Source organism: Nocardia anaemiae NBRC 100462 (genome assembly GCF_001612725.1).
GTDB classification, from domain to species: domain Bacteria; phylum Actinomycetota; class Actinomycetes; order Mycobacteriales; family Mycobacteriaceae; genus Nocardia; species Nocardia anaemiae.
Window position 1 is genome coordinate 230,687 of sequence record NZ_BDAZ01000017.1, and the last position, 57,671, is coordinate 288,357.

Annotated in this window: 46 protein-coding genes (2 of these 46 running past the window's edge); 19 read left to right on the forward strand and 27 right to left on the reverse strand. The window is 66.0% G+C overall.

The window, feature by feature from the left end:
* Positions 1–20 carry the beginning of an acyltransferase gene (locus NA5_RS11975; RefSeq protein WP_062984988.1) on the reverse strand. Its footprint begins 730 nt before the window's first position, so the window shows 20 of its 750 coding nt (coding positions 1–20); the start codon lies at positions 18–20; the stop codon falls past the left edge of the window.
* A 237-nt stretch (positions 21–257) separates the two neighbouring features.
* Here NA5_RS11975 and NA5_RS11980 point away from each other — a divergent pair, with 237 nt between their 5' ends.
* The gene (locus NA5_RS11980) at positions 258–1,589 is read left to right on the forward strand and encodes an outer membrane protein assembly factor BamB family protein (protein WP_245672197.1); all 1,332 of its coding nucleotides are present in this window, start codon (positions 258–260) and stop codon (positions 1,587–1,589) included.
* Positions 1,590–1,622: 33 nt separating this feature from the next.
* Here the strand turns inward: NA5_RS11980 and NA5_RS11985 are convergent, their stop codons facing one another.
* The 8 genes from NA5_RS11985 to ctaD all read right to left on the reverse strand — a co-directional run bounded on the left by NA5_RS11985 (position 1,623) and on the right by ctaD (position 10,705).
* The gene (locus NA5_RS11985) at positions 1,623–2,780 is read right to left on the reverse strand and encodes a class I SAM-dependent methyltransferase (protein WP_062984989.1); all 1,158 of its coding nucleotides are present in this window, start codon (positions 2,778–2,780) and stop codon (positions 1,623–1,625) included.
* Entirely contained in the window at positions 2,780–3,757 is a 978-nt protein-coding gene (locus NA5_RS11990) for a class I SAM-dependent methyltransferase (RefSeq protein ID WP_062984990.1), read from the reverse strand. Before NA5_RS11990 ends, NA5_RS11985 begins: the two co-directional genes overlap by 1 nt.
* A gap of 402 nt (positions 3,758–4,159) precedes the next feature.
* Positions 4,160–4,936 (reverse strand): enoyl-CoA hydratase-related protein, encoded by a 777-nt coding sequence (locus NA5_RS11995; protein ID WP_062984991.1) that lies wholly within the window; start codon positions 4,934–4,936, stop codon positions 4,160–4,162.
* 18 nt (positions 4,937–4,954) lie between these two features.
* The gene (locus tag NA5_RS12000) at positions 4,955–5,725 is read right to left on the reverse strand and encodes an NUDIX hydrolase (RefSeq protein WP_157110365.1); all 771 of its coding nucleotides are present in this window, start codon (positions 5,723–5,725) and stop codon (positions 4,955–4,957) included.
* 107 nt (positions 5,726–5,832) lie between these two features.
* Positions 5,833–6,666: an ABC transporter ATP-binding protein gene (locus tag NA5_RS12005; RefSeq protein WP_062984994.1), complete on the reverse strand. Its 834-nt coding sequence runs from the start codon at positions 6,664–6,666 to the stop codon at positions 5,833–5,835.
* Positions 6,667–6,672: 6 nt separating this feature from the next.
* Positions 6,673–7,497, reverse strand: a complete 825-nt coding sequence (locus NA5_RS12010) for a peptidyl-tRNA hydrolase (RefSeq protein ID WP_062984996.1) — start codon at positions 7,495–7,497, stop codon at positions 6,673–6,675.
* A gap of 107 nt (positions 7,498–7,604) precedes the next feature.
* The gene (gene serB / locus NA5_RS12015; RefSeq protein WP_062984998.1) at positions 7,605–8,828 is read right to left on the reverse strand and encodes a phosphoserine phosphatase SerB; all 1,224 of its coding nucleotides are present in this window, start codon (positions 8,826–8,828) and stop codon (positions 7,605–7,607) included.
* Between the two features lie 134 nt (positions 8,829–8,962).
* Complete coding sequence (ctaD, locus tag NA5_RS12020) at positions 8,963–10,705, reverse strand: aa3-type cytochrome oxidase subunit I (protein WP_062985000.1); 1,743 nt, start codon at positions 10,703–10,705, stop codon at positions 8,963–8,965.
* 304 nt (positions 10,706–11,009) lie between these two features.
* On the opposite strand from ctaD, the gene NA5_RS12025 reads away from it, so the two are divergent.
* The 5 genes from NA5_RS12025 (at position 11,010) to NA5_RS12045 (ending at position 28,562) form a co-directional block, all read left to right on the forward strand.
* Positions 11,010–11,807, forward strand: a complete 798-nt coding sequence (locus tag NA5_RS12025; RefSeq protein WP_062985002.1) for a VOC family protein — start codon at positions 11,010–11,012, stop codon at positions 11,805–11,807.
* A gap of 136 nt (positions 11,808–11,943) precedes the next feature.
* Positions 11,944–13,077: an ABC transporter substrate-binding protein gene (locus NA5_RS12030; protein ID WP_084484058.1), complete on the forward strand. Its 1,134-nt coding sequence runs from the start codon at positions 11,944–11,946 to the stop codon at positions 13,075–13,077.
* Between the two features lie 390 nt (positions 13,078–13,467).
* The gene (locus NA5_RS12035; RefSeq protein ID WP_062985004.1) at positions 13,468–13,911 is read left to right on the forward strand and encodes a hypothetical protein; all 444 of its coding nucleotides are present in this window, start codon (positions 13,468–13,470) and stop codon (positions 13,909–13,911) included.
* A 237-nt stretch (positions 13,912–14,148) separates the two neighbouring features.
* Entirely contained in the window at positions 14,149–27,453 is a 13,305-nt protein-coding gene (locus NA5_RS12040; RefSeq protein ID WP_062985006.1) for a non-ribosomal peptide synthetase, read from the forward strand.
* A 173-nt stretch (positions 27,454–27,626) separates the two neighbouring features.
* Positions 27,627–28,562 (forward strand): dioxygenase family protein, encoded by a 936-nt coding sequence (locus NA5_RS12045; RefSeq protein WP_062985008.1) that lies wholly within the window; start codon positions 27,627–27,629, stop codon positions 28,560–28,562.
* Positions 28,563–28,617: 55 nt separating this feature from the next.
* Here NA5_RS12045 and NA5_RS12050 read toward each other — a convergent pair whose 3' ends face one another.
* Together NA5_RS12050 and NA5_RS12055 are read right to left on the reverse strand one after the other, a co-directional pair.
* Positions 28,618–29,031 carry a DUF7144 family membrane protein gene (locus NA5_RS12050; protein WP_062985010.1) on the reverse strand — a complete coding sequence of 138 codons (414 nt, stop codon included), beginning with the start codon at positions 29,029–29,031 and terminating at the stop codon, positions 28,618–28,620.
* Between the two features lie 88 nt (positions 29,032–29,119).
* Complete coding sequence (locus tag NA5_RS12055) at positions 29,120–31,240, reverse strand: MMPL family transporter (protein WP_084484059.1); 2,121 nt, start codon at positions 31,238–31,240, stop codon at positions 29,120–29,122.
* Between the two features lie 289 nt (positions 31,241–31,529).
* Here NA5_RS12055 and nrdF point away from each other — a divergent pair, with 289 nt between their 5' ends.
* Positions 31,530–32,492, forward strand: a complete 963-nt coding sequence (gene nrdF / locus NA5_RS12060) for a class 1b ribonucleoside-diphosphate reductase subunit beta (RefSeq protein ID WP_062985012.1) — start codon at positions 31,530–31,532, stop codon at positions 32,490–32,492.
* Between the two features lie 59 nt (positions 32,493–32,551).
* Here nrdF and NA5_RS40300 read toward each other — a convergent pair whose 3' ends face one another.
* The 3 genes from NA5_RS40300 to mgtE all read right to left on the reverse strand — a co-directional run bounded on the left by NA5_RS40300 (position 32,552) and on the right by mgtE (position 34,757).
* A complete protein-coding gene (locus tag NA5_RS40300) occupies positions 32,552–32,758 on the reverse strand; it encodes a hypothetical protein (protein ID WP_157110348.1) in 207 nt (68 codons plus the stop codon).
* 187 nt (positions 32,759–32,945) lie between these two features.
* Positions 32,946–33,227, reverse strand: a complete 282-nt coding sequence (locus tag NA5_RS12070; RefSeq protein ID WP_062985016.1) for a hypothetical protein — start codon at positions 33,225–33,227, stop codon at positions 32,946–32,948.
* A gap of 165 nt (positions 33,228–33,392) precedes the next feature.
* The gene (gene mgtE, locus NA5_RS12075) at positions 33,393–34,757 is read right to left on the reverse strand and encodes a magnesium transporter (RefSeq protein WP_062985018.1); all 1,365 of its coding nucleotides are present in this window, start codon (positions 34,755–34,757) and stop codon (positions 33,393–33,395) included.
* Positions 34,758–35,203: 446 nt separating this feature from the next.
* On the opposite strand from mgtE, the gene NA5_RS12080 reads away from it, so the two are divergent.
* On the forward strand, positions 35,204–36,196 hold the full coding sequence (locus NA5_RS12080) for an LLM class F420-dependent oxidoreductase (protein ID WP_062985020.1): 993 nt from the start codon (positions 35,204–35,206) through the stop codon (positions 36,194–36,196).
* Positions 36,197–36,274: 78 nt separating this feature from the next.
* Here the strand turns inward: NA5_RS12080 and nrdE are convergent, their stop codons facing one another.
* The 4 genes from nrdE to NA5_RS12100 form a co-directional block, all read right to left on the reverse strand.
* Positions 36,275–38,380, reverse strand: a complete 2,106-nt coding sequence (nrdE, locus tag NA5_RS12085) for a class 1b ribonucleoside-diphosphate reductase subunit alpha (protein ID WP_062985022.1) — start codon at positions 38,378–38,380, stop codon at positions 36,275–36,277.
* Between the two features lie 38 nt (positions 38,381–38,418).
* A complete protein-coding gene (nrdI, locus tag NA5_RS12090; RefSeq protein WP_062985024.1) occupies positions 38,419–38,880 on the reverse strand; it encodes a class Ib ribonucleoside-diphosphate reductase assembly flavoprotein NrdI in 462 nt (153 codons plus the stop codon).
* 48 nt (positions 38,881–38,928) lie between these two features.
* Entirely contained in the window at positions 38,929–39,162 is a 234-nt protein-coding gene (nrdH, locus tag NA5_RS12095) for a glutaredoxin-like protein NrdH (RefSeq protein ID WP_062985026.1), read from the reverse strand.
* 392 nt (positions 39,163–39,554) lie between these two features.
* Positions 39,555–40,121, reverse strand: a complete 567-nt coding sequence (locus tag NA5_RS12100) for an NAD(P)H-dependent oxidoreductase (protein WP_062985028.1) — start codon at positions 40,119–40,121, stop codon at positions 39,555–39,557.
* Positions 40,122–40,249: 128 nt separating this feature from the next.
* Here NA5_RS12100 and NA5_RS12105 point away from each other — a divergent pair, with 128 nt between their 5' ends.
* Together NA5_RS12105 and nadE are read left to right on the forward strand one after the other, a co-directional pair.
* Complete coding sequence (locus NA5_RS12105; RefSeq protein WP_062985249.1) at positions 40,250–40,876, forward strand: TetR/AcrR family transcriptional regulator; 627 nt, start codon at positions 40,250–40,252, stop codon at positions 40,874–40,876.
* 6 nt (positions 40,877–40,882) lie between these two features.
* On the forward strand, positions 40,883–41,707 hold the full coding sequence (gene nadE, locus NA5_RS12110) for an NAD(+) synthase (protein WP_062985030.1): 825 nt from the start codon (positions 40,883–40,885) through the stop codon (positions 41,705–41,707).
* A gap of 185 nt (positions 41,708–41,892) precedes the next feature.
* Here the strand turns inward: nadE and NA5_RS12115 are convergent, their stop codons facing one another.
* Complete coding sequence (locus NA5_RS12115) at positions 41,893–42,135, reverse strand: MoaD/ThiS family protein (RefSeq protein WP_062985032.1); 243 nt, start codon at positions 42,133–42,135, stop codon at positions 41,893–41,895.
* On the reverse strand, positions 42,128–43,171 hold the full coding sequence (moaA, locus tag NA5_RS12120; protein ID WP_157110367.1) for a GTP 3',8-cyclase MoaA: 1,044 nt from the start codon (positions 43,169–43,171) through the stop codon (positions 42,128–42,130). The genes NA5_RS12115 and moaA overlap by 8 nt, the downstream gene beginning before the upstream one ends.
* Positions 43,172–43,326: 155 nt before the next feature.
* Here moaA and NA5_RS12125 point away from each other — a divergent pair, with 155 nt between their 5' ends.
* The 4 genes from NA5_RS12125 (at position 43,327) to NA5_RS12140 (ending at position 47,217) form a co-directional block, all read left to right on the forward strand.
* The gene (locus NA5_RS12125; RefSeq protein WP_062985034.1) at positions 43,327–44,595 is read left to right on the forward strand and encodes a molybdopterin molybdotransferase MoeA; all 1,269 of its coding nucleotides are present in this window, start codon (positions 43,327–43,329) and stop codon (positions 44,593–44,595) included.
* A complete protein-coding gene (gene moaCB / locus NA5_RS12130) occupies positions 44,592–45,632 on the forward strand; it encodes a bifunctional molybdenum cofactor biosynthesis protein MoaC/MoaB (protein ID WP_062985036.1) in 1,041 nt (346 codons plus the stop codon). The genes NA5_RS12125 and moaCB overlap by 4 nt, the downstream gene beginning before the upstream one ends.
* The gene (locus NA5_RS12135) at positions 45,619–46,056 is read left to right on the forward strand and encodes a molybdenum cofactor biosynthesis protein MoaE (protein WP_062985038.1); all 438 of its coding nucleotides are present in this window, start codon (positions 45,619–45,621) and stop codon (positions 46,054–46,056) included. Before moaCB ends, NA5_RS12135 begins: the two co-directional genes overlap by 14 nt.
* A 147-nt stretch (positions 46,057–46,203) precedes the next feature.
* A complete protein-coding gene (locus NA5_RS12140; RefSeq protein WP_062985040.1) occupies positions 46,204–47,217 on the forward strand; it encodes an AraC family transcriptional regulator in 1,014 nt (337 codons plus the stop codon).
* A gap of 34 nt (positions 47,218–47,251) precedes the next feature.
* Here NA5_RS12140 and NA5_RS12145 read toward each other — a convergent pair whose 3' ends face one another.
* The 4 genes from NA5_RS12145 to NA5_RS12160 all read right to left on the reverse strand — a co-directional run bounded on the left by NA5_RS12145 (position 47,252) and on the right by NA5_RS12160 (position 51,145).
* A complete protein-coding gene (locus NA5_RS12145) occupies positions 47,252–47,443 on the reverse strand; it encodes a hypothetical protein (protein WP_040693978.1) in 192 nt (63 codons plus the stop codon).
* A 198-nt stretch (positions 47,444–47,641) separates the two neighbouring features.
* The gene (locus NA5_RS12150) at positions 47,642–48,679 is read right to left on the reverse strand and encodes a CobW family GTP-binding protein (protein WP_062985042.1); all 1,038 of its coding nucleotides are present in this window, start codon (positions 48,677–48,679) and stop codon (positions 47,642–47,644) included.
* Between the two features lie 246 nt (positions 48,680–48,925).
* Complete coding sequence (locus tag NA5_RS43165; RefSeq protein ID WP_062985044.1) at positions 48,926–50,362, reverse strand: N-acetylmuramoyl-L-alanine amidase; 1,437 nt, start codon at positions 50,360–50,362, stop codon at positions 48,926–48,928.
* 207 nt (positions 50,363–50,569) lie between these two features.
* Entirely contained in the window at positions 50,570–51,145 is a 576-nt protein-coding gene (locus NA5_RS12160; protein ID WP_062985046.1) for a sigma-70 family RNA polymerase sigma factor, read from the reverse strand.
* 168 nt (positions 51,146–51,313) lie between these two features.
* Here NA5_RS12160 and NA5_RS12165 point away from each other — a divergent pair, with 168 nt between their 5' ends.
* The 4 genes from NA5_RS12165 to NA5_RS12180 all read left to right on the forward strand — a co-directional run bounded on the left by NA5_RS12165 (position 51,314) and on the right by NA5_RS12180 (position 54,152).
* Positions 51,314–51,679 (forward strand): Rv1352/Rv1906c domain-containing protein, encoded by a 366-nt coding sequence (locus NA5_RS12165; RefSeq protein WP_062985048.1) that lies wholly within the window; start codon positions 51,314–51,316, stop codon positions 51,677–51,679.
* Positions 51,680–51,732: 53 nt separating this feature from the next.
* Positions 51,733–52,482, forward strand: a complete 750-nt coding sequence (locus NA5_RS12170; protein ID WP_062985050.1) for an SDR family oxidoreductase — start codon at positions 51,733–51,735, stop codon at positions 52,480–52,482.
* 61 nt (positions 52,483–52,543) lie between these two features.
* Complete coding sequence (locus NA5_RS12175; RefSeq protein ID WP_062985052.1) at positions 52,544–53,746, forward strand: MFS transporter; 1,203 nt, start codon at positions 52,544–52,546, stop codon at positions 53,744–53,746.
* Between the two features lie 4 nt (positions 53,747–53,750).
* The gene (locus NA5_RS12180; protein ID WP_062985054.1) at positions 53,751–54,152 is read left to right on the forward strand and encodes a PaaI family thioesterase; all 402 of its coding nucleotides are present in this window, start codon (positions 53,751–53,753) and stop codon (positions 54,150–54,152) included.
* Positions 54,153–54,167: 15 nt separating this feature from the next.
* Here the strand turns inward: NA5_RS12180 and NA5_RS12185 are convergent, their stop codons facing one another.
* Complete coding sequence (locus NA5_RS12185) at positions 54,168–55,025, reverse strand: cyclopropane mycolic acid synthase family methyltransferase (RefSeq protein WP_062985056.1); 858 nt, start codon at positions 55,023–55,025, stop codon at positions 54,168–54,170.
* Between the two features lie 347 nt (positions 55,026–55,372).
* Here NA5_RS12185 and NA5_RS12190 point away from each other — a divergent pair, with 347 nt between their 5' ends.
* Complete coding sequence (locus NA5_RS12190; protein ID WP_062985058.1) at positions 55,373–56,545, forward strand: transcription termination factor Rho, short form; 1,173 nt, start codon at positions 55,373–55,375, stop codon at positions 56,543–56,545.
* Positions 56,546–56,672: 127 nt separating this feature from the next.
* Here NA5_RS12190 and NA5_RS12195 read toward each other — a convergent pair whose 3' ends face one another.
* Together NA5_RS12195 and NA5_RS12200 are read right to left on the reverse strand one after the other, a co-directional pair.
* Positions 56,673–57,431 (reverse strand): dienelactone hydrolase family protein, encoded by a 759-nt coding sequence (locus tag NA5_RS12195; protein WP_063813328.1) that lies wholly within the window; start codon positions 57,429–57,431, stop codon positions 56,673–56,675.
* 95 nt (positions 57,432–57,526) lie between these two features.
* Positions 57,527–57,671 carry the final stretch of a DoxX family protein gene (locus NA5_RS12200; protein WP_062985067.1) on the reverse strand. 293 nt of this gene lie beyond the right edge of the window, so 145 of the gene's 438 nt are visible here — the last part of the coding sequence; its start codon lies beyond the right edge, outside the window — the gene reads right to left on this strand; it ends in the stop codon at positions 57,527–57,529.

Consider the following 57,671-nt stretch of genomic DNA (forward strand, 5'->3'; position numbering starts at 1 on the left):
GCGCCCCACATGCTCGTCACGAACTCATCTCCTGTCGTGGTCCTTGACATGGCGACCATCCCGGTCGCGACGGCTAGAGCTTATCCGGTCGGAAAACACGGCCGGGACCCGTACAACGTCGGCCGACCCTCCCGTACAGTGATCGCTGCGCCGCCGACGGCGGCGAACCTCCACGCGGGCAACCCGACTTGGGTGGTGCACGTACCCGGGGGGCGGACACGCTTTCGGTCACGTCCACGACGACAGGAGTGCAGCAGGTGCGAAGCGGCGGCGTACTGGCCAATCCGGCGCGCGGGCTGACCCTGTCCCGACTGGGTGCGGCGGCGGCCATCGGCGCACTGGTGTTGACGGGCTGCGGTACCGACGTCGACGACATCACCGCCGGATCGGGCAAGGGCTGGACCACCGCGCACCACGACGGCCGCAATAGTGGCGTCAGCCCGGTCACCGGCTCGCGCAAGCTATCGCTGAGCTGGTCACGTCCGGTCGGTGGACCGGTCGAGGAACCCTTGACGATCGGCCCGGACGGGCAAATGTTCCTCACCACGTCTGCGCCCAACAACTGCGCCATTCTCTCGCTGCAGATGCCGACCGGCCGCAAGCGCTTCTGCAACGCGCTCGGACCGAATGCGATCTCCGCGCCATCGGTGGTCGACAGCGGCACCAATGTCTACGTCGGCGACGACAGCGGGGTCAGTGCGTTCAACTCGATCGGGCAGCCGCGCTGGCGGACTCCCGTTGCGGGCGTACCAGTTTCGGCGCAGTTCACCGGCGACGGGAAAATCCTGACGGTCACCCAGTCCGGTCAGCTGGATGTGCTGAGCCGCCAGACCGGTGAGCGCGTCGTCAGCACCGCCCAACTGCTCGGCGATCCCGATTTCCTGGAATACCCGGATCTCACCCGACCCGCCTCCGGTCAAGGTCTCGACGACTGCGCGATCGGCGGACCGCAGTGCCCGGTCGCCAATATTTCGCCGATCGAGGTATCCAGCGGCCGCTTCTTCGTCACGCTCTGGAAGCCGGGCAAGCCGATCGCCGCACTGGTCGCATTGCGCTACGCCGACAATAAGATTCAGCAGGAATGGAGCGCGGACCTGCTCACCGACGGCAGCGCGACCAGTCCTGCACTGTCCGCCGACGGCCGCACCGTCTACGTCGGCGACAACTCCAGGCGCCTCATCGCCATCGACGCCGCCGATGGTCGGACCAAATGGGTGCAGCCGCTGGATTGGGCTCCGCGCGGCGGCATTTCGGTCTCCAGCGACGGCCTGATCATCCCGGCCGGTGACGACGGCCACCTGCTCGCCCTGCGAGATAAGGGCGATACCGCCGAAATCGCTTGGGAGCGTAAGGATCTCACCCTGCGCGGCACCCCCGTCCAAACCGCGGGCGACACCGGCTACACCGCCGCCGCCATCGGCGACGGCATCAGCCTGATCACCTTCGACACCAAAACCGGCACCACCGTCGACTCGGACGTCCTCCCCGACGCCAAGGGCACCACCACCGGCACCTCCATCGGCCCCAAGGGCGAGGTAGTCCTGGCCACCCGCATAGGCGAAGTCTTCACCTTCAAACCTGAGCAGTAGTCGGCGCTCGAAAGGGGTCGGGGCGTTGGCGGGTTAGGTGCAGAGGAAGGCGGCGGCGGTGCGGGATAGGCGGGTGAGGATGAGGGTGTAGGGGTGGGTGCCTTGGAGTTTCAGGCGCTTGCGGAGGGTGTCGGGGTCGATGTCCAGGCCGCGGATGCGGATTTCCAAGGCGCCGCAGTTGCGGCGGGTCAGTTCTCGGCGGAGGGTCTTTTCGCGGAATTCGAGGCGGTCCAGGATGCGGAAGCCGCGGACCCCGTGGGGGACGGTATTGCCGGTCAGGTAGGCGATCTGCGGATCCAGTTGCCAGAGGCCGTGTTCGGCGGCATAGTGGCGCACCAGGCCCGCGCGGACGATGGCGCCGTCGGGGTCGATGATCCACTCGCCGAGAGGCTGTTGCGGAATCTCGTCGGGCGCGGCGTCGGTGTAGGCGACGGATTCGCCACGGGAGGTGAGGACTGTCGCGCGGCGAGTGACGCCGGTCTCGGAAAGACCAGGAGACCACAGGCAGGCCTCGCGGACCGCGCCGTCGAGGGAGACGACCTCGATTTCGCCCGCCCAGTTCAGGCGGTCGAAATCCAGTCCGGGAGCGCACTTTACGGCTAGGTCGCGGCCGGGATAGGCGGCCAGCAGATCCGGGAGCGGGGGTTGCAGTTTGGCCGGATCGTGGGTGCGGCGGCCGTCCGCGCGGCGGGCCGGATCGGCGATGACGACAGTGCCGGTGCTGGTGGGTACGAGGGCATCGGCCTTGGTCAGCAGGACATTTCGAGCGGCGGTAAGGTTGTGCGCGGCCATGGATAGGCGCACGTCGTCGAGGTCGCTGCCGAGTACCGACGGGCACGCACGGGCCAGTTCGGCGAGTTCCGCGCCGATCGAGCAGGTCACATCGTGTACGGCGCGTCCGGACAGGCGGGTGGCGCGGTGGCGGGCCACCAGTGTCGGTGTCGCCTGTTGCAACGCGTCATCGGTGAACAGCCACTGGTCGGTATCGACGAGTTTGGCCGTGGCGCGACGGCGCAGGCGCACCGTTTCCACGAGTGCGCCCGAGTGCTCGCCGAATTCTCGACGCACCCGCTCCAGATCGCGCAGGTGCGTCGCGGGAGTCAACTCCAGCCGGTCCACCTCGGCAAGCGCGGCGCTACCCGCAGCGCTGCCGAGGAAGGCGACATCCTCGCGGCCGAAGCGGTAACCCACTACTTGGCGGCGGCGCCCGGCTTCACGCCGGTGATCATGGCGTTGTAGAAGAACTGACGTGGCACCACCCGGCGCATGACGTTCTCGTCCAACCAGCTCAGCCGCAGCCACGCGCGGTACATGGCCATCCGGTAGCCCATGGTGAGCTTCTCATCCGGCACGGCCGCCTCGAAGGTGCGCACCGGCCAACCCCACAGCGCCGCCGCGAACTCCTCGGTGCTCGCCTTGACATCGGTCGCACCGGCGCGACGGGCCATGGCCTCGAGGTCGCTCGGATCGAAGGTGTGCAGGTCGACGACCGCCTCCAGCGCCGCGGCGCGCGAGGACTCGTCCAGTTCGGCCTGCGGACGCCGCCAACCCGACAGCGCGGGCAGCTTGGTCACGGTGGTGGTGGCCTTCCAGGTGATGCGGCCGAGCCAGCGGGCGTAGAAGTTGCCCGCGGTGGTCGGCTCACCGGCGAAGACGAAACGCCCGCCCGGCTTGAGCACGCGCAGACACTCCTTGAGCGCCAATTCAACATCCGGAATGTGGTGCAGCACCGCGTGGCCGACGACGAGGTCGAAGGTGTCGTCCTCGTACGGGATGGTCTCGGCATCGGCGACCCGGCCGTCGACGTCGAGCCCGAGGTTCTCGGCATTGCGCAAGGCGACCTTCACCATGCCCGGTGAGAGATCGGTGACCGAGCCGGACTTCGCGACGCCACCCTGCATGAGGTTCAGCAGGAAGAAGCCGGTGCCACAGCCCAGTTCCAACGCGCGCTCGTACGGCAGCGGCGCGGGGCCGACGGCGGCGTCGAACCGGCCGCGGGCATAGTCGATACAGCGCTCGTCGTAGGAAATCGACCATTTGTCGTCATAGGTCTCGGCTTCCCAGTCGTGATAGAGCACCTGGGCGAGCTTCGTATCCTTCAGCGCTGCTTCGACCTCGGCCTCGGTGGCATGCGGGTTCGGCGCCGGGTCATCGGGGTGGACCGTCATGGTGGGCAAGCCTAGCCAACCCTCCAGCGCACGTGTGCAGCGGACCGGTGAGTAGGAACTGATTCCGGCTTGCCGCCCCGTCCCCCGAGACTCGTTCTGGTTCCGAACCTCCCCGATGATCCGCCCACGCCCCGCCGCACGCCCTGGATGCGGCCAGCAACCTGGGGCTCGAGCAGGACTCACGATCATCGAGCGCCGCGGAGGTCCCGCGAACCGCCACACAGGAACGTGTTCCTGTTTATGGTCCGCATCGGCGCTCACGTCGACCGATCCCGACCCGTCCGATCGCGGCATCGAAGATCCTGGACTCCCGTCCAGCAACGACAGCTGACGAACCCGAACCGTCAGCCGGATAAATCGCCTGGCGATCCAGCCGGGGCGCGATCGAGCCCGTCCGATTCCTCAGCGCCCGACGAACGTCGCTGAACCCGGGCCGTCGGCAAGGTAGGACTCCGTGCCGATGCGGCGGTCTTCGGTGGTGAAGAGGGTGGTCCATTCGGTGCGGGCACGGTCGAGGCCGTGCGGACCTGCTTCGAAGACGGATTTGGCGGCGGCGAGGGCTCGAGTGGGGGCGTCGGTGAATTGTCGGGCCCAGCGCAGGGCGGCGGTGTACACGTCGTCGGGGGCGACGACCTCGTCGACCAGGCCGAGGGCGCGGGCCTCGTCGGCCTCGACGAAGCGGCCGGTGTAGACGAGATCCTTGGCGGGGCCGGGGCCGATCAGTAGTGAAAGGCGGCGGATGCCTGCGAGGGGGATGAGGCCCGCCTTGATTTGCGGCAGGCCGAGTTTGACGTTGTCGCCGATGATGCGACGGTCGGCGGCGAGGGCGAGTTCCAGGCCGCCGCCGAGGCAGTAGCCGCTGATCGCGGCGACCGTCGGCTGGGGCACCTTGGCCAGGCAGCCCAGTGCCGCCTGTAGATCGGCGGCCATGGCTTCGGCCTGATCCGGACCGAGCTCGGCGAGTTCGGCGAGGTCATCGCCCGCGCAGAAGACCCGCTCATCGCCGTAGACGACCAATGCCGCGACACCGGGCCGCGCGGCGACAATCGCCGCCGCCTCGGCCACCTCACGCACCAGCTGCGCGTTCAGCAGGTTCAGCGGCGGGCGGTCGATCCGGAGGACGGCAACGCCACGGACGGCGGGATCCTCCGGCAACTCCAGGGTCACGAATTCGGCCATGGCAGGAAACCTACTGCCTCACGGACGCGCGGATCCCCTGAGCCTGCTGGTATCGGGCATACCGGCGAAGTACCGATGGTTGTCCGGGAATTCGAGCACCTGCCGTCCGCTGTCACCGGTGAGCACCGGCATGATCGGTTCGATCACCCGATCGACCGCCAGAATCTCCGCGGTGGAAGCGAATTCGGCCATGGCATCCAGCTGCGACCAGGTCGGCGGCAACAGCACATCGGTGCCGGCGCGCCAGCGCTCGAGCGCCTCCGCAGCAGTGCGCCATTGCACCTCGGCCGCCTCGGAGGTTGCGCCGTCGGCGAGTTGCCCCTGCGGCAGCACCGCGACGAAGAACCGGGTGTCGTAGCGCCGCGGCTCGATCACCGGAGTGATCCAATTCGCCCACGGCCGCAACAGATCCGCGCGCAGCACCAGCTTCTCCTCGGCGAGGAAGGCCGCGAGCGACACCTCACGCCGCTCCAGCCGACCACGGGCATCGTGGTAGCCGGTGGTATCGGAGACGACGGTTTCACCGGTCGGCCCGGCGAGCAGTACTCCGCATTCCTCGAAGGTTTCGCGAACGGCGGCGGCGACCAGCGCCTTGGCCCTCGGCTCCGTGGTGCCGAATTTCGCGGCCCACCAAGCGGGTTCGGGTCCGGCCCATTCGATATCGGCGGTCCCGTCGGACGGATCGACACCCCCGCCCGGAAAAACGGTCATACCGGCGGCGAAGGCCATCGCCCCGACCCGACGCTGCAGGAACACCTCCGGCCCGGTTGCACCGTCACGCACCAACATCACCGTCGACGCGTCCTTGACCGACGGAATCGGCTGCTGCGCGTTCGTCTCGCTCACCCCTGCACCCTAACGCCTGCTTGTTTTACGGCGTAATCCCGATCACGACATCAGCGCGAACGGTGCCGCCCCAAGCGACGCGCGCGACGCGCGAAGTACCGACCATCGACGCGATCCAGCGCGATCGACTGTCGGAAGGCCTCGCTCAGGTTCTCGGCGGTCAGTACATCCGGCAGCAAACCCTGCGCGACGACCGCGCCCTCGTTCAGCAGCAGTCCATGGGTGAAGCCCGGCGGGATCTCCTCCACATGGTGGGTCACCAGGACCATGGCGGGTGAGTCGGGATCCGAGGCCAGGTCGCCGAGGCGTTCCACCAACTCCTCACGCCCGCCCAGATCCAGACCAGCGGCGGGCTCGTCGAGCAGCAGCAGCTCTGGATCGGTCATCATCGCGCGGGCGATCAGCACCCGCTTGCGCTCCCCCTCGGACAGGGTCCCGTAGGTGCGATCGGAAAGGTGTTCGGCACCGAGGCTTTCGAGCATATCGATGGCGCGGTCGGTATCGACATCGTCGTAACGCTCGCGCCAGCGCCCGAGGACCGCGTAACCGGCGGAGACCACCAGATCGCTGACCTTCTCTTCGCGCGGAATCCGGCTGGCCACCGCGGCCGAGGACCAGCCGATGCGCGGTCGCAACTCGCTGACATCGGTTTTGCCGATGACCTCACCGAGCAGATGGGCGGTGCCCGAGGTCGGATGCACTTCGGCGGCGGCCATGCGGAGCAGCGAGGTCTTGCCCGCGCCGTTGGGTCCGAGGACCACCCAGCGTTCGTCGAGCTCGACCTGCCAGGTGACCGGGCCGACGAGGGTGTGACCCGAGCGTCGGATGGTCACGTCGGTGAAATCAATGAGCAGATCGGGATCCGGTTGTGGCACGGGCTCCATCTTGGCTCAAATGCGCGGTGTTCGTACGACCGACCCATGCCCAGGCACCGCGATCACAGTTATCGAACCCGGCGCGACTTCGGTGAAACCGGCGTCGCGCACCGCGACGGCCTGCCCACGAGACACCTGCTCGCACAGCGACGCCCACTGCTGCGGTCCGGATTCGCGCACCGCGCATCGGAACTCGCGCCGCGACCACCGCAGCGCCTCCTCCGCGGTGAGCGCACCGGCGAGCAACATGCTGGCGTGACCGACCTGTGCGGCGGCCTTGCCGAGCGTCATGCCGAGTTTCGCGTTCACCCACAGCACCGGCAGGTCGGGGTCGGCCGGGCCGGGATCGTCGTGTTCGAGGTCGGTGCCGTTGATCTGCAGCCGCCTGATCCGCGCATCGACCTCGCCGACCGGCCCGGGCACGAACGCCCGCGCCTGCGCACCGTCCACCTCGACGGTCACCCCGTCGACCTCGTTCGCGGCCAGCCACTGCGCACCGCGTGCCCGCCGCGCCACCTTGCGGATCCGGGACCGCTTCCAGGCCAGGAACCGTTGCTCCCACACTCCCTCGGGCCCGACCCGCTCATCCAGGCACAGCGCCACCGTGGCCGCCGCCGCGGCCTCCAGCAGCGCACTGCGTCGCGGCGGATCGATCTTCGGAATGTGCAGCACCATCTGCATGGCCTGCACCAGGGCGGGATCATCCGGATCGCCGAGACCGCCGTAGCCGCGCGCCAGCTCCGCATGCCGAATGCGGAAACCCGCTATGCCCGTGGACGATTCGGCCGCTGCGCCAGCACCGTCCCGGAGTCCGGCGGCGCTCTCCGGGATACTCGACATCACTCCACCTCGATCGTCAACGAAAACTGCCGTGCGGACGAGACACCGGTCTCCCGGACGTCCTCGAGTGCAAGCTTCGAAACGCCCGCCGCATTCCCGCGCGTGACTCAGCTTCCGACGAGCGGCACCCGACGGATTCCGCCGTCGCGGGCGTCGGCGGCCTCCACTTCGTCACGGGTCACGCCGAGGATGAACAGGATCGCGTCCAGGTAGGGGTGCGACAGGGCCGCGTCGGCGACCTCGCGCAATGCGGGCTTGGCATTGAAAGCGACACCGAGCCCGGCCGCATTGAGCATGTCGATGTCGTTGGCGCCGTCGCCGACCGCCACGGTCTGCTCAATCGGCACCCCCGCCTCCGCCGCGAACTTGCGCAGCGCGGTGGCCTTGAAGGCACGGTCGACGATCTCGCCGACCACCCGACCGGTCAGCTTGCCGTCCACGATCTCGAGCGTGTTCGCCTGCACGAAGTCCAATTCCAGTTCGTGCGCGAGTGGTTCGATCACCTGGCGGAAGCCGCCCGAGACGACACCGCAGCGGAATCCGATGCGACGCAAGGTCCGAATGGTGGTGCGCGCGCCCGGGGTCAGCGCGATCCGTTCGGCGACCTCCTCGATCACCGATTCGTCCAGGCCCTCGAGGGTCGCCACCCGCTGACGCAGCGATTCGGCGAAGTCGATTTCACCGCGCATGGCCGCCTCGGTGACCTCCCGAACCTGATCCTCCACCCCGGCGTGCGCGGCGAGCATCTCGATCACCTCGCCCTGGATCAGGGTCGAATCGACGTCGAAGACGATGAGCCGCTTGGCCCGGCGGGCCAGTCCGGCCCGCTCCACCGCGACGTCCACCTGTTCGGCGACGGCGACCTCGGCCAGCGCCGTGCGCAGTCGGGCATCGGAATCCGGTCCGGTATCGGTCGCGGTGACCAGGAGTTCCATCCCGGTCACCGGGTAGTCGGCAATGCCGCGGATGGTGTCGATATTGGCGCCGAGGGCGGCGAGCTGACGGGAGACCGAGCTGAATGCGCGCGCGGTCACCGGCGCGCCGAGGATGACCACAGCGTGCGTGGACATCGGCTGCCTGCCGATCTGTGCGTCGACCTCAACGTCGACATGCATGCCGACGGTATTCATCGCCTCTTCGAGCTCGTCCTGCAGCGCCTCCGGATCGCTCGGGCAGGTGACCAGCACGCCGAGAGTCAGTCGGCCACGGATGACGACCTGCTCCACATCCAGCAGGCTCACATGATGCCGCGACATCGCCGCGAGCAGCACGGAGGTCACACCGGGCCGGTCGGGTCCGGTGACGGTGACGAGGACGGTGGTGTCGGCCAACTGAGGTGCTCCAAGTTAGTTGTTTGCCGTAGCTGTGCTGGACCCCGATGTCGCAACGCTGCGGTTGGTGCTTGTCCCACAAATGAGTGTGCACCCACTGATGATCAGTAGGTGCACACTCATCGATCGGAATGCTAGTGCTTTGCCAGGGCGCCTTCATGCACCTCGGTGGCATGTTTGCCCGAACCCCAGCCCACGTGGGCCTCGGCCCGCATCCGCTCGACCATGTGCGGGTAGTGCAGTTCGAATGCCGGTCGCTCGGAACGGATGCGGGGCAGTTCGTAGAAGTTGTGCCGTGGCGGCGGGCAGGTGGTGGCCCACTCCAGCGAGTTGCCGTAACCCCACGGATCATCCACGGTGACCACTTCGCCGTAGCGGTAGCTCTTGAAGACATTCCAGATGAACGGCAGCATCGACGCGCCCAGGATGAAGGCGCCGATCGTGGAAATGGTGTTGAGCGTGGTGAATCCGTCAGTGGGCAGGTAGTCGGCGTAGCGGCGCGGCATGCCCTCTGCGCCGAGCCAGTGCTGCACCAGGAAGGTGGTGTGGAAGCCGATGAAGGTCGTCCAGAAGTGCCACTTGCCCAAGCGCTCGTCCAGCATCCGCCCGGTGATCTTGGGGAACCAGAAGTAGATACCGGCATAGGTGGCGAACACGATGGTGCCGAAGAGCACGTAGTGGAAGTGTGCGACCACGAAGTAGGAGTCCGTCACGTGGAAGTCCAGCGGCGGTGAGGCGAGGATGACACCGGACAGGCCGCCGAAGAGGAAGGTGACCAGGAAGCCGAGGGAGAACAGCATCGGTGTCTCGAAGGTCAGCTGGCCGCGCCACATGGTGCCGATCCAGTTGAAGAACTTCACACCGGTCGGGACGGCGATCAGGAAGGTCATGAACGAGAAGTACGGCAGCAGCACCGCACCGGTGGCGTACATGTGGTGCGCCCACACCGCGATCGACAGTGCCGCGATGCCGAGGGTCGCGTAGACCAGCGTGGTGTAACCGAAGATCGGCTTACGCGAGAAGACCGGGAAGATCTCCGAGACGATGCCGAAGAACGGCAGCGCGATGATGTACACCTCGGGGTGGCCGAAGAACCAGAACAGGTGCTGGTAGAGCAGGATGCCGCCGGTGGCCGGGTCGTAGATGTGGCCGCCGAGGTGGCGGTCGTAGGCGAGGCCGAACAGCGCGGCGGTCAGCAGCGGGAAGGCGAGCAGCACGAGAACGCTGGTGACGGCGATGTTCCAGGTGAAGATCGGCAGCCGGAACATGGTCATACCGGGGGCGCGCAGGCAGACCACGGTGGTCAGCATGTTGACGCCACCGAGGATGGTGCCCAGACCGGAGACCGCGAGGCCGAGGATCCACAGGTCGGTGCCGACGCCGGGCGAGTGCAGGATGTCGGTCAGCGGCACGTACGCCGTCCAACCGAAGTCCGCGGCGCCGCCGGGGGTGATGAAGCCCGCGGTCGCCATGGTCGCGCCGAATGCGTACAGCCAGTAGCTGAAGGCATTCAGTCGCGGGAAGGCGACATCCGGTGCGCCGATCTGCAGCGGCAGGACGATATTGGCGAAGCCGAACACGATCGCGGTCGCGTAGAACAGCAGCATGATCGTGCCGTGCATGGTGAACAGCTGGTTGAACTGCTCCGGGGACAGGAACTGCAGACCCGGCCGGGCCAGCTCACCACGCATCAGCAGGGCCATCAGACCGCCGATGAGGAAGAACGCCATCGAGGTGGTCAGGTACATGACACCGAGGACCTTGGGGTCGGTGGTGGTGACCATCTTGACGATGAACGAGCCCTTCGGCCCGGTCCGAGCCGGATACGGCCGAGTCGCTTCCAACTGAGGGACTGGCTTTGGCTCTACGGCAGTCACTGATCCTCCTGAAAGGTGCCTTTAGGTCGCTCCGCAGGCTCCGCTGCTCGCATCCGACCCGCTACCGGGGACAGACGAGGAGTTCGCTTGCGCTCCTGAGATCGTAAACCGTGCCGTCGCAGCCATCCGGCACGGGTCCTACTCTGTGTCGTATTTCGCTGGACAGGCGACCGAGCCCAGCGAACCCGGCGATCATAAGCGTGCCGACCATTTCGAACACCAGCAGTCGCAAGCGATGACTTTCCAGAGCGGCCGACGTCTCTATCGGTGACAGTGATCCACCCTCTGCAAGGAGACCCCACTCATGACTGCATCCAAGACCGGCGATCCCTGTTGGGTCGACATCTACACCTCCGATCCGGAAGGCGCCATTGCCTTCTACGGCCAGTTGTTCGGCTGGACCGCCGAGCGCGCGGGCGAGGAGTTCGGCGGCTACATCACCTTCCGCAAGGACGGCAAGGCCGTCGCGGGCGGCATGGGCAAGACAGGCGACGGTGTCGAGGGGCCCGATCAATGGACGGTCTACCTCGCCTCCCCCGATGCCAAGGCCACCGCCGACGCGGCGGTCGCACATGGCGGCGCGGTCGTCGTGCCGCCCATGGATGTCGGCGATCTCGGCGTGATGGCCGTGCTCGGCGATATCGGCGGCGCGGGCGTCGGCATCTGGCAGACCGGCACCTTCGGCGGATTCGAGGCCATCGGCATCGCCTCGGGCGGCAAATGGAGCGACCACGTCGGCATACCGTCCTGGTTCGAACTGCACACTCGTGATTACGCCCGCTCGCTCGACTTCTACCGCGACGTCTTCGGCTGGAGCGACACCTTCACCATCTCCGACACTCCGGAGTTCCGCTACACCACCATTCACGGCAGCACCCCGATGCTCGGCGGTGTCATGGACGCCTCGATGTTCCTGCCCGATGGCGTACCGGCGGGCTGGAAGATCTACTTCGGCGCCGATGACGTCGACGCGGCCGTCGGCAAGGTCGTCGACCTGGGCGGCACCGTGCTGGCCGAGCCCGAGAACACCCCGTACGGTCGGCTCGCGCAGGTCGCCGATCCGACCGGGGCGCGTTTCAGCATCGGCGGCAACGCCGCGTGATCGAGCCGACGACCGCGCGTGATCCGCTGTCCGACAGCGCGATTGCGCGCGGTCGCGCCTCGCTGGCAGGGTGCGACCTGTGCGCGGTGGTGGCCTTCGCGTCCCGGCACACATCGCACGCGGTACCCTCACCCGCATGCCGGTGAGCGCCCTTGTTCGGACCCGAAACCGCACCGTTGGCGACTGCTCGCAGGTCGCTCGAAACCGCACAGACTCCCCCCGATACGGCACCGCCAGCAAGCGCGCGGTCCGGCACGGGTGCGCCGCGGTCGCCCTGCTGTGCGCCGCATTGCTCGTCGCGGGCTGCAGTCAGCAGGACGACGCCAGCTCGATCATTCGCACCACGACGAATATCGCGGGCGCGGGTGTGGTCGGCCTGGAGCGCGACACCTCGCAGGCCTGCCCGCTGCCGAGCGCACCCGATCCGTCGAACGGCAAGACCCGCACCGTCACCCACGCCGCGGGCACCTCGGAGGTGCCCGCGGATCCGCAGCGCGTCGTGGTGCTTTCCACCTCCGCATTGGACGCCGCCTGCGCGGTCGGCCTGTGGGAGCGAGTCGTCGGCGCGGTCCCGATCGATGGACCCCGCTCGCAGCCCATGTATCTCGGTTACGGCGTGCTGAAGATTCCCGCCGTCGGTTCGGCGGCACAACCCGATCTCGGGCAGATCGCCGCCCTGCGTCCCGATCTGATCATCGGCGATATTTCCAGCGGCCCAGGCGGTTTCGCCGCATTGCAGGCGATCGCGCCGACCGTGCTCGCCGATCCCGGCAGCGGTTGGCAGACCGAATTCAGCACGCTCGCAGCGGGTCTCGGCCGCCGCACCGCCGCGGCAACAGCATTGGAGAACTACCGCAACGAGGCACGCGAGACCGGTAATGCCCTGGGCGCCAGCCAGTCCCAGGCCTCGGTGGTCCGCTTCACCGCCGATCAGAATCAGGTCCAGGGCAGCAATAGCTTCGCGGGACAGGTCCTCGCCGATGTGGGCGTACAGCGGCCGACCGCGCAGCGCGGCCGCTCCTTCGAGGTGAGCGAGAAGGACCTGATCAAAGTCGAGGGCGACATCATCTACGTCATCTTCGCGGGCGAAGCCGGTACAGAGCACGGTAAAACGGTGCTGCGCAGCGATGCATGGAAAGATCTCGGCGCCTCCGCCGATAAGCGCGTCTTCGCGGTCGAAGACACCGTGTGGCACGGTGACGGGCTGACCGCGGCCCGCGCAATGCTCGCCGACCTGCGCAGCAGCCTGAACGGTTTCGTCACCGACTGAATCTTTGGCCGCGCCTCCGGCGCGGCGTGTGCTCTGTTCTTGGCCGCGCGGGCGCGGCGTGTTCGCGGCCCCCTGGTGTCTCGCGTCCGAGCGGCCGAGACTCGCGCCTGCGGCGCATGCGCTTCGGCCACTCGGCTGAGTCGATGGCCGCGCCTGCGCGCGGACGCGAGACGGGCCGCGAACGTCGCTCGTAAGACTCGCTCCGCGGTAGTTGCGAGTGGCTTGAACGGTTCGTCACCGACTGAGTCTTCGGCTGCGACACACCTTGGGTATGAATTCGCTCACCCTTGGAGTGCTCCCACCAGCGCTTGGGTAGCTGTCGCCAACCCCTCCCGGCAGCGAGATTAGAAGGGCACCGAGAACAAGACGGAACCTGTGAGGGGATCACTAATGAGCACTCTGGTCGCAACGCCCGCCACCAACGTCATCCAGCTGCAGCCGCGCCTGCGCAACGCCGATGTGGTCGCCGGTAACCCCGGGTCGCTCGCCGATGTCGAGCTGGATCGCTGGGCGAACCGGCTGGCCCGGCTGCTGATCGCCCGCGGCGCCACCGCCCACACCCGGATCGCGCTGGCGATCGAGCCGCAGATCGAGGCGACCGTGTCCGCGGCCGCCGTGCGCAAGCTCCGCGCGACCCCGGCCCAGCTGGCCGACGACGCCGCCGCGGTCCATGGTGCGGCCATCGGCATCACCACCAGGGCCCGCCGCGCGGAGCTCTCCGACGCCATCGACTGGCTGATCCTGGACGACCGTTCGACGCTGCAGCGCTACCTGGTCAGCTCGGATGCACCGATCACCGACGCCGAGCGGCTCGCACCGCGGAAGTCCGCCTGACCTGGAAGCACCCCGGCGCGCCCGAACCTGGAGGTTCGGGCGCGCTGCGGCGTGAGCGAGGGGACCAGAGGCGGCAGCGCAGCTCAACCACGCAGGGCGCCGGGAACGCCGCCAGTCGAGCACAGTGTTGTGAAACGGCTTCGGTGGGCTCGGTGCCGGTCCAAAATGAATCTAGCTACGCGACGGTCGGGACCAGCGGTGGACAACCGTGTCAGACGTCAGAATGCAGGTCTGCTTATGCATGAGTCATCGTCTTCGAGCTCGACAACCGACAACGAGGGCGCGTTCCCGTTATCGGCGGCCCAGCGCGGCATCTGGTTCGCCCAGCACATCGCGGGTGATACGCCTATTTCGATCGCGCAGTACGTCGAACTGGTCGGCGAACTCGACCTCGACGCACTGGCGGAGGCCGCACGCCGGACCGGACGGGAATTCGGCACCGGCTATATCCGGCTGGTCGATGTCGATGGTCAGCCGTACCAGTACATCGACACCTCCTTGGCGGACGAACCGCTCGTCATCGATCTACGAGACGAGCCCGATCCGGTCGCGGCGGCGCAGGCCTGGATGCGCGCGGAGTACGCCGCACCGCTGGATCTCATGCGCGACCGGCTGGTCTCGATGGCCATGCTGCGGATCGCCGACGATCGCTGGTTCTGGTACTCGCGCATGCACCACATCGTGCTGGACGGCATGGGGGCACTCGCCCTGGTCCAGCGGACCGGCGAGATCTACAACGCGCTCGTCGAAGGTAAAGAGCCTCCTCCCGGCAAGGCCGAACCGCTGCAGAAGATCGTCGACGCCGATCTGGCCTACCGCAGCTCGGACCGATTCGAGGCCGATCGCGAGTACTGGCGCGAGCATTTGGCGGGCATGGCCGATCCGGTCAATCTCGCGGGCCGGGAGGCCGAGGTCGACGCACCGCCGAACCGAGTCTCGGGTGCGCTGCCGTCGGCGACGGCCGAATTGCTCGATACCGTTGCGAAGGCGGCCGATTCGGGTGTCGCGCCGACGATTGTCGCCGGATTCGGCGCTTATCTCGCCGCGATGACCGGTGCACCGGAGGTGATCCTGAGCCTGCCGGTTTCGGCGCGCACGACGGCCTCGCTGCGCCGCTCCGGTGGCATGGTCGCCAATGTCGTTCCGCTCCGTCTCACCTTGACGCCGACCACGACGGTGGGATCGGTCATCGGGGCCACGCAGCGCGAGCTGACCGGTGCGCTGCGCAGGCAGCGCTACCGGCAGGAGGATATCGTCCGCGACCTGGGCTGGGCGATGGACGAGGCCACGTCCTTCGGTCCGGCCGTGAATTTGATGATGGTGGACACCAGGATTCAGCTCGGCGCGGTCACCGGCCGACTGCACGTGCTGACCTCCGGGTTGATCGATGATCTGTTCCTCAACCTGTATCCGGGCGTGGGCGGCGAGAGCACCCATATCGATCTGCAGGGCAATGGGAACCTTTACAGCACAGAGGAATTGGCGGCGCACCACGCGCGCTTCCTGATGTTCCTGCACCGCTTCCTCGCCGCCGGACCGGATGCGCCGCTGTGCACCGTCCATGTTGCCTCCGAGGAGGAACAGAGTCGGCTGGTACCCGCACGCGGCCCCGAGGGAGTAGCCGCGCGCACGCTACCCGAACTCATTGCGGCCGGTGTGGCACTCGATCCGGAAGCGGTGGCGCTGCGGTACGGCGATACCCAGATGACCTACCGCGAGGTCGACGAATATACGAACCGTCTGGCCCGGGTGCTGATCGCCGCGGGCGCCGGACCCGAACGCACCGTGGCGATTTCGATTCCGCGTTCGGCCGAATCGGTGCTCGCGACGCTGGCGGTGGCGAAATCCGGTGCCGCATTCGTACCCATCGACCCGACCTATCCGGCCGACCGGATCGAGCATATGGTCGGCGACAGCGGTGTCGTCGCGGGTGTCACCGTGGGGGCGGCCCGAAAGTCATTGCCGGACCGGGTGAATTGGCTGGTCCTGGACGACGACGCGACCGGCGACACGGTGGCGGCACACGATTCGGCGGCGGTCACCGATGCCGATCGCCGGATGCCGGTGCATCTGGATCAGATCGCCTACATCATCTACACCTCCGGCTCGACCGGACTGCCCAAGGGCGTGCTGGTGTCCCACCGCGGCCTGGCGAATCTGGTCACCGGTTCCGGCGCGGGCTTCGGGGTATCCGCCGCCGATTCTGTTGTGGCACATGCTGTTTCACCGAGCTTCGATATCTCGGTGGAGGAAATCTTCGTCACCCTCGCGGCGGGCGCGACACTGGCCGTTGTGCCGCCGTCGGCGTATGCGGGCGAGGAGATGGCCGAAGTGCTGCGCGCCCACCGCGTCACACATCTGAATGTGACTCCGGCGGTGGTGGGATCCCTGGATCCGGCGACGCTGCCGGAACTGCGCACGATCGTGGTCGGCGGCGACGCGTGCCCGCCGGAACTGGTGGCCACCTGGTCGGGTCGATCGTTGTTGAACGGCTACGGGCCCACCGAAACCACCATCACCGTGACCTTGAGCGGGCCGCTCAGCCCGGGTGGCCAGGTCACCATCGGCAGTCTCACCCAAGGCGTCAGCGCGGTCGTGCTCGACCCGTGGCTGCGGCCGGTCGCCCGCGGGGCCGTCGGCGAGCTGTACCTCGCCGGTCCCGGCGTGGCACGCGGATATCACCAACGCAATGGCCTGACCGCCAGCCGATTCGTCGCGAACCCGTACGCGCCGGGCGAACGCATGTACCGAACCGGCGATCTCGTGCGCTGGACCGCGCACGATGAACTGGAATACCACGGCCGCAGCGACTTCCAGGTGAAGGTACGCGGGTTCCGCATCGAACTCGGCGAGATCGATGCCGCGCTGCAGCGTCAGCCGGATGTCGATTTCGCGCTCACCATCGGCGCCGAGTCCCCGACCGGTGCGACCGCGTTGGTGGCCTACGTCAAGGGCAAGCCGGGCACCGAGATACATCCGGAAGCGCTGAAAGCGGCCGCCGGTGAGACGCTTCCGGCCTATATGGTCCCGTCCGTCGTCATGGTGCTGGACCATATCCCGTTGACGCCGCTCGGCAAGGTCGACCGCCGGGCACTGCCCGCACCGGATTTCAGTGTTCGCGCGGTCGAGAGCCGGGCGCCGTCCACCCCGCGGGAAGCGGCGCTCGCCGATCTGTTCGCCGACGTGCTCGGACTCGAGAAGGTCGGTGTCGACGAGAGCTTCTTCGCGCTCGGCGGCGACAGCATCGTCTCCATTCAGCTGGTTTCGCGCGCGAAGGCCGCCGGAATCGGCTTCAGTGCGCGAGATGTGTTCGAGCGCAAGACCGTTGCCGCATTGGCGGCAATCGCGACCGAGGTGGGCGCGCAGACGGTGACCGAGCTACCGGGTGGCGGAGTCGGACCGGTCGAGCTCACCCCGATCGTGCACGACATGGTGGAGCACGGCCGGACCTGGGACCGCTTCGGCCAGGCCGTCTTGATCGGTCTCCCCGCCGATTTCGGCCGCGATCAGCTCGGGGCGGCAGTCGAGGCACTCATCGACCACCACGATGTACTTCGCTCGACGCTGCGGCATACCGACACCGGCTGGGAATGGGTTGTGGCCGAACCTGGTTCGGTCGATGTCGATGCGTTGATCGATGTCGTCACGGCCGATGCGGATCTGACCGAGACTTGCGAGCGCGAATTGCAGCGCGCGGCGGATCTGCTCGATCCCGAGGCGGGCGTCGTCGCACGCTTCGTTCTCATCGATCGGGCCGAGGGCGATCCGATGTGCTGGCTGGTGCTGCACCATCTGGTCACCGACGGCATCTCGTGGCGAATCCTGCTGCCGGACTTGGCAATCGCAGCAAGCGGGGGTGCGCTCATGCCGGTCGGCACATCGTTCCGGCGGTGGGCGCACGGTCAGGCCGAGCAGGCGGCCGAGCGCACCGCCGAACTGCCACTGTGGCAGCGCATGCTGGCCACACCCGATCCGGAGATCGGATCGGCGGCACTGGATCCCGCGGTCGATGTCGTCGCCACCATGGGGCAGTACCAGACCACCGTGGAACCGGATATCGCGAATACCGTGCTCTCCACCTTGCCGGACCAATTCCATTGCGGCACAGACGATGTACTGCTCGCCGGGCTCGCACTCGCGGTGAGCCGCTGGCGAGAGCGCAGCACCGCACTGCTCACCCTGGAGGGCCACGGTCGCTCCGAGACGATCCTGCCCGGCGCCGATATCGCCCGCACCGTCGGCTGGTTCACCAACATCTACCCGGTGGCCATCGACGTAACCGGCATCGATCTCGACGACGCATTCGTCGGTGACAGCGCGGCGGGTACCGCGATCAAGGCGATCAAGGAACAGCTGCGGGCGGTGCCGGACAAGGGCATCGGCTACGGCATGCTGCGCTATCAGAATCCGGAGACCGCCGCCGCCCTCGCGGACGCGCCGACACCGCAGCTGAGCTTCAACTATCTCGGCCGGGCGCTCACTGGTGGACATGCGGGACCTTGGCTCCCACAGCGTTTCGCCGCCACCCAGAACGACACCGCACCGATGGCCGCGGTCGTCGATATCAATGCCGTACTCACCGATGTCGGACTGGAGGTCACCTGGGCCTACGCCTCCCGGCTGCTGGACGAGGCGGATGTGCGCGAACTGGCCGAGCTCTGGTCGCAGGCGCTGCGGGCACTGGCCATCCACGCCACCTCGCCCGGCGCGGGTGGGCGCACACCATCGGACTTCGAACTCGTCGCGGTGCGACAACAGCAGATCGACAGCTGGGAAAGCCGCTATCCGAACCTCATGGATGTCTGGCCGCTCTCGCCGCTGCAATACGGCCTGCTCTTCCACGCGCTCTACGACTCCGACACCGCCGACGGCTACACCGTGCAATCACTGCTCACCCTGGCGGGCACGGTCGATGCCGATCGATTGCGCAGTGCGGCACAGGCTTTGCTCGAACGGCACGAGAACCTGCGCGTCGCCTTCGTGGAGACCGATGACGGTCCACGCCAGCTCGTCCTCGGCGATGCCGAAATCCGCTGGCAGGATGTGGATCTCACCGACATCGCGGATACCGCCGAACGCGATCGCGAATTGGATCGCCTGATCGCCCTCGATGCCCGCACCCGTTTCGAACTCGCCCGCCCACCACTGATCCGCTTCACCCTGATCCGCACCGCCGCCGATACCTATCGACTGGTGATGACCAATCACCATCTCGTGCTCGACGGCTGGTCGACGCCGCTGCTGGTGCGCGAACTGCTGACGCTCTATGTCATGTCGGGCGACACCTCCGTACTGCCGCCCGCGCACTCGTATCGGGAATTCCTGACCTGGCTCGACGAGCAGGACAATGCCGCCTCGCTCGCGGCATGGACGCAATCGCTGGCCGGCGTGGATTCGCCGACACGCGCGGTCCCGACGTTGGCGGGTATCGAATCCACCGAGACCGGCATGATCTCGCACGATCTGACCCGCGCGACGGTCGAACGGCTGGAGGCCACCGCCCGCGAATCGGGTGCGACGGTGAATACCATGGTGCAGGCCGGGTGGGCCATGCTGCTGGCCATGCTCACCGGCCGCACCGATGTGGTGTTCGGCGGCACCGTTTCCGGTCGGCCGCCGGAGTTGCCCGGTGTCGAAGAGATGGTCGGGCTGTTCATCAATACGCTGCCGGTACGGGTGCAGCTCGATCCGGCCGAGAAGGTCACCGATCTGCTGGCCCGCATCCAGTCCGAGCAGGCGCGGCTGATGGATCATCAGCATGTCGGGCTGGCCGCCATCCACCGGGCTGTCGGCCTCGCCGAATTGTTCGACACCCTGACCGTATTCGAGTCCTATCCCATCGACCGGGAGGCGCTGTCGCGGGCGCTCGATATCGCGGGTATGCGGGTGCTGGACATCGAGGGCACCGACGCGACCCCATATCCCCTGAACCTCATGGTCATTCCGCTGCGCGGCGACGACGGACAGGACACGCTGCGCATCACCTTGAAGTTCATGGCCGACCAGTTGCCGCTCGACGCGGCACAGCCACTGCTGGATCGCTTCGTGCGCCTGCTGATCCAACTGGCCGACAACCCGAATGCCCTTGTCTCCCAACTACAGTACTGCGACGATGCCGAACTCGCCGCGCTGCTTCCGGTGCGTGGCACGGAATCGGCTCCGCCGCAGACGCTTCCGGATGTTCTCTCGGCGGGCGCGCGCATCGATCCGGACGCCATCGCGATCACCGCGGGCGATCTCACCATGAGCTACGGCGAACTCGACGCCTGGTCCAACCGCTTCGCCCGGGTCCTGCTCGGGCGCGGCGTCGGTCGCGAGATCTTCGTCATACTCGCACTCAGCCGATCGCTGGAATCCATTGTGGCCGTGTGGGCCTTGGCCAAGACCGGTGCTGCGTTCCTACCGCTCGATCCGAGCTATCCGGTGGAGCGCATCGAACATATGCTCGCCGACTCCAAGGCCCCGATCGGCGTGACGGTCACCGAGATCGGTGAGACGCTGCCCGGCAGTATCGACTGGCTGCTGCTCGACGACCTCAACACGATTCGACGGGTCATGCTGGTCTCCGACGCACCCATCACCGACGAGGAGCGCGGCGGCCCGATCAATATCGACCAGACCGCCTACCTGATCTATACCTCGGGCTCGACCGGTAAGCCGAAGGCCGTCCTGCTCAGCCACCGTGGCATCGCGAACGTGACCACCGCACAACGGGACACCCTCGAACTCGGTCCCAATACCAGTGTGCTGCAGGTGATGTCGCCGAGTTTCGACGCATCGGTCTTCGAACTGCTGATGGCTCACTGCGCGGGTGGCCGCCTGGTGGTATCGCCACCGGATGTCTACGGCGGCGCCGATCTCGAACGCCTGCTGCGCAGTGAACGGGTCACCCACGCCGTGATCACGCCGTCGGCGCTGGCCACCATGGAGCCGACCGACCTCGACGACCTGCGAGTGCTCTCGGTCGCGGGCGAAGCCGCCACCCCCGAAGTGATCGCACGCTGGGCGGTCGAGCGGCGCATGGTGAATCTTTACGGCCCCACCGAATTCAGCATCTGGGCAACCGGCCCAGCCGAACTGCTGCCGGATGAACCGGTCACCATCGGCGGGCCGATCCGTGGTACCGAGAATCTCGTACTCGATACCTGGTTGCGTCCGGTTCCGGTGGGCATCGCCGGTGAGCTGTACCTGGCCGGTCCTGGCCTGGCCCGCGGCTATTTCAATCGTTTCGAGATGACCGCGGCCCGGTTCATCGCCAATCCGTATGGTGCGCCCGGTGAGCGGATGTATCGCACCGGTGACATGGTCCGCTGGGTCACCGGTGCGGATGGCGCGCTCGTGCTCGAGTATTTGGGGCGCAGTGACTTCCAGGTCAAAATCCGTGGTCTGCGCATCGAACTCGGTGAAATCGATGCCGTGCTCTCGCGCGACGAACAGGTCGAATACGCAGTGACCATCGGCCTCACCGGGCCCGCGGGCGCGACCGTGCTGGTCTCGTATGTTCTGCCGACCGCCGGTACCGAACTGGATACCGAGCGACTGCGCGTCCAGGTGGCGGCCGAGCTGCCCGGCTATATGGTGCCCGGATACCTGGTCGTGCTCGATGACATCCCGCTGACCCCGGTCGGCAAGCTGGATCGCAAAGCCCTTCCGGTGCCGGACTTCTCGGCGACGCAGCGGCCGTATCTCGCGCCGCGGACACCGGTCGAACAGGCCGTCGCCGAGGTATTCGGCGAGGTACTCGGCAGCGAGCAGGTGAGTGTCGACCAGTCGTTCTTCGAACTCGGCGGCAATTCGCTCAGCGCGACCAAAGTTGTCGCCCGGATCAACTCGTCCCTCGGCTCGACCATCGCGCTGCGCGATCTGTTCGACGCGCCGACGGTGGCCCAGCTGTCCGCGCGGGTCATCCCGGCCACCGACGGTAAGCCGGGTCGGTTCGCGCTGGCACCGCGAATCCGTCCGGACCGAGTTCCGTTGTCCCCGGCCCAGCAGCGCATGTGGGTACTCAACCGGATGGATCCCACCTCACCCGCCTACAACATCGCGGTCGCCCTACGACTCACCGGAAACCTCGATGTGGCTGCGATGCAACACGCGCTGGCCGATGTGGTGCAGCGGCACGAGAGTCTGCGCACCATCTACCCCGCCGACGCCGAGGGACCCCGTCAGGTGGTGATCGGTACCGCGGCGGCCGCGCCGGAGTTGACCGTGGTCGACGCCGAAGACACCGCCGCCCTGCGTCATCGGATCAATGCCTTGGCGGGCACCGGATTCGATATCACCAAGGAACCGCCGCTGCGGGTGGGCATCTTCCGCATCGCCGAGGGCGCCGGTGCGGACGGCAAGTGTTTGTTGCCGGTGTCCTCCAGCCCCACGGTAGGCATTCCGCCGGTGGCTTCGCATGCGTCGATGGACGTTGCGCCGGTGTCGTCGAGTCCCGTGATGGCCGAGGCACCGGTCGTGGCCGAAGCGCCGTCGGTGCATGTCGTCGTGCTCGTAGTTCATCACATCAGCGCCGATGGCGCCTCGATGGCGCCGTTGGCGGCCGACCTGGTCGCCGCGTACTCCGAACGGACCAGCGGGAACGGCACGACCCGCGTGCCGCTCACCGTGCAGTACGCCGATTTCGCGATGTGGCATCGGGAGTTGCTCGGTAGCGAGTCGGATCCGGAATCGCTTGCGGCACGGCAGATCCGGTATTGGACCGATACCCTCGCCGGTGCGCCGGATGTGTTGGAACTGCCCGCCGATCGCCCCCGCCCGGCGGTGCAGTCGATGCGCAGCGCCGATGTCGATTTCACGCTGGACGCGCAATTGCACAGCGGCATAATCGAATTCGCTGCCGTGAACAATGTCAGCGTCTTCATGGTCGTGCACGCCGCGCTCGCGGTACTGCTGGCCCGGCTCGGCGGTACCGACGATGTCGTGATCGGCACGCCCGTCGCGGGGCGTGGCGAGGAGGCGCTCGACGACCTCGTCGGCATGTTCGTCAATACGCTGGCACTGCGCACGCCGGTCGATCCGGGAACCGGATTCCGGCAGTTCCTCGCGACCGTGCGGGCCACGGATCTGGATGCCTTCGGCAATGCCGACGTGCCGTTCGAACGGCTCGTCCAGGTGCTCAACCCGACCAGATCGACCGCACACCATCCGATATTCCAGGTGTCGCTGTCACTGCAGAACTTCGTCGAACCAGTCCTGGAACTGCCCGGATTGCGCTTCGAGGTGGAGGATTTCGATCGCGGTGCCTCGCAATTCGATCTGACGCTCGATCTGCGTGAACGTTTCACTGCCGACGGTCCCGACGGCGTCGAGGGTGTATTGACCTACGCGACGGATCTTTTCGATGGAGCCACCGTGGCGACCTTCGCCGACCGATGGCGTCGCGTGCTCGCCGCGATCGTCGCGGATATCGATGTCGCCCTGGCCGATATCGATATCCTCGCCGAATCCGAACGCACCGAGCTGGTTCCGGTACGCGGCACCGAGACCGCGGGGACCACTACACTCACCCAGGCACTCGCCGCCTCCGCCACGTCCTATCCGGACCGCCCGGCCCTGGTCGTCGACGGACGCACGACGACATACCGTGAACTCGACGCCCAGTCGAACCGGTTGGCCCGGCTGCTGCTCGAGGCGGGCATCGGCACGGAAACCGTGGTGGCGCTGGGTCTGCCCCGCTCCGCCGAGCTACTGATCGGCATGTGGGCGGCTGCCAAGGCCGGTGCGGCCTTCCTGCCGGTCGATCCGAAACACCCGGTGGACCGCATCGATCACATGCTCACCGATTCCGGTGCCCGGGTCGGCCTGACCCTCGCCGCCTACCGGCCGCTGCTGCCCGACAGCACCGAGTGGCTAGTGCTCGACGATGCCGAATTCAGTGCGCGCGAACGGGCGACAAGTGACGTGGCTTTGTCCACGGGACCGATCCGTCCGGACAACCCGGCCTGGATGATCTACACCTCGGGTTCGACCGGAACACCCAAGGGCGTCTCCGTTTCCCATCGCGGTATCGCCGACCTCATTGCGGCACAACGCGAATCGCTCGGCGTGGACGAGACCTCGCGGGTACTGCAGGTCGCCTCACCGAGTTTCGACGCATCGGTTTTCGAGGCGCTGATGGCATTCGGCTCCGGCGGCGCGTCGGTGGTGGCACCGCCGGAGGTCTTCGGCGGTAGCGCACTGGCCGAATTGATTGCCGCCGAACAGGTCACGCATATGGTGATCACGCCATCGGCACTGGCCACCATCGATCCCGCCGAGGTGTCGAGTGTGCGCGTGCTCGCGGTGGCGGGCGAGGCGGTCGGCGCCGAACTGGTCGAACGCTGGTGCGACGGCCGGACCATGCTGAACCTGTACGGTCCGACCGAATTCACCATCTGGGCAACGGGTTCCGCGCCGCTTGCCGCGGGCACGCCGGTCACCATCGGTGCGCCCATTCGAGGTGCGGCCGTGCTGGTCCTCGATGATCGGCTGCGTCCGGTCCCCGTCGGAGTCGCGGGCGAGCTGTACCTCGCGGGCTCCGCACTGGCCCGCTGCTATCACGCCCGACCGAGCCTGACCGCCGCACGCTTCATCGCGAACCCATACGGCGGCCCCGGCGAACTCATGTACCGCACCGGTGACCTGGTGCGCTGGGTCCGAGCGGCCGGACTGGAGCTGGAGTACATCGGCCGCACCGACTTCCAGGTTAAGGTGCGCGGTCAGCGCATCGAGTTGGGTGAGATCGATGCGGTTCTCGGTCGCGCGGACGGGGTCGACTTCGCCGTCACACTCGGCGTTCCCGGTCCCACCGGAGCCACGGCGCTCGCGGCGTATCTCGTGCGCAAGCCCGGTGTCGAATTCGATATCGCTCGGGTGCGTGCGTTCGCCGCCGATACCTTGCCCGCGTATATGGTGCCCGCCGCATTCGTGGTCATGGATGCCATCCCGCTCAATGCCGTGGGCAAACTCGACCGACGAGCCTTGCCGGAACCGGAATTCATTGTCGAGCAGACCGAGTACCGCGCTCCGACGACGCCGACGGAGGAGATCCTGGCGCAGATCTACGCCGAGTTGCTCGATCGCGACAAGGTCGGCGTCGATGATTCGTTCTTCGCGCTCGGCGGCGACAGCATCATGGCGATCAAACTGGTCTCCCGTGCGAAATTGCACGGCATCCAGTGCACGCCGCTGCAGGTCTTCGAACATCGCACGGTGGCGGCATTGGCCGCTGTGGTGGCGATGCCGGTCGCGGCGCTCGACGAACTGCCCGGCGGCGGAATCGGCGAGTTGCCGCTCACCCCTGGCGTGCGCGAACTGGTCGAGCGTGGCGGCGATATCGACCGCTGCGCGCAATCGGTGGTGCTGGAACTTCCGGTCGGCATCGAGCGAGCACAGCTCGTCGCGACACTCGCCGCCGTGGTCGATCGGCACGACATACTGCGCTCGCGGCTCTGGCAGGCCGAGGACGGCTGGCACTGGCGGGTCGATGAGCCGGGCTCGGTCGATGTCGACGCGCTGGTGCACCGCATCGAATACGACGCCGCCGCCGACGCGCTCGATCTGCGCGAATACGCGGCCACCGAACTGAATTCCGCGGCAGACCGGCTTTCCCCGGCGAATGGCATTGTGCTGCAAGCTGTGTGGCTGGATCCGATCGGCGATGCCGGGGCCAGGACGCGATCGGGACGACTGATCGTGGTGGCGCACCGCCTCGCCGTCGACAGTGCGTCGTGGCGAATTCTGGTGGCGGACTCGGTCGCCGCATGGGCGCAGGTATCGGTCGGGAACGCACCGGTCCTCGCCGATGTCGGCACGTCGATGCGCCGATGGTCGCATGCCCTCGTCGACGAGGCAGGGACCGAGCGTCGCAGCGCCGAACTCGCCTATTGGCAAGGCATGATCGCCGGTCCCGATCCGCTGATCGGTTCCCGCGAGCTCGATCCGGCGATCGATCGAGCGCACACAACACGCTCGGTCGAATTCGAGGTATCCGAGGAGGTCAGCACCGCACTGCTCAGCACACTGCCGAAACTGTTCCAGGCAACGGTGACCGACGCCCTGCTCGCCACGCTGGCCTTGGCGCTGGTGCGGTGGCGGAATGTGAGCGAACCGACGACCCTGCTGCGTTTGGCGGGCGATGGCAGGCAGGATGTGATCCCGGGTGCGGACCTGAATCGCACACTCGGCTGGTTCACGAACAGCTATCCGGCTCGGCTGGATCTGTCCGCGATCGATATCGATGATGCCTGTGCGGGCGGTGCGGCGATGGGCGCGGCGATCCGCGCGATCAAACATCAACTGCTCGCGATACCGGACCAGGGCATCGGATACGGGATGCTGCGCTACCTCAATCCCGCTACGGCAGAACATCTTCCGTCTCGACCCCCGGGCCGTATCAGCTTCGAATACCTCGGTCGGCACACCGACGTCGATATTCCCGCCGGACTCGAGGGGCTCGGCTGGTCTCCGACCGAGGAATTCGGGGATCTGCACGCGCATGCGCATCCGGAACTCCCCGTCGCATCCGCGATCGAGATCAGCGCTGTCGTCATCGACGATCGGTTGCACGCCGATCTCCGCTTCCCTGAAACACTCGTGGATCGCTCCGAGATAGCCGATCTGGCCGTGCTCTGGTTCGAGATGCTCGGCGCGGCAGCTCATTTCGTGCATACTCCGGCCGCACAGCGCGCCGCCGACGACGAAGCCGCGACCATCGCCGCACAGGTGGCGGCCCGCGAAACCGCCGCCGCGCCGGGCGGACTCGGTCTCGATGTGCTGCTGCCGATCCGGCTCGGCGGCACCGAGCCCGCGCTGTTCTGCATCCACTCCTCGTCCGGAATGTCCTGGAGCTACCTGGGATTGGCGGAACGACTGCGGCCAGGTCGCCCGATCTATGGCCTACAGGCACCGGAACTCAGCGGCCGCGAACCGGCGGCACGCTCCATCGAGGAGTCCGCCGACCGATACATCCGCGAAATCCGCGCCGTCCAGCCGACCGGGCCGTACCATCTGCTCGGCTGGTCCTTCGGTGGTCTCATCGCGCACGCCATGGCGGCGAAACTGCAGGCCGAGGGCGAAACCGTCGGTGTCGTCGCCCTGCTGGACACCGACCACGCCGATATCGACAGCGACTCCATCGAAGAGCTGTCCGCGGGCGCATTCGTCAATACCTTCGGCGCGATCTTCGGCATCGATGACGTACCCGCCGACGCGAGCGCCGAGGAAGCCGCCGCACTCATCGAAGCCCGGCTCGGTGTGGAACTGATCGACGCCGAGATCATCGAGCGAATGGCGGCTTCCTACAACGCGTCCGCGCGCACCCGCACCGGTTACCACCGCCCGGTGTACCGCGGTGACCTGCTCTATTTCAGTGCCACCGTGGACAGCTCCGATATCGTCGGGCCGCACGGTTGGCGGCCATACGCCACCGGGAGAGTGGTCAACCACGATATCGATGTCGCGCACAACGACCTGACCTCACCGCACGCACTCTCGATCATCGCGCCGGTACTAGATGAACATCTCGCGGCGGTGCCGTCATCGGAACCGGGCACATGAAGGTGGCGGTCGGCATTGCTCACGACTCCGCCGTGCCCAATTGGGCGCTGTGTTGGTGGTTCACTCGCTGGCCGCTCGCTCACAGCTTGTTCCCAGCCCAGGCCCACATGCCGCCTAGCCAGCGTCCATAACGTCACGGTCGACAGCTGATCGCGACGACGGAAGGACAACGAGTGAGCGCACAGCCCGCGCACCGCGGCGACGTGCACGAGCACGATCTCGGACTCGCCCACGATATGAAGGTGATGTCGCGCCGCCGCGCCCTGGTCTTCTTCGGCGCCGCCGGGGCGGCGACGGTGGCGGCGGGCTGCGCATCGGCGACGACCACCTCCGCCACCACGGCCGCCGCCAGTACGACGACCACCAGCACCGGCACGGTCACCGCCGCGCCGCAGGAGACCGCGGGCCCGTACCCGGGCGACGGCTCCAACGGGCCCAATGTGCTGATTCAATCCGGCGTGGTCCGATCCGAGATCACGACCAGCTTCGGCTCGTATTCAGGTGTCGCACAGGGCGTTCCGATGACACTGCGATTGAAGCTGCAGGACTTGGCCAAGAACGGCGCCGCGGGTGCGGGCATGGCTGTCTACGTCTGGCATTGCGACCGTTCCGGCGAATACTCGCTCTACGGCAAGAGCGTTACCGACCAGAATTATCTGCGCGGCGTGCAAGTCGCGGATGCCAATGGCGAGGTGAGCTTCACCTCGATCTTTCCGGCCTGCTACTCCGGGCGCTGGCCGCATATCCATTTCGAGGTCTACGACTCGCTCGGCACCGCCGTCGCGGGCGATAACGCCCGCCTGACCTCACAGATCGCACTGCCGCAGGACGTATGCAGCACCGTCTTCGCCGCCGACTCCGGATACGCACAGAGCATCAGCAACCTTTCCCAGATCTCACTCGCCTCCGACAACGTCTTCGGCGATGGCTGGGATGCCGAAATGGCCACGGTCACCGGCACACCGAGTTCGGGTATGACCGTTTCGATCACCATCGGCGTCGCCGAGAAATCGCAGAACACCCAGTCCGGCGGCGGGGGCACGCCGCCGGGCCGAGGCGGTCCCCGCGGACAAGGTGGCCCGGGTGGACCGCCGCCGCGCACCAGGTAGGCAAACAAATCGGCCCCTACCCGTACCCGACGGGCGGGGGCCGAGAACGCGAAACCTATCGGACGACTGTGCTATCCGCCCCGATTTGCCGCGCCAGCGCCCAGATCACCAGCACATCGAGCGCGATCATCACCAACGACCAGAACGGGTACATCGGCGCGAACAGGAAGTTGTCCAGCAGGCTGACCGAGGCCATCACGATACCCGCGAGATAAGCCCAGGTCTGTCCGGTGACAATGCCGATGCCCGCGATAATGATCAGCACCGCGATCACCAGGTGGACCCAGCCCCAGGCCGAGACGTTCACCTGGAAAACCTGATCCTCGGTCAAGACGAAGAGGTCACGCTTGGCGATGGCCGCGATGGCGGCGAGCAGATGCAGCAGGCCGGTGATCAGAAGCAATACGCCCGCGAAGATCGTCATGTCGTTGAGCGCGGGTCCGGTCTTGGTCGGGCCGGGACTGGTCATAACACACCCTCCTTGGCGAAACGCGTGGTAACCGACGGCCACAACGTAACCCCTCGACGCGCCTGCAATGCGGCAGCGCGGCGGCGGGTCATTTACTGAGACTGATCTCCGGCTCGGGTTCCGGCGCCACACGCGGCCGGGCCAGCGCACTCGGCCACCAGATCCGGTCGCCGATATCCAGCGTCAGGGCGGTGACCAGGATCGAACGCACGATCACGGTATCGAGCAGCACACCGATGGCGATGACAATGCCCATTTCGGCGAAGGTCACCACCGGCATGGTCGCGAATACCGCGAATGTACCTGCCAGCACAAGTCCGGCCGAGGTGATTACGCCGCCCGTCGCGGCCAAACCGATGAGTGCGCCCGCCTTGGTGCGATGTTTGATCGCCTCCTCGTGCACCCGCGACATCAGGAAGATGTTGTAGTCGATGCCGAGTGCCACCAGGAAGACGAAGGTCAGCAGCGGCAGTCCGGCGTCGGCGCCGGTGAAACCGGCCAGATCGAAGATCCAGCGGCTGAGCCCGAGCGCGGCGAAATAGGACAGCACCACGGTCGCCGTGAGCAGGATCGGTGCGGCCACCGCGCGCAACAGCACCATCAGGATCGCCATCACGATGGCGAGCACCACCCGCACGATGACCCGATTATCATGTGCCACAGCGCGTTTGATGTCCAGCACGACGGCGGTTTGGCCGCCGACCCTGGCCTGCGGATCAACCGCGTGCACGGCCGCGCGCACCCGGTCGATGGTGGCCTCGGCGGCCCGACTGTCCGGCGGATCGGTGAGCGTGCCCTCCAGATAGGCCAGATCGCCCTTGACGATCGGTCGCGAGGGCGCCGTAATACCGGGTGTCGAGCCCAAGGCGGTAGCGACCGCATCGATGCGTCCGGATGAGGCCACCACCATTACCGGCTGACCGGTGCCCGCCTCGAAATGACGCTCCAGCACCTCGGTTCCGGTGACCGCGGCGGACGACCCGACGAAGGCGTCCTTATTCGCGATGCCCTCGGCCTCCAGCCCGCTGGCGCCGAGTGCGAGTGCGCCGAGTGCCAGCGTGGTGCCGATCCAGACGGTGCGCGGCCGCCGGGCAATGGCGAATCCGACGCGCGCCCAAATGCCCGATTCGGTTTCGTTGACCGTGCCGAAATTCGGATGCCGCGGCCAGAAGATCCACCGGCCGACGATCACCAACAGCGCGGGCAGCAGCGTCAACATCGCCAGCAGCGCCACCGTGATTCCGATGGCACAGACCGGACCGATGCCCTTGGTGGAGTTCATTTCGGCAACCAGCAGCGCCAACATCGACACGATCACGGTGCAACCGCTGGCCAGCACCGCCGGTCCGGCGCGGTGCAGTGCGACCGCCATCGCATCGTGTTTATCGGGATGGCGGCGTAGTTCCTCGCGATAGCGCGCAACCAACAGCAACGCATAATCGGTGCCCGCGCCGAAGACCAGGACGGTGAGGACGGCCTGGCTCTGCGCGTTGACGGTCAGACCGACCTTGGTCGCGCCGAATACCGCGGCCTGCGATATCACCAGCGCGAAACCGACGGTGATCAGTGGAAACACCCACAGCATCGGACCGTAGGTGAGCAGCAGAATGACGATGACGACCGCGGCGGCCGAGTACAGCAGCAGGCCGTCGATATCGTTGAAAACCTCGCCGAATTCGGCCGCGAAACCGGCCGGTCCGGTGGCATAGAAGGACAATCCGTCGGGTCGCTCGCCCGCCGCGTCATTGATCGCACCGACCACATTCGTCAGGCGGTTCCAGCCCTCCGATCCCATCGAGATCGGCACCATAATTTCCAGCGCCTGACCATCGCCGGACTGAATCGGGCCGAGCACCTTATCCGGCACCACATGCTCGACCTGCCGGAACCGGTTGGCATCGGCGCCGACCGCTAGTCGATCGGCATCGGTGATCCCGTCGCGGCGCTCGTATACCAGCACCACCGGAACGTCGTCGCTATTGCCGAATCGCTCGGCCAGCTTGAATGCCTGGGTGGATTCGGCGCTGTCCGGCAGCCAGGTGACATTGTCGTTCTTCTGTGCGCCGGTGAGCTTTCCGGCAAAGGTGCCGAGTGCCAACAGGGCGATGATCCAGACGCCGAGCACCACCCATTTGCTCCGACGGCCACTCGGCACCCGCGCGAGTCGGCCGAGCAGATCGGACATATCCGGGTCGGTCGGTGCGGACATCGGGCCCCCTCGGTAGCCGCCACTCGGTCGGACCGATGCTACTGCCGGGTTCCGACATCCGCGAGTGAAAAGGTGATGCTGCGCCTATACGGCGCGATGCGTGGATTTCGCGGCGCGTGCCGCACAATGGGTGCCGCACGCGGTGCTCACCGGCGCATCTGCGCCACAGCGAAAGACGCCGCTGCGACACAAGGTGTTGTGCTGCATGGACTTGTCACCCCCAAGGAGTAGTGTCCAGGGCGTAGCAATTCCGTGACGGCAGCGTGCTCGGGAAAGGTGTGGAGGCAGGATGAAACTGATCGATCGGGTGTCGGCCATCAACTGGAATCGGGTGCCCGACGAGAAGGATGCCGAGGTCTGGGATCGCCTCACCGGCAACTTCTGGCTGCCCGAGAAGGTGCCGGTGTCCAATGACATTCCGTCCTGGAACACCCTCACCGCCGACGAGAAGCAACTGACCATGCGGGTCTTCACCGGCCTGACGCTGCTGGACACCATCCAGGGCACCGTCGGCGCGGTGAGCCTGATCCCGGACGCCGTGACACCGCACGAGGAGGCGGTGCTCACCAATATCGCGTTCATGGAGTCGGTGCACGCCAAGAGCTACAGCTCGATCTTCTCCACACTGTGCTCCACCCGCGAGATCGATGACGCGTTCCGCTGGTCGGAGGAGAACCGAAACCTGCAGCGCAAGGCCGAGATCGTGCTGGATTACTACCGCGGCGACGATCCGCTCAAGCGCAAGGTGGCCTCCACCCTCCTGGAGAGCTTCCTGTTCTACTCCGGCTTCTACCTGCCGATGTACTGGTCCTCGCGCGCCAAGCTCACCAACACCGCCGACCTGATCCGCCTGATCATCCGCGACGAGGCGGTGCACGGCTATTACATCGGCTACAAGTACCAGAAGGGTCTGGAACTGCTCAGCCAAGCCGAGCGCGACGATCTCAAGAACTACACCTTCGAACTGCTGTTCGAGCTCTACGACAACGAGGTCGAATACACCCAGGATCTCTACGACGAGGTCGGCCTCACCGAGGACGTCAAGAAGTTCCTGCGCTACAACGCCAACAAGGCGCTGATGAACCTCGGCTACGAGGGCCTGTTCCCCAAGGACGAAACCGAAGTCAACCCGGCCATCCTCTCGGCCCTGTCCCCCAATGCCGACGAGAACCACGACTTCTTCTCCGGCTCCGGCTCCAGCTACGTCATCGGCAAGGCCGTCAATACCGAAGACGAAGACTGGGAGTTCTGAGCTATCGGCAACGAATCTGGCTCGGTCCCGAGGAACCGAGCCAGATTTCTTGCCTGAAACTACTTGTCGCCGTTGGAGTTCCGCAAGATCTGCAGAATCTGAGCAACGTCAGACTTCAGCGTGCCGACATCCGACTTCAGCGTGCCGACATCCGACTCTATCGACGCCAGTCGACCGTCGGTGACATCTTGCCGCGCAGCCATCGCATCGAGTCCCGATGCCATCGCATCCTGCCGGGACACGACACTGCCGATGTCGACACTCATCGAAATCAACCGCGACGCAACCGACCGACCCTCGAGATCTCCAATACTCGTGCGTATACCCGCGACGCTCGCATCCACAGTGTCCAGCCGCTCATTGATACCGGTCACTGTCGCAGTATCCCAGCTGAGCTGGTGAATCCGCCACCGTTCGAGCGCTTCCAATCGGTGCTCCACAGATCCTTCCGCCCTACTCATGGGGTCGCCCCCCTGGCTCTTCGACGGCGTCGTGCTTACTCAGGAGATCCAAGATCCGTGCCACGTCGACTTTGATGCGATCGAGATCCGACTGCACCGAGATCGGACCTACCGCGTCCACGAGACGGAACTGCAGAGTGTTGATTTCGGCCTTGATCGCGAACATGTGCTTGTACAGGTCTCGCACAATCAAACCGTCGAGCGGAAGCCGGACCTCCCGCCATAGTTCTAGCTCACGTATCCGTTCTTCGATCGTCTTCCCGCTGGTACTCATGGTCGAACCCTCCCCTTGACCACTCGATGTCGAAAACACGTTCGACAATAGCGTTCAGCTCTCACAACATCCAGACTTCGATCGGAATGCTCTTGCGACACACGGGGAGACACGCGGGCCGTTCGCTGGGGAGACGGCAGGCCTTGTGCGCCAGGATGATTCGCCTCAGATGCCGAGTACCAGCTTGGCGGTGGTGAAGTAGATGATGAGGCCGGTGGCGTCGACAAGGGTGGTGACCATCGGGGCCGAGACGACCGCCGGATCGATGCGGAATCGCTTGGCGAGCAATGGCATCGTGCCACCGATGGTCGCGGCCCAGCCGCAGATGATGACCAGGGTGATGCCGACCACCAGGGCGGTGCCCGGATCGACGAACAGGGCGCCGATGGCGACGCCCGCGGTGGCCAGCATGGTGCCGAGGACCAGGCCTACGCGGCATTCGCGCCAGATCACCTTGAACAGGTCGGAGCCGCGTACCTCGCCGACCGCGAGCGCACGCACACATGCGGTCGCCGCCTGGGCGCCCGCGTTCCCGCCCGCGCCGATGAGCAGCGGGATGAACAGCGCCAGGTGCGCCGCCTGCTGCAGGGTGCCCTCGAAGAAGTCGGTGACGCTGACCGTCAGGGTGGCCGCGAACAGTAACAGCAGCAACCACAGGGCACGGTAGCGGGCCAGCTGGAACACCTTGGCCGCCATGTAGTGGCCCTCCCACGGTGCCGAACCCGCCTGCTTGGCGACGTCCTCACTGTCGGCGGCTTCGATGACCTCGACGGCGTCATCGATGGTGAGCAGCCCGACCAGCCGGTCCTCGCTGTCGACGACCGGCAGGTTGATGACATTGGTTTCGCGCATCAGCCGCGCCGCCTTCTCGGCGGAGTCGGTCGCGCGCACGAATGTCGGCTCGGTGACGACCAGATCCGACACCATGGTGTCGGGACGGCTCAGTACCAGCTCGCGCAATTCGACAATGCCGGTCAGTCGGCGACCGGCGTCGACGACCGGCAGCGTGTATACCGTTTCGGCATTGATGCCCTTGATCCGCACTGTCTGCAGTGCGTCCGGCACGCTCAAATTGCGTGGCAGCGCAACGACTTCCGGGGTCATGTACAGCCCGACCGAGCCCTCCGGGTAGCCGAGCAACGCAGCGGTCATCCGGCGTTCGCGCGCGCTCAGTCCGGCCAGCACCTTCTTGGCGACCTTGGCAGGCGCCTCACGCAGCATCCTGGCGCGGTCGTCGGGGTCCATGGCCTCGACCAGATCGCGGAAGCTCTGATCACGCAGACCCTCCAGAATCTGTTGCTGGTCAACGGGTTCGAGTTCCTCGAAGACGGCGAGCGCCAGATCCTTGTCGAGCAGACGGAAGGCGACACCCGCCTGGACGGCGTCCATGCGTGCGAGCTCGTCCGCGATGACATGCGGCTGCTGGTTGTCGAGCCAGTCGAGCGCGGCGTCGACACGATGGGTGTGCACGATGTCCTGCAGGGATGCGGACAGCGTCGGACGAGCTTCGATGAGATCGGTCTGCGACATGGGAGGTCCTCAGCACACGGTGAATAGGCGAGTGAATCGAAAAACGAAGTCACACCGCGGGCACCAACCCCGGGACCGACTACTACAGGACGGTTTTACGAAGGGGCGGCGCCGCGCGGCCTTCGACTGGGAGGTTCGCTGCGCATCGCAACCCCACCTCCTCAACGCCGCCACAGGGCCGTCACCACTGCGGATTACTCGAATGCGCCGCCCGGATCGGGCCGACCGCATAGCTTCCGGTTGAAGGATACATGCGGCGACGCGGGTGTTCATACTCGAATCGCGTAAAGACCGACGATGTCTCGCTCGGATATGACCGGACCCACATCCGGCTTTCCGGCCAGCAGGAGATTCGACGCAGACCGAGCCGAACTCTGCGCCGATCATGGCAGGCCCGCGAGGATCGTTGCGGCTAGTTTCTGTGTAAACACACGAAGGAGAGATCTGTGCGCTTCGGCATCTTCATTCCACAGGGGTGGCGGCTGGATTTGGTCGATATCGACCCGGCGGCGCAGTGGGGGGTGATGCGCGATCTCGCCCAACGTGCGGATGCCGGAGATATCTGGGAGTCGCTGTGGGTATACGACCACTTCCACACGGTGCCGGTGCCGACGGAGGAGGCGACGCATGAGGCGTGGACGCTGATGGCGGCGTTCGCGGCTACCACGTCGCGAATTCGGTTGGGGCAGATGTGTACCGCGATCAGCTACCGCAATCCGGCATATCTGGCCAAGGTCGCCGCGACCACGGATCTGATCTCCGGCGGTCGGGTCGAGATGGGTATCGGCGGCGGCTGGTACGAACACGAATGGCGCGCATACGGTTACGGATTCCCGTCGGCGGGTGAGCGGCTCGGTCGGCTCGACGAGGGCGTGCAGATCTTCCGCCAGGCATGGACCGAGGGCAAGGCCACGCTGGACGGTAAGTATTACCAAGTCGACGGTGCGATCGTACGGCCACTTCCGTTGCAGGAGGGCGGTATTCCGATCTGGGTCGCAGGCGGCGGCGAGAAGAAGACACTGCGAATCGCGGCAAAGTACGCCCAGTACACCAACTTCAGCGGCGCACCCGAGGAATTCACGCACAAGTCCGAAATTCTGCGGGCGCACTGCGCCGAGGTCGGCACAGATTTCGATGCCATCGTGCGCTCCTCGAACTTCAACGCCGTCATCGGATCCACCGAAGCCGAAGTGGAACAACGCCTTTCGGCCCTGCAGACCCGCCTGGCCACGGTGATCAGTGACGACCGGGCCAAATCCTTCGTCGACGGCATGCTGCGCACCTCCCCCGCCGTCGGCACCCCCGAACAGATCACCGAGCGCCTATCCGCAGTCCGCGACCTGGGCCTCGGCTACGCCATCTTCAACTTCCCCGAATCCGCCTACGACACCACCGGAATCGACCTCTTCGAACGCGAAGTAGCCCCCGCCCTGCGCTGACCGGTCGAGGTCCGCAGGCCCGTGCCTACATGAAGTAGTCCCTGCGGCAACGGAATACGTTGCCGCAGGGACATATGGTCACAGCATGCAGGAGACGCAACCCTCTACTTCGGTTCCCTCCAGGGCCATTTGGCGCAGGCGGATGTAGTAGAGGGTTTTGATGCCCTTGCGCCAGGCGTAGATCTGGGCACGGTTGAGGTCGCGGGTGGTGGCGGTGTCTTTGAAGAAGAGGGTCAGCGACAGGCCCTGGTCCACGTGTTGGGTGGCGGCGGCGTAGGTGTCGATGATCTTCTCGTAGCCGATTTCGTAGGCATCCTCGTAGTACTCGAGGTTGTCGTTGGTCAGGTAGGGGGCCGGGTAGTAGACGCGGCCGATCTTGCCTTCCTTGCGGATCTCGATCTTCGACGCCACCGGGTGGATCGAGCTGGTGGAGTGGTTGATGTAGGAGATCGAACCGGTCGGCGGGACGGCCTGCAGGTTCTGGTTGTAGATGCCGTGCTCCATGACCGAGGCCTTCAGCTCACGCCAGTCGTCCTGGGTGGGAATGTGCACGCCCGCGTCGGCGAAAAGCTGCGCGACCCGTTCGGTCTTCGGCTCCCACACCTGATCGGTGTACTTGTCGAAGTACTCCCCGGAGGCGTACTTGGATTCGGGGAAGCCGCCGAAGTACGCGCCGCGCTCCTTCGCGATCAGGTTCGAGGCCCGAATCGCGTGGTACACCACGGTATAGAAGTAGATATTGGTGAAGTCGATACCCTCTTCGGACCCGTAGTGCACCCGCTCGCGAGCCAGATACCCGTGCAGATTCATCTGGCCGAGGCCGATCGCGTGGGATTCGTTGTTGCCCTGCTCGATCGAGGGCACCGAGTAGATGTGCGTCTGGTCCGATACCGCGGTCAGCGCTCGGATCGCCACCTCGATGGTCCGCGCGAAGTCGGGCGAGTCCATCGTCTTGGCGATATTCAACGAGCCGAGGTTGCAGGAAATGTCCTTGCCCACCTTGGCATAGGACAAGTCGTCGTTGAACAGCGACGGCGTCGACACCTGCAGGATCTCCGAGCACAGATTCGAATGCGTGATCTTGCCCGCGATCGGATTGGACCGGTTCACCGTGTCCTCGAACATGATGTACGGGTAGCCGGATTCGAACTGCAGCTCGGCAATGGTCTGGAAGAACTCGCGCGCCTTGATCTTCGACTTGCGGATGCGCTTGTCGTCGACCATCTCGTAGTACTTCTCGGTGACATTGATATCGGCGAACGGCACGCCGTAGATGCGCTCCACGTCGTACGGCGAGAAGAGGTACATGTCCTCGTTCTTCTTCGCCAGTTCGAAGGTGATGTCCGGGATCACCACACCCAGGGACAGTGTCTTGATGCGGATCTTCTCGTCCGCGTTCTCCCGCTTGGTGTCCAGGAACCGGTAGATGTCCGGGTGATGCGCGTGCAGATATACCGCGCCCGCACCCTGTCGCGCACCGAGCTGGTTGGCGTAGGAGAACGAGTCCTCGAGCAGCTTCATGATCGGGATGACACCCGAGCTCTGGTTCTCGATCTTCTTGATCGGCGCGCCATGCTCACGAATATTGGTGAGCAGCAAGGCAACTCCACCACCGCGCTTGGACAGCTGCAGCGCCGAGTTGATGGAGCGCCCGATCGACTCCATATTGTCCTCGATGCGAAGCAGGAAGCAGGACACCGGCTCACCGCGCTGCTTCTTACCGGAGTTGAGGAAGGTCGGGGTGGCGGGCTGAAAACGCCCGTCGATGATCTCGTCGACCAGCTTGCTCGCGAGCACCTCGTCACCGGCCGCCAGTGTCAGCGCCACCATGCAAACCCGGTCCTCGAACCGCTCCAGGTAACGCTTGCCGTCGAAGGTCTTGAGCGTGTAAGAGGTGTAGTACTTGAACGCGCCGAGGAAGGTCGGGAACCGGAACTTCTTGGCGTAGGCCTGCTGGAACAGCGACTTGATGAACGCGCGGCTGTACTGCTCGAGAACCTCTGCCTCGTAATAGTTCTCGTCGACCAGGTAGTCCAGCTTCTCGTCCAGATTGTGGAAGAAGACGGTGTTCTGGTTGACGTGCTGCAGGAAGTACTGGTGCGCGGCCTCGCGGTCCTTGTCGAACTGGATCTTGCCGTCGGCGCCGTACAGGTTCAGCATCGCGTTGAGGGCGTGGTAGTCCATGACCTCGCCGGTCTCGGCGGTACGGACCGGGGGCTGCTCTAAGCGAGCTGTCTTGCCGGTCGGTGCTGTCGTTGCTGTTGCCAAAACAATCCCAATCCCTCTCGGACGCGCTCGACGTCCTCAGCGGTTCCCATGAGTTCGAAGCGATACAGGTAGGGCACCCCGCACTTACGCGAGATCACCTCGCCCGCATAGCAATAGGTATCGCCGAAGTTCGTGTTTCCCGCCGCGACGACGCCGCGCAGCAGCGCACGGTTGTGCGGATCGTTGAGGAACTTGGCGACCTGCCGCGGCACGAAATCCTTATCGGATCTGTTTCCCCCGAGTACGTGCCGACCGCCCCCGTAGGTGGGGACGATCAGCACGTATGGTTCGTCTACGCGCAGCGAGTCAGCGGTGTGCAGTGGTATGCGAGTTGCCGGGAGTCCCAGCTTCTCGACGAAGCGGTGCGTATTCTCCGAGGCACTGGAGAAGTAGACCAGCGCTGTCCCTGTAGACATGGCTACCTCCTCCCCCTTCCATCGGATACACCGGAAAGCTGGATGCGGTCAGGCCGCCACGGTCGCGAGCGACTTGATGCGGTCGGGCCGGAAGCCGGACCAGTGGTCCTCACCGGCGACGACGACCGGCGCCTGCAGGTAACCGAGTGCCATGACGTAATCGCGCGCGTCGTCGTTCTCGGAGATGTCGATGACTTCGTAGTCCACCCCGGCCTTGTCGAGCGCCTTGTAGGTGGCATTGCACTGGACGCAAGCGGGCTTGGTGTACACGGTGATGGTCATTGATGTCCCTCTCTCCTATGCCTGATCCACAGCCTGTGATCCGTATGCAGTGCTTGATCCGACGTACGCTGCGCAAACTCCTGGATCGGTAGCTGAAATCCCTGCTCAGCCGCTCGCGGCCGAAGCTGATCTCATCCCCTCTTCCAGTACCGAAGACACTACACCTAGTGGCCGACAGTTTCATACAACACGACATGTTGCGAGTCACAAAGATGAAATTCCCAAGCGGTAAGTACCTGGACGCTCGATTCGCAACCCGACACAACAGTGGCGCAGATCACAATTTCGTACCGTAGCGCTCTTCCAGCAAACTTCTTGCGCCGAACGAAAAAGGGCCGCCCCCGCACTCCACGGATGGAGCCGGGGGCGACCCTGCTGGCGGGACTCGACGCTTAGGCGGACACCAGTTCGCCGGTCGCCTGCACCAGTTCGTGCACGGTCGCGCCGAGCTGTGTCAGCGCCTCGGCATCCTCGCGCGGATGCGACTGCGCAAACCGCTCGCCGAATGCGGCGAAGTGCAGGTGGGCGGTCTCGACCACCCGAGCGCCCGCGACACCGAGCGCCTTGACCACATCGCCGTGCGCCCACTTGGCCGCATTCGGGCTGATCGAACCGCTCACCACCGCTACCGGCCGATCCTTGATCGCTCCGGCGCCGTACGGGCGCGAGGCCCAGTCGATGGCGTTCTTCAGCACGGCGGGGATGCTGCCGTTGTACTCGGGCGTCACCAGAAGCAGCCCGTCGGATGCGGCGACCGCGTCACGCAGCGCCTGCGCGGCGGCGGGTACAGAGCCGGGCACGTCGAGATCCTCGTTGTAGAAGGGGATATCGGCGAGGCCCTTGTAGATGGTGATCTCGACACCCTCCGGCGCGGTCTGCACCGCGGCCTCGGCGAGCCCGCGGTTGATCGACGCCGCGCGAAGGCTGCCGACAAGAGTAAGGATCCGGGTCTGGTTCATGACGACTCCTGGTGTACTGAGTGTGGTGTCCGAACTTCTGCCTACACTAACCGGACCGTGGTCCGATTCATTCCCGGGAGAACCGTGAGGGGCTTGTGAGCTACAGCACATCCATGCCGGACGGAATGATGCCCGAGCGGCCGTTGCTCGGCGTCGGTGCGCCCCTGCCCGGAAATCACGAGCGCGCCGATGCCGCGCGCAACCGCCAGCTACTCCTGGACGCGGCGCAGGAAATCGTGCGCGAACAAGGTGTGGACAGCCTGACCATGGATGCGCTCGCCAAGCGAGCGGGCGTCGGCAAGGGCACCGTCTTCCGACGGTTCGGCAGCAGGTCGGGACTATTGCGCGCGCTCTTGGACCACGCCGAGCGAAAGTTCCAGGAAGAGTTCATGTTCGGACCGCCACCGCTGGGTCCTGGCGCGGCGCCGGTGGAGCGACTGGTCGCCTTCGGCCGCGCCCGGCTACTCGATATCGAGGTCGCGGGCGAACTGCATCGCGCGGCGGAGATCGGCGAGGCGGGCGACCGCTTTACCGGCCCGCCCTACGGACTGCTGCGCGCGCACGTGACGATGCTGCTGAGGCAGGCGCGGGTCGACGGGGATGTCGTGCTGGTCGCCGATGGTCTGCTCGGCCTGCTCGGCGCGGCATTGGTGATGCATCAAATGCATGTTCTCGGTTACGACCGCTGTCGGATCGGGGACAACTGGGAGGCGTTCGTTCGACGGGTTGTGGTTTCGGCGCGGCCAGTAGAGTGATCCGTCATGGGGAACCTGCGTGCACAGATCATCGCCGAGTTGGGCGTCCAATCGAATATCGAACCGAAGCTCGAGGTGCGGCGTCGGGTCGATTTTCTCAAGGACTATCTGAGCGCGAGTCCCGCACGAGGTTTCGTACTCGGCATCAGCGGTGGTCAGGACAGCGCGCTGACCGGACGCCTGTGCCAGCTCGCCGTCGAGGAACTGCGTGCCGAAGGCGCCGATGCCGCCTTCATCGCGGTGCGACTGCCCTACGGTGTGCAGGCCGATGAGGCCGATGCGCGGATCGCGCTGCGGTTCATCCAGCCGGACCGTTCGGTGGTGGTCAATATCCGCCCCGGCGCCAATGCCGTTGCGGCCGAGGTGGCCTCGGCGCTGCGGGTGGATACGCTGCGCGATTTCGTGCGCGGCAATGTCAAGGCCCGCGAACGCATGGTGACCCAGTACGCCATCGCCGGTCAGGAAAATATGCTCGTCGTCGGCACCGATCACGCGGCCGAGGCGGTCACCGGCTTCTTCACCAAATTCGGCGACGGCGGCGTCGACATCACGCCGCTGACCGGCCTCACCAAGCGCCAGGGCGCGGCGCTGCTGCAGGAACTCGGCGCACCGTCGAGCATCTGGGCCAAGGTGCCGACCGCCGATCTCGAGGACGACCGTCCCGCGCTGCCGGACGAGGAGGCGCTCGGCCTGCGCTACAGCGAGATCGATGACTATCTGGAGGGCAAGGACGTCACACCGGAGGTCGCGCAGAAGCTAGAGACGATCTTCCTGAACACCCGCCACAAGCGCACCGTCCCGGTAACCCCGCTCGATACCTGGTGGCGCTGAGCCCCTCGGGCTACTTCCGGGGCGGCTTCCTCCGAATGGAGCAACGAAATGCGTTGGCGCGCTGATGCTAACCCGCAGGACCAGCGCCGACGGTAGTCGAACGGTGGTTGGGGGGCAGTTGGGAGCCGCCGTATGACTACTGTCGGCGGCAATGGTTGCGGATGTGCTGCACCGAGGAGTCGGGTTCAGCCGCCCGCGAAGGGTGGCAGGACGTCGACGCGCGGAGTCAGCGCGACCGACGGGTCGCGAGTCAGTTCGTCGCCGACGAGGTAGGCGCAGACGGCGAGCATCTTGTCGAGGTCGGGACCGTAGCACTCGGCGAGGGTGGTGCGCAGGTCGGCGACGGTGGCATCGGCCGGGAAGTCCAGGGTTTCCCGATCCTTGCCGACGGCGTCGGCAATCGCGGCGAAGTAGCGGATCTCAACCACCGATGGCTCCCATCGTGCGTTCCGGCGGGACGAAATCCTCGGCATCGATCCCGTGTCCCGCCCATTTGTTCCACATGGCGCCGCGCCAGATGGTGGCGATCGCCTCGTCGTCGGCGCCCGTGCGCAGTGCTTGGCGCACATCGAATTCCTGATCGCTGAACAGGCACGACCGCAGCATGCCGTCGGCGGTCAGCCGGGTCCGGTCGCAGGTGTCGCAGAATTTGCGGGTCACCGTCGCGATGATGCCGACCGCCGCCGGACCGCCGTCGACCAGCCACTTCTCCGCCGGGGCCGCGGGATCGGACCGGCCGACCTCGGTCAGCGCGAAGCGGGTACCGAGCACGTCGAGCAATTCGGCCGCGGTCACCATATTGGCGCGGGCCCATTCGTGATCGGCGTCCAGCGGCATCTCCTCGATGAACCGCAGTTCACAGCCCTCGTCCAGACACCAGCGCAGCAGATCCGGCGCACCGGCGAGGGTATCGCGCATCAGCACGGCATTGACCTTCATCGGCGCCAATCCGGCATCCCTGGCCGCGCGGATGCCCGCGAAAACCGATTCCAGCCGATCGCGGCGGGTCAGCCGGGCGAAGCCGAGTCGATCCACGGTATCCAGCGAGACGTTCACCCGGCTCAGCCCGGCGGCCGCGAGACCGCGGGCCCGATGAGCGAGTCCGACGCCATTGGTCGTCATGGACAGCGGGACCTGCGGCACCCGCTCGTGACAGCCCGCGATGATCCGCTCCAGATCGCGGCGCAGCAGCGGCTCACCGCCGGTGAACCTGACCTCACGCACGCCCAATTCCCGCACCGCGAGCGTGACGAGTCGCACAATTTCCTCGACCGTCAGCAGTTCGTCCTGCGGGATCGCGGGCAGGCCCTCCTCGGGCATGCAGTAGGTACATCGCAGCGAACACTTCTCGGTGATCGATACGCGCAGATCGCGTGCGGTGCGGCCGAATCGATCAACCAGGTAGGGCGTGTCGGGCCGTCCGTCGAGTGAGGGCAGCCTGGACCGCACGGCGGGAATCCCCATCTCGACCAGCGTCACCAGTCCATTATGACCGGTCCGCGCGCTGTGCCCATGGGCGGACCGCACCATATCGAGCTCACAAACTCCGAGTTCAGCGGGTGAGCGTTCGTGCGATACGACAGGAGAACTCGCTACCGCTCGGCGATTAGGCTGACCATATGACCTCGCGTGCCGACACCTCCGGTGGCCACCGGCCCAGCCCGCCCGCCGCCGCCCGGTCCGTCGACGCCTACCGGGACACCATCGAGGCGCTGCTGCGCCCGCTGGCCGCCCGCCCGGTCGAATCCGTCGCGGTGCGCGTGGCACTGGGCCGACAGCTGGCCGACGATGTCCACGCGCCGGTCGACCTGCCGGTGTTCCGCAACTCCGCGATGGACGGATATGCGGTGCGCGCCGAATCGGTGGTGGTCACTCCGGTGACGCTGCCGCTGGTCGGTGTGATCGCGGCGGGCGCGGCAGGACAGACGCCGTTGCCGCACGGTGCGGCGATGAAGGTGATGACCGGTGCGCCGATTCCGCCCGGCGCCGATTGTGTGGTGCCGGTGGAGGACGCGCACAGCGATGACGCGACGGTGACCGTCGAGCGGGGGCGCACCGCGGGTGAGTTCGTGCGCGAACCGGGCACCGATGTGCGCACCGGCGAGCTGCTGGCCCGCGCGGGCACCACGCTGGCGCCACGACACATCGCCGCGCTGGCAGCCGCCGGACTGCCGAATGTTCCGGTATTCCAACCGATTCGGGCGGCGGTCATCACCACGGGTGATGAATTGGTCGCCGCCGGAACACCATTGCGTCCCGGCCAGATCTACAACTCCAACGGTATCGCCCTCGCGGCCGCGCTCAGCGCCAACGGCGTCAGCGTCGTCTCGGTGGAACACAGCACCGATGATTCGGCGAGGTTTCGCGCATTGCTTTTCGCCGCAACGAAATCCGCCGATATCGTCTTCACCTCCGGCGGGGTATCCAAGGGCGATTTCGAGGTGGTCAAGGAGGTATTGCAACCGTTGGGCGGCGAATTCGGCTCGGTCGCGGTGCAACCTGGTGGGCCGCAAGGGCTTACCGTCGTCAACGGCGTGCCGGTGCTGAGTTTTCCCGGAAATCCGGTGAGCACCATGGTGTCGTTCGAGGTATTCGCGCGGCCCATACTGCGCCATATCGCGGGACTGCCCGAGGTGGAGATCTACGAGGTGCCGCTGCGCGATGCGGTGCGTTCCCCCGAGGGACGACGCCAATTCCTGCGCGGTCAGCTGGTGCGCGATGACTCCGCGCCGCCCGGATTGCATCGCGTGCCGACGGCCGTCGCGGTCGCCTCCGGACCCGGTTCGCATCTCATCGCGGGCATGGCCTGGGCGGATGTATTGATCGATGTGCCCGCCGAGGTCACCTCGCTGCCGGTCGGCGCACCTGTGCGAGTGTGGTCGCTATGAGCGAGTTGTCCCATGTCGACCGGGAAGGTCGCGCCCGCATGGTCGATGTGAGCGCGAAATCCGATACCACTCGGATCGCGGTAGCGGCCGGTGAGCTGCGCACCACCGCCGAGGTGGTCGCGCTGGTCCGGGCCGATGATATGCCGAAGGCCGATGTGCTCTCGACCGCGCGGATCGCCGGTATCGCGGGCGCGAAGAAGACCTCGGAACTCATTCCGCTGTGCCATCAGTTGGCATTGTCCTCGGTGACGGTCGAATTCGGTTTCACCGAGGACAGCATCACGATCGAGGCGAGCGCGAAAACCAAGGGCCCCACCGGCGTCGAGATGGAAGCACTGACGGCGGTCGCGGTGGCCGGACTCACCCTGCACGACATGGTCAAGGCGGTAGACCCGGCGGCGACGCTCAACGGAGTGCGGCTGCTCACCAAAGAGGGTGGCAAACACGGACATTGGGAGCGCCCCGCGGAGCAGGAACCCGTGGACATCCCAATGCTGACCGACGAGCTTGAATCCACCACGGAAGACATTGCGCCGGAAGAGATCTCGGATTCCGATCAGCGTACGGCGGTCGTACTGGTCGCCTCTACCGGCGCCGCGTGCGGCACCCGGGCGGACACCACCGGTCCGGTGCTCGCGCAATGGCTCGGCAGACTCGGCTTCTCGGTGCGCGGCCCGCTGATCTACGCCGACGCCGAGATCGATATCGGCTTGGCCGATGCCCTGAGGTTCGAGCCGTCGCTGGTGATCAGCACCGGCGGCACCGGTGCCTCCCCCACCGATGCGACACCCGAGGCGACGCTGGCCGTATTGGACCGCGAATTACCCGGTGTTGCCGAGGCGATTCGGCAGCGCGGCACCGCGAAATTCGCACTGGCCGCGCTCAGTCGCGGGGTGGCCGGACTGGCGGGTCGATCGGTGGTGGTGAATCTGCCCGGCTCCCCCGGTGGTGTCAGAGACGGTATGGCGGTACTAGAGCCGCTGCTGGATCATCTGCTCGCGCAAGTAGCCGGAGGCGGCAACCATGACAACAAGTGAATTCGCGGCCGTACGCCTGGCCGGTATCAGCGATCAGCCACTCGATCCGGCGGCCGTCGAAGCGACGGTGACCGGGCCGGAGCACGGTGCCGTAGTGGTTTTCACCGGCAAGGTGCGCAATCACGATGGCGGACAAGCAGTTTCCGCTTTGGAATATTCTGCGCATCCGGAAGCTGAACGGTTCCTGCGAAATTGCTGTGCGGAACTCACCGAGCGCTCCGGACTCCCGGTCGCGGCCGTCCACCGAATCGGTCAGTTGACTATCGGCGATCTCGCAATCGTCGTCGCGGTCGCCGCCCCGCACCGCGCCGAGGCCTTTACCACCTGTGCGGAATTGGTGGATCGGATCAAACATGAAGTGCCGATCTGGAAGCGCCAGCTCTTCGCCGATGGGCTCTCGGAATGGGTGAACGCCTGCGGGTAAAGCCCCATTGCCTGTGAATTACCACGTCTAGAGCGCCTGCTGTTGTTCCCCGAAACAACAATGTGACGCGAATTCAGTGACGATTCAATAGGCGCGGGATAGCGTTCTCCCGCAGAAGATACGTCGATCGGCGGTAGGAGGGGCGCATTGGGAACCGATCAGGTACTGCTGCACAGATTCGTCATCGCACAGCTCACCGATGCCGGACTGGATCGGGATCGGCTGATCCGCGAGACCGGCCTACCCGAATGGACCATGGTCGGCCAGGACGTCCACCTGCCGAGTCACACCTTCTCGCGACTCTGGGAACTGGGCGAACACGGGCTCGGCGATCCGAATGTCGCATTGCGGGTGGCCAGCCGCTACAAACTCAATAGTTTCGGGCTCTACGACTATCTGTTCGCCACCGCGCCGACCCTCGGCGCGGGCCTGGCCACCTGCGGTCCCTATGTCGCCGCGGTGACCACCAATCACCGCTTCGAACTGGTCACGGAGAACGAGCACGAGGTCACGCTCTACCTCGACATGATCAATGGCGAGGGCCGCGGCCGCGACCTCACCCAGGTGTGGGGCCTGGCGGCCGTGCTCAGCAGGGCACGGCGTGTGGTCCGGATCCCGCTCGTCCCGTTGCGGGTGGCGTTGCGGCAGCAGGCACCGGCCGAAATCGGCGCCTTCGTCGAGGTATTCGGCACCCCCGCGATCGAATTCGGCGCGCCGGTCGATGCGATGACATTCCGCGCCAGCGATATGGACCTGCCGCTGACCACCAGCGATCCGGTGCTGGCGACCGTGCTGCAGCCACTGGCCGACGCCCTGCCGCCACCGCCGACCTTGGCGACGGCATGGCCGGATCGAGTGGCGAGCGCGCTGGCCGAGGCATTGGCGGCCGAGGGTGCGGTATCGCTGGATCGGGTGGCCCGCAGGCTCGCCACCAGCCCACGGACACTGCAGCGTCGGCTGATGGAGGCGGGCACCACCTGGCGGATGGAATTGGAGCGGGCGCGTGATGCCCGCCTCGCGCAGGCGAGCGCGGATGGTGTCGCGCTGAGCCGATCGCGACAAGCCGAATTGCTCGGATATTCGGATGTGGGTTCGATGCGGCGGGCAGCCCGGCGTCGATCCATGACCCAGCTCATGCACCGATCGGAGCTTCCGGTCTGATCCGCCGCATACCCGCGTCGTAACCCCGGCGCGGTCAAACCTTCAGGAAGGTCGCCGCGATCCGCCAGAAGGTCGCATCCTCGATGACGCGAAAGTCCCAGCTGTCGGCGATGTCTCGGGATGCGGCGACGATGGCGGGCACATCGAAATCGTCACGAGTCGCGGTGCCTTTGGCCTCCAACGCGGCGACCACGTACGCGGTGGCACTCTCCCAGGTCTCTGACACGGAACTCTCCAATCGGTCGTAGAGACAAATACGGTCGATCACGGTTCATTGGTCGAACCGACACCGCGCACTGCGTTTCGCTCCGTTGCGCACATGCCGCGCGCGGCGGGGCAATGTCTCAGTTCTATGTCCGTGCGATCGCCGCGCCAAGTACCGAACGCGCCAGCTTCGAGCAGAACGCGCCAACTTTTCCGGGAGTCAGTGCGGGGTGTAGCGCCAGACGCCGAGCATGGCTTGCTCGTCCAGAGGTTCGGCGTCGGTGTGCACGGTATCGTGCAGCCGCGCAAGTGCCGCGTCAGTGGGCAGACCGGCACCGATCAACACCAATCGGGTCGTCCGCGATTCGCCGCGCGACCAGGCGTCCGGTTCGAAGACGATGTGGCGACCGACCATGTGCAGCACGAACTTCCGACGCTCGGCGGCGACGCCGAAGGCGGCGAATCCCTTCGCGCGGAACAGTCCGGGCGGCGGATCCTCGAGGAATTCGACCAGACGGCGCGGATCCAATTCCCGGTCACTGGTGAAGGACACACTGGTGTAGTCGTCGTGCAGATGCCGATGTTCGGCATGGTCGTCGTGGTCGTGGTCGTGGAGCAGTTCGTCGAAGCTCAATTGTTCGGCGACCCGGGGGATTTCGCGCAGCGGCTCGTCGAAGAGCAGGCCGGGGTCGATGCGGCCGTGGGTGGTCGCGTAAACCGGCACCTGACCGATCAGCTCGGTGATTTCCTGTCGCAATCCAACCAGCCGCTCCGGCGACACCCGATCGGCCTTGTTGAGTACGACCAAGTCCGCCAGCCGCAGATGGGTGGCGAGTTCGGGATGACGCTCGCGACTGTCCGGGAACTGCTCGGCGTCGACCACCTCGACCAGACCGCCGTAGCGGATGCGCGGGTTCTCGCTGCCGACCACCATCCGAATCAGATTGCGCGGCTCGGCCAGTCCGCTGGCCTCGACCACGATCACGTCGATCTTGGCGCGCGGCTGGGCGAGCCTGGTGAACATGTCGTCGAGTTCACCGACATCCACCGCACAGCAGACGCACCCGTTGCCGAGCGAGACCATCGCGTCGACCTGACCGGCCACCAGCATGGAGTCGATATTGATGGCCCCGAAATCGTTGACCACCACCCCGATCCGCGTGCCCCGGTTATCGCGCAGCAGATGGTTGAGCAGCGTCGTCTTCCCGGATCCGAGAAACCCGGCGACTATGAGAACAGGAATCCGCACTGTGTTGATTTTGCAGCGCCTGCGACGCTGCGTGTTCGCGGCCCCCGAATGTCGGCATCGCGTAGCGATTCGATGAGAGGTGGTGGTCGGGCGACGGGTGGGCCTCGCGTCCGAGCCGTCGAGACTCGCGCCTGCGGCGCATGCGCTTCGACGACTCGGACGCGAGACGGGCCGCGAACTCCTCGCTCGTAAGACTCGCTCCGCGGTAGTTACGAATGCGGGCCACTCGCGACTATGTCCAGAGTCAGAGCTGTATTACTTGGTCGGGCCGAGCAGGGTACTGGCCAAGGTGTAAGCCAGGTTGATCAGCTCCGAGGTGATCACGGTGTTGTCCATGCCGAGGGACCTCGCCAAGGGCAGCATCATTTGCATGATCGTGCCGACGAGGGCTGGCAGGGTGCCGGTCGTGTTCGGCGCGGTCTGGCCCGGCCACAACTGTGAGCCGGGTGTTTGGCCCGAACCGGGTGACTGTGGGGTGGTCGGCGAGAAGCCGAAGCCCTGCGCCTGCGGCATGTCGGGCGAGAGACCGTAACCCGGCGACTGCGGAGTGTTGGGTGAGAGACCGTAACCCGGCGACTGCGGTGCGCCTGCTTGCGGGGTACCGGGGGACTGCGCCAAGCCCGGTGTCTGTGTGTCCGGCGAGCTCGGCAACTGGGCGTAGCCCGGCGCCTCGGTATACCCCTGCGGCGGGTTCGATGATGCGGGCGCGGTCGGCACCGTCCCCGCGGAATTCGGCACCACCGCGGGTTCGGGAACGGCTGAAGCCTGCGCTGCACCGGGGACCGCGGCGGGAGCCTGCGGAACCGACTGTGCCGGTGGGGTATTCGATAGCGGGGCCGAGGCAGGCCGATCGGCCGAGCCGGTCAGCTCCGGAATCGCGCCGAGCGCCGCCGTCGCCTGCTGCTGTGCGCCGAGCAGGAAGCCCACCAAGCCGGTCGTTATGGCCAGGGCGTGCTTGACCTGCCCCTCCGGACTCTCCAACAGTGCGGCGTCCTCGACATTGGCGCCATTGCCCATCTCGATGAATACATCGGGCACGGTGGTCATCGCCGGACCGGCCACATCCGCGCGGGTCTGCAGACCGTCCTGTGCGCCCGCATAATTCGCGGCCGGGAATCCGGCCTCCAGATACGCGTCGCGCACCGCCTTGGTCGCCGCGAGACCGAGCCCGGACTGAACCTGGTCGGCCTTCGGATCCGGAATCGGCAGCTGCGGCACGATCAGGTGGAAGCCGCGGTCCTGTGCCGGTGCGCCGTCGGCGTGAATGCTCACCGCGACATCGGCGCCGGAGGCATTGGCGGCCTGCGCGCGTTCATCGACGCAGCCGCCCCATCCGGAATCGTCCTGACGACTGAGCACGACCTTGGCGCCGAGATCCTGCAGGGTCGCCCGGACCAGGTCGGCCACCTTCCAGTTGATGGTGTGCTCCGGCACGCCGTTGACCGTGGTCATGCCGGTGGTCTGGCAGTCCTTGGTGCCGCCGCGACCGTTGCTCACTTGCTTCGCCAAGTTCTCGGCATGGTTGGGACCCTGATGACCCGGGTCGAGGAAGATCGTCTTGCCTGCGAGTTTCGTGGACATATCCGGCGCTGCCGGATCGGCGATCGCGGCCGGGATCAGCCCCGACAGCGTCACCACCACGGCGGCCGTGACGGCGCCGCAGATACCGGTACTGATGATGCTTGGCTTCATGTGCGGTGTCGGTGCCCCGGGACGGGGCACCCCTCCCTTCCCACTAGTAACACCAAACCCAGTGGTTCACTCTGGCAACGCCAGCATCAGAAAAGCAATCTATGTTATCGGAATGTTATCGACTTAATCGGGTGCGTTTTCGCTGATCAGACGACCAAAACCGGGGTCGCACCGCCGTGAAACGGCGATTGCCAACCGGATGCGGGCTCAGGCCCCTATCGGCAGCCGGCGCAAGGACCGCAGGGCGTAATGCACCCGCGTCTTCACGGTGCCGACCGGCACACCGAAGTCATCGGCCACCTCTTGATAGGCCCGGTCCCGCAGTATTACCTCCACCACCGCCGCGCGTTGCGATTCGGGCAGCCGGGCGAGTAGATCGGCGACGAGCAGGCCGTCGACGAGGCGCTCGGCGAAGTCCGGATTCGCGAACCGGACATCGCTGAGCTCGGTGATCTCATCCCATCCGGTATCCGCGGGACGGGCCGCGCGGGCGCGGGCGATATCGATCATGACATTGCGTTCGATGGCAAGCAGCCAAGTGCGCACCGTGCCCTTGCGCTCGTCGAACCCCGCGCACGAGCGCCAGGCTCGCAGCAGCGTCTCCTGGACCGCGTGTTCGGCCAGGCCGGAATCGCCGAGTCCGCGCATCGCGCGCCAATGCAATAGCGCCCGGTCCGCGGCCAGCACGGCGGCGAGCCCGTCGTCGGTACAAAGCCCAGCACACGCCACCCCGCAAGTCGACCGCCTGCCCGCGACATCGACCACCGGACAAATACCACTCATACAACAGATATCGCGGGAATACCGGCGAGTGGAATCACGGTCCACCGGAATCTGGCGATTCCACCGAAATCGACCGCCGAGTCTGGTAGACCTTGGCCCCGGAGATTCGGGGATCTCCGCAGGTCAGCCGCCAGTGGCGGCCAGAGCACAATTCGAGGAGACAGCAGTATGCGTGCAAGCACGCTCGTGATCGCGGGGGCAATGGCGTCCATTGTGACACTGCTGGGCACCGGCACCGCGGCCGCCCAGCCCAGCAACACCATCACCGAGGATGGTGTCTATCTGGTCGGCATCGACATCTTCCCCGGTATCTGGGAGGGCCAGGGCACTCCCGACCCGGCAGTCGGCTGTGACTGGCGGCGGCTGCGCAAGGTCGAGGACGATAACACCGATCAGCACTACATCATCAATAACGACTTCACCAGGAACCGTCCGGTGCGCGCCGAGATCGCGCCGACCGATGTGGCCTTCAAAACGGTGAACTGCGGCGCCTGGCACATGCTGCCACCGAGCACAGGTTCATTCGGCGGCTGAGTCGACGCACAGGGATATTGACTCGCGTTCAGTAACCGCTATGGTTCGCAACCATGACGCGGAGCAAGATCCTGATCACCGGCGCCAGCGTCGGACTCGGTGCGGCGATGGCGCGGGATTTCGCCGCGAAGGGCCGGAATCTGGCCCTGTGCGCCCGACGCCTGGACGCGCTCGAGGCCCTGCGCGACGAACTCACCGCCGCGCACCCGGGCATAACCGTCGCGGTCCGCGCGCTCGATGTCGATGACCATCCAGCCGTCCCAAGGGTTTTCGCGGAACTGCGCGATGAACTCGGCGGATTGGATCGGGTGATCGTCAATGCGGGCATCGGCAAGGGCGCGCGGATCGGCACCGGACGTGCGGACGCCAATATCGCTACGGCCACAACCAATTTCGTCAGCGCCCTCGCCCAGACCGAGGCGGCATTGGAGATCTTCCGCGCCCAGGAGTCGGGGCACCTGGTGCTGGTGTCCTCGATGAGCGCGGTGCGCGGGTTGCCGGGTAAGAAGGCCGCGTATTCCGCGAGCAAGGCTGGACTGGCCGCGCTCGGTGAGGCGCTCACGGTCGAATTCGTCAACTCGCCGATCGCGGTGACCACATTGCTGCCCGGATTCATCGCCACCGATATGGCGGCGAAGGCCGGTGACGCCCGCATGGTCGCGCCCTTGGCGAAGGGCGTCGCGGCGATGGTGCGCGCGATCGAGCACGAGAAGATTCGCGCGTGCGTTCCCGGTTGGCCGTGGCGGCTCATCGATGTGGTGCTGCCACATCTGCCCGGCTCGGTCGTTGCCCGGATGAGCTGAGCGCACTATGGCGGCCTGAACCCGCCAGAACTCGACGGGCGGGATTGTTGGACTGGAGCGCATGTCCACAGTTCTCGCGCCCTCCCCCAGCGCCGTCGCCCGGCCACCGCTGATCCGGTGGCTCGCCGTCGTCGCGGTGATGCTCGGCATCTTCTCGATCGTGACGACCGAGATTCTGCCGATCGGCCTGCTGACCGCGATCGGAGCCGATTTCACGATCTCCGACGGCATGGCGGGGCTGATGATGACCCTGCCCGGTCTGCTGGCCGCGATAGCCGCGCCCCTGGTGACCGTCGCTGCCGCGCGGATCGATCGCCGACTGTTGCTGTGCGCCTGCACGTTATTGCTGGTGATCGCCGATGCGGTGGCCGCGTTCGCACCGGAGTTCTCGGTGGTGCTGGCCTCCCGCGTGCTGATCGGGATCACCATCGGCGGCTACTGGTCGATCGCGGCCGGACTGGCCGGCCGATTGGTGCCGCCGGAGTCGGTGCACCGGGCAACCGCAGTGATCTTCTCCTCCGTTCCGCTCGGCTCGGTGCTTGGCGTGCCCATGGGCACCTTCGTCGGCAACGTCGCGGGCTGGCGGGCCGCGTTCCTGGTCTTGGGCCTGCTGTCCGCCGTGGTGCTGGTGCTGCTCGCGGTCGCACTGCCCGCGCTGCCCGCCGAGCAGGCCATTCGTCTGACCACGCTGCGCATCGGTTTGCGCGGTGCGGGCATCCGAATCGCTTTGCTGGCAACGTTTTTCGTGGTGATCGCACAGTTCGGCAGCTACACCTACGTCACACCGTTCCTGGAGCAGGTCACCGAGGTGAGTGGGGACACGATCACGGTGCTGCTGCTGATCTACGGTGTGGCGGGTATTGCCGGGAACTTCCTCGGCGGCACTCTGCTCGGCCGTCCCCGTCGCGCGCTCGGCTTCGCGGCGAGTGCGATGGCGGCCGCGATGCTGCTGCTGCCGTTGCTGGGGCGCTGGGACTTCGGTGCGATCGCGCTGCTCATCGTGTGGGGTGTCGGATACGGCGGTGTGCCGGTGGTGCTGCAGACCTGGTTCGCCGATGCGCTGCCCGATGCGCCCGAGGTGGCGTCGGTGCTGTTCACCGCGTCGTTCCAGGCGACTTTCTGCGTCGGTGCGCTGACCGGCGGGGTGATCGTGGATCGGACCTCGCCCGGGACGGTGCTGGTCTGCGGCGGTGTGATCGCCCTGCTCGTACTCCTCATTACCTCCGAGGTAATCGACGCGCGGCGGGTCCATCGGGCACGCTGACTTCATGATCGATGAGGTGGGCACCAAGCTCTTTCACCAGTCCATGCCGTTCACCGAGCGCCTCGGAGTCGAGGTGCTCGAGCACGGCGCCGCATTGGTGCGCAGTCGGATCGCGTGGGACGAATCGCTGTGCACCCTGGGCGGGGTCATGCACGGTGGGGTGCTGATGTCGCTCGCCGATGGGACCGCGGCGGTGTGTGCGTTCCTGAACTTGCCCGAGGGCAAGCAGGGCACCACGACGGTCGAGTCCAAGACGAACTTCCTGCGGGCGGTGCGTTCCGGCTATGCGACCGCGACGGCGCGACCACTGCACAAGGGGCGGTCGTTCATCGTGGTGGAAACCGAAATCCACGATGACGCGGACAAACTCGTCGCCAAGGTGACCCAGACCCAGGCCGTGCTCTGACGCCGAGCCACAGGCTCACTTCACCATTGTGAACTGCATGACATCGATGTGCCCGCTGCGGAAGTACTTGGCGCATCCGGTGAGATATTTCAGATATCTGGCGTAGACCTCCTGCGAGGCGATCCGCACCGCCTCGTTGTGACGGTCCTCCAGCGCATGGGCCCATTGGTCCAGTGTGCGTGCGTAATGCAGACGCAGCGGCTGGATCTGCTCGGTGCCGAATCCGGCCTGCCCGGCCAGGCGGGTGATCTCGGCGGGCTCGGGCAGCTGTCCGCCGGGGAAGATCTCGCGCTTGATGAAGATGTGGAAAAGCGCCGCCTCCCTGGTTACCGGAATATTCATGCGACGCAGGTCGTTGAGCCTATGGCCGATGATCGTATGCAGCAGCATCCGGCCTTCGGGTGGGAGCATGCTGTAGCAGCGCTCGAAAAACGCCGGGTACCGCTCGCGGCGGAAATGTTCGAATGCGCCGATGCTGACGATCCGATCGACACCCCCGTCGAATTCCTCCCAGCCCTGCAACCGAATCTCGACGCCCGCCACACCGCGCCAACCGATCTCCGAGCGGACGTGATCATACTGATTGCGGCTCAAGGTGAGACCGACGACCTTCACGCCATAACGCTCGACCGCACGGAACATCGTCGCGCCCCAACCGCATCCGATATCGAGCAGCGTCATTCCGGGCCGCAGATCCAACTTGCCGAGGGCCAGATCGATCTTGGCGAGTTGGGCCTGTTCGAGGGTCATATCGTCGCGCTCGAAATAGGCGCAACTGTAGGTCATCGAGGGGTCGAGGAACAGCCGGTAGAAGTCGTCGGAAACGTCGTAGTGCGATTGAACTTGCCGGTAGAACGGTTCGAGTTCGGCCATTGCAGCTCCTGCCTTCGGTCGGTCTTGGCCGGATATGGACTGATACGAGACACGCCGCCGATCCGTTCTGCTCGATCGGCCACCGATACCGAAAAGTGGCCTGCTCCGCTCGCCGTGGCCGGGCTGTGACCATTGCGCGAGAGCCGTTCGACGCTGTATCCTCGGCCCTGTCCTTGTGGATGTTGGCATCCCGGTCGATCAGAGCCGGACTCCCGCAAGATCTCTCAACTCCCGACCACGATGGTGGTCCACCTCGTTCCCGGAGCCCCCAGGGACATTCACCGCAGCGAGCCTCATTCGCCGCTGCCTCACACGGCCGTTCGCCGTACCCACGCAAAGGAAAAACCATGAAAGACAACACATTTCCCGTATCACGAGACGGGGACGCGGCGGCCGATGCCGCTCAGCACCCCGTACGATCCGTCAGCGGCATCCTCGATATCGCCGACAACCGCGCCGCCACCCTCCGCGTCGACGGCTACCTCCCCGGCCCACATGACGTGCATGTGCCACCCCGGCTCATTCGCGAATTCGGTTTGCGCCGTGGCGATTTCATTACCGGCACGGCCGAGCCCGCACGCAGCGGCAAGCTCGACCCACTGATCCGCATCGAATCGCTCAACGGACGGGATCCCGAACGCGCCGCGCCCCGACCCACCTTCGAGGACCTCGTCCCCATCTACCCCAACCAGCGGTTGCGCCTGGAGACCGAACCGCATGCCATGACCACCCGGGTCACCGACCTGGTCATGCCCATCGGCAAGGGGCAGCGCGCACTCGTCGTCGCGCCGCCCAAGGCGGGCAAAACCTCTGTGCTGCAGGCGATCGCGCACGGCATCGCGAAGAATCACCCGGAGTGCGAACTGATGCTCGTACTGGTCGGCGAGCGTCCCGAGGAGGTTACGGATCTGGCCAGGTCGGTACCCGCCGATATCGCCGCCGCCACCTTCGACCAAACCCCGCGCGAGCAGATCGCTTTGGCTGAACTCGCCATCGAACATGCAAAGCGCTTGGCCGAAATGGGCCGGGATGTCGTCGTACTGCTCGACTCGCTGACCCGCCTGGCCCGCGCCTACAACAACGCCGCCCCGTCCTCTGGGCGCGTACTCTCCGGCGGCGTCGATGCCGCCGCGCTCGCGCCACCGAAGAAATTCCTCGGAGCCGCACGCAATTTCGAGAACGGCGGCTCGCTGACCATTATCGCCACCGCCCTGGTGGAGACCGGTTCGCTGGCCGACACCGTGATCTTCGAGGAGTACAAGGGCACCGGCAATGCCGAACTGAAACTGGATCGCGCGACCGCGAGCCGCCGGATCTTCCCGGCCGTCGATATCGCACAGTCCAGCACCCGCAAGGACGAATTGCTGCTCACCCCGGACGAATTGGCGGCGACGCACCTGTTGCGCCGCACGCTCGCCGCGGTCGACGGTCAGCAGAGCATCGACCTGCTGTTGGAAGGTCTGCGTCAGGCCCCGACCAATGCCGAATTTCTGGCCCAACTTGGCCCCAAACGACACTGATCCACTCCATTAAGGCTCCTTTAAGGCACTGTCAAGTCCTCCGAGGCATATTTATTACAGCCCGATCGGGCCTGTCTTCGGAGGGGGAGACAGGGCCGGTCGGGCTCTGGTCGTATTCGGTTCTTGTTCAACTCAATTCGGTGGCGAACAGCTCGGATGTCCGCCGCCACGAATCGTGAGCAGCGGCTTCGTCGTACGGTTCCCGGCCGGGGAAGAAGAAGGCGTGCTTCGCACCCGGGTAAACCACCGATTCGTGCCGCACACCCGCCTGATTCAAGGCCGCCTCGAGCTGTTCGCGCTGTTCGGCATCGATGACGTGATCGAGTTCGGCGAAGAACAGCAGCAACCGCACATCACCCTTGGCGATGTTCTCGGTCGCGGCCAACAGCGGCTCCGGCCTGCTCAGCGCGGTACCCGCCGTGGTCAGCCAGCCCGGATAGAAGATCGCGGCCGCATCCAGGTCCAGTCGGGTGGCCGCGAAGTAGGCCAGATGGCCGCCGAGGCTGAAGCCCAGTACGCCGGTCTTATCGGTGGCACCGCCGTGCTCGCGGGCATAGGCGATGGCGGCCCGGAAGTCGGCCTCGACACCGTCGCGGGTGAGCTCGCCGAGCAGGCCGAAGGCACGCGTGCGGTTCTCATCGGTTTCGGCGAGGCCCGCGGCCGTTTCCGGACCCGAGCGGTGATAGACGTTCACCACGAAGGCCACATAGCCGAGCTCGGCGACCCGATCGACGATCCGACGCGCGTCCTCGGTGAGTCCCCACAGCTCGGCGCCGACCAGGACGGCCGGAAATGTGCCCTCGCCTTCGGGGCGGGACAGATAGCCGTTCAGCGGTGAGCCGTCCACCTCGAGGTCGAACTGCCGAGAAACAATCTTGTAGGTCATGGGATACAGCCTATGGCCGTGGGTATCCGGCAACACCCGGTGCATACGACAATGTCGGCACACCGAATTCGGTATGCCGACATTGATTTTCGGGTTCAGCCGAATAGCACGAGCCCTGCCGCACCGAGGAAGATCACCTGCACCACGGTGCGTAGCGGCAGCGGCATGGTTTTGATGCCGATATCGGCCCGTGCCGCCCGGATATTCGCCGGGAACATCACGAGCAGCAGCAGGATCAGG

Excerpts from the sequence above, each read along its gene's own strand:
- nadE (WP_062985030.1), top strand. The coding sequence starts at position 40,883 with ATGGGGAACCTGCGTGCACAGATCATCGCCGAGTTGGGCGTCCAATCG.
- moaCB (WP_062985036.1), top strand. The coding sequence starts at position 44,592 with ATGAGCGAGTTGTCCCATGTCGACCGGGAAGGTCGCGCCCGCATGGTC.
- NA5_RS12165 (WP_062985048.1), top strand. The coding sequence starts at position 51,314 with ATGCGTGCAAGCACGCTCGTGATCGCGGGGGCAATGGCGTCCATTGTG.
- NA5_RS12185 (WP_062985056.1), bottom strand. The coding sequence starts at position 55,025 with ATGGCCGAACTCGAACCGTTCTACCGGCAAGTTCAATCGCACTACGAC.
- NA5_RS11995 (WP_062984991.1), bottom strand. The coding sequence starts at position 4,936 with ATGGCCGAATTCGTGACCCTGGAGTTGCCGGAGGATCCCGCCGTCCGT.
- NA5_RS40300 (WP_157110348.1), bottom strand. The coding sequence starts at position 32,758 with ATGAGTGTCGACATCGGCAGTGTCGTGTCCCGGCAGGATGCGATGGCA.
- NA5_RS12135 (WP_062985038.1), top strand. The coding sequence starts at position 45,619 with ATGACAACAAGTGAATTCGCGGCCGTACGCCTGGCCGGTATCAGCGAT.
- NA5_RS12175 (WP_062985052.1), top strand. The coding sequence starts at position 52,544 with ATGTCCACAGTTCTCGCGCCCTCCCCCAGCGCCGTCGCCCGGCCACCG.
- NA5_RS11990 (WP_062984990.1), bottom strand. The coding sequence starts at position 3,757 with ATGACGGTCCACCCCGATGACCCGGCGCCGAACCCGCATGCCACCGAG.
- NA5_RS43165 (WP_062985044.1), bottom strand. The coding sequence starts at position 50,362 with ATGAAGCCAAGCATCATCAGTACCGGTATCTGCGGCGCCGTCACGGCC.
- nrdI (WP_062985024.1), bottom strand. The coding sequence starts at position 38,880 with ATGTCTACAGGGACAGCGCTGGTCTACTTCTCCAGTGCCTCGGAGAAT.
- NA5_RS12000 (WP_157110365.1), bottom strand. The coding sequence starts at position 5,725 with ATGTTGGTGCGTGACGGTGCAACCGGGCCGGAGGTGTTCCTGCAGCGT.
- NA5_RS12025 (WP_062985002.1), top strand. The coding sequence starts at position 11,010 with ATGACTGCATCCAAGACCGGCGATCCCTGTTGGGTCGACATCTACACC.
- NA5_RS12030 (WP_084484058.1), top strand. The coding sequence starts at position 11,944 with ATGCCGGTGAGCGCCCTTGTTCGGACCCGAAACCGCACCGTTGGCGAC.
- NA5_RS12040 (WP_062985006.1), top strand. The coding sequence starts at position 14,149 with ATGCATGAGTCATCGTCTTCGAGCTCGACAACCGACAACGAGGGCGCG.
- nrdE (WP_062985022.1), bottom strand. The coding sequence starts at position 38,380 with ATGGACTACCACGCCCTCAACGCGATGCTGAACCTGTACGGCGCCGAC.
- moaA (WP_157110367.1), bottom strand. The coding sequence starts at position 43,171 with ATGGGGATTCCCGCCGTGCGGTCCAGGCTGCCCTCACTCGACGGACGG.
- NA5_RS12180 (WP_062985054.1), top strand. The coding sequence starts at position 53,751 with ATGATCGATGAGGTGGGCACCAAGCTCTTTCACCAGTCCATGCCGTTC.
- NA5_RS12105 (WP_062985249.1), top strand. The coding sequence starts at position 40,250 with ATGCCCGAGCGGCCGTTGCTCGGCGTCGGTGCGCCCCTGCCCGGAAAT.
- NA5_RS12125 (WP_062985034.1), top strand. The coding sequence starts at position 43,327 with ATGACCTCGCGTGCCGACACCTCCGGTGGCCACCGGCCCAGCCCGCCC.
- NA5_RS12050 (WP_062985010.1), bottom strand. The coding sequence starts at position 29,031 with ATGACCAGTCCCGGCCCGACCAAGACCGGACCCGCGCTCAACGACATG.
- NA5_RS12100 (WP_062985028.1), bottom strand. The coding sequence starts at position 40,121 with ATGAACCAGACCCGGATCCTTACTCTTGTCGGCAGCCTTCGCGCGGCG.
- nrdF (WP_062985012.1), top strand. The coding sequence starts at position 31,530 with ATGAAACTGATCGATCGGGTGTCGGCCATCAACTGGAATCGGGTGCCC.
- NA5_RS12190 (WP_062985058.1), top strand. The coding sequence starts at position 55,373 with ATGAAAGACAACACATTTCCCGTATCACGAGACGGGGACGCGGCGGCC.
- NA5_RS12055 (WP_084484059.1), bottom strand. The coding sequence starts at position 31,240 with ATGTCCGCACCGACCGACCCGGATATGTCCGATCTGCTCGGCCGACTC.
- nrdH (WP_062985026.1), bottom strand. The coding sequence starts at position 39,162 with ATGACCATCACCGTGTACACCAAGCCCGCTTGCGTCCAGTGCAATGCC.
- mgtE (WP_062985018.1), bottom strand. The coding sequence starts at position 34,757 with ATGTCGCAGACCGATCTCATCGAAGCTCGTCCGACGCTGTCCGCATCC.
- NA5_RS12010 (WP_062984996.1), bottom strand. The coding sequence starts at position 7,497 with ATGTCGAGTATCCCGGAGAGCGCCGCCGGACTCCGGGACGGTGCTGGC.
- NA5_RS12035 (WP_062985004.1), top strand. The coding sequence starts at position 13,468 with ATGAGCACTCTGGTCGCAACGCCCGCCACCAACGTCATCCAGCTGCAG.
- NA5_RS12170 (WP_062985050.1), top strand. The coding sequence starts at position 51,733 with ATGACGCGGAGCAAGATCCTGATCACCGGCGCCAGCGTCGGACTCGGT.
- NA5_RS12160 (WP_062985046.1), bottom strand. The coding sequence starts at position 51,145 with ATGAGTGGTATTTGTCCGGTGGTCGATGTCGCGGGCAGGCGGTCGACT.
- NA5_RS12195 (WP_063813328.1), bottom strand. The coding sequence starts at position 57,431 with ATGACCTACAAGATTGTTTCTCGGCAGTTCGACCTCGAGGTGGACGGC.
- NA5_RS12005 (WP_062984994.1), bottom strand. The coding sequence starts at position 6,666 with ATGGAGCCCGTGCCACAACCGGATCCCGATCTGCTCATTGATTTCACC.
- NA5_RS12070 (WP_062985016.1), bottom strand. The coding sequence starts at position 33,227 with ATGAGTACCAGCGGGAAGACGATCGAAGAACGGATACGTGAGCTAGAA.